A 57671-nucleotide genomic window follows, 5' to 3' on the forward strand; every position below is an offset into this window, starting at 1 on the left:
CAGAGGGCTGTTCTTTTACCCGGAATACTATATCAACCTGATCATCTTGGCCGGCTACTCGAACTGTATCGTATTCAACGGTTTCAAAATAACCTAAGCGATCTAGATTGGTTTTACCGCTTTCTACCAACATTTCATTCAACCAAGCACCTTCAATTTGGCGCATTTCCCGGCGCAGAACTTCCTCTTTGGTTGCATCATTACCTTCAAATATAATCCGCCGCACATAAACACGTTGGCCAGGATTAATTGCAAACGTAAGGCTTACCACCTTATTATTATCATTGATTTCTGGAACCGTATTCACTTCAGTGTAGGCATAGCCCAAACGGCCGTAATAAGTTTTCAGCGCTTCTTCAATACCGGTAATTTCAGCTTGGCTATAACGGCGGCCATCTAAGGTGTTTACAAAATTGGCGAGAAACTCTTCATCATCACGAATTTCGGAAATAACCCGGGTGCCATCAATGTTATACTGTTCACCTTCATCGAAGTTGAGGGTGATATAAATCCCCTCTTTTTCCGGTGTAATTGCTACCTGAACAGAATCAATATCAAAGCGGATATAACCTTGGTTACGGTAGAACGATTCGATATTCTCCAAATCACCCATCAATTGTTGCTGTTGGTAATTGCGTTTACCAATAATGTTCCACCACGGCAATCTATCCCGCAGTTCCATTAAACCGAGTAATTGATCACGCTCAAAATCGTTATTGCCAATCATATTAATTTGCGCGATTTCGGCAGCTGGGCCTTCAGTAAAATCAAACCGCAACTCAACCCGGTTACGCGGTAAGTTTACAATTTGCACACGAACGCTGGCGTTATATTTCCCCACGCTGTGGTAAAAGTCTTCAAGGTTCTTTTCAAGTGCAGAAATAATGGTTCTATCTAACGATTCACCAACTGCAACCCCACTGGTTTGCAAGCTATCGAGAAGTTGATCGTCTTTAAGATCTTTATTTCCTTCAAAGCGAATTTCACTAATGGTAGGCCGCTCAGTAACGCGAATAAAGATCGAATCACCCTCACGAGATACGCGAATGTCATCAAAGTGCGAAGATGAATAAAGTTCGTGAATAATTTGCCGAATTCGCTGCGGGTTTATTTCGTCACCCACACGCACAGGTACGTAAGTTAACGCTGCGCCCATGCCTACTCGTTGTAACCCTCGAATTTGAATATCGTCAACTACGAATGAGTCAGAAGCTTGTGCGTTCAGCCCTGTCCCTACTAATACAGCTCCAATAAACAGCTTTTTCAATGTCATGCAACACGTCTTATTGTTAGATAATTTCATTACGAGATAAGCCTGCCAATATCATTAAACAATGTAACCATTAATAAGGTTACAAGAATTAACAACCCTACTCGAAAACTAAGTTCTTGAACTCGTTCTGGTACCGGTTTACCCCGCACCCACTCAATGATGTAAAACAGTAAATGCCCACCGTCTAGCATTGGAATTGGCAACAAGTTTAATACACCTAAGCTCACACTAATCAGTGCTAAGAAACTTAAAAAGTATACCAAGCCATAACTGGCGTGCTCGCCGGCTCCTTGAGCAATACCTACTGGCCCGCTTAAGTTGTTAACACCGATATCACCGGTAACTAACTTCTTTAGCATTCCTAAGGTTAAACCAACTAGGTTCCATGTGCGCTCAACGCCCCCCGCCAATGCTTGCACAGGCCCATACTGTAGAGTAAATAAGTAGTGTTCTGGGTAGGGTTCCTGTTGTGCTACCACGCCAAGATATCCACGCCCCTCTTGTTCACCAAAACGAACGTTTAATGCCAACCTTTCGCCGTTACGCTCCACTACTAATTGCTGCTCTGAATTAGGTAAGGTTCCTATCAGCTCCCTTATTTGTTCCCAATTTGCGGTTTGAGTTCCATTAACTGCAATAATTTTATCGCCAACCTGCAAATTAGCTGCAGCAGCAGGACTATTCTCGGCAATTGCAGCAATAATGCTGGTGGTTTGCGCACGATAAATATCCATTCCCAAACTGTGAATGGTGGAATCCGTTTCTGGGTTAAAATCCCAACGTGTTAATGGTACCTGAATATCGCGTTCAACCCCACCCTCTTCAACTCGAACAATGGTTTGTGCATCGCCAATACGCCTTACTAAAGCGAGATTCACATCCTGCCAATCAAGCACACGCCGATTATCTATTGCGGTAATCACAGAGCCGCTAGTTAACCCTGCATCCGCAGCAATGCTGCCTTCGGTAATCTCACCGATTACCGGCTTCACCGCTGGCATGCCGATCATTAACATTAACCAAAATGCGGCAATTGAAAAAATAAAGTTAGCCATTGGTCCGGCTACTACCACCGCAAAGCGTTGTTGTACCGATTTGGCGCGAAAACTTTGCGGTACTTCTTGATCGGTTACTGGGTCTATTTCATGATCCAGCATGCGTACATAGCCACCTAGCGGAATCGCCGCTACTTGGTATTGAGTGCCATCTTTGCCTCGCCACTTCAGCAATGGAGTACCAAAGCCAATAGAAAAGGTAAGTACCTTCACACCACAACGCCGGGCAACCCAGAAGTGGCCAAATTCATGAAAGGTAACAACGAGGCCAAGAGCAACAATAAATGCTCCTACCGACCAAAATACCTGCTCCACTAACGTCCCCTCTGAATGTGCTTACGCGCAATTCTGCGCGCTTCTGCATCGCAGTTTAACACGGCTTCAATATCATTAAGTGGCGAAATATTCGCTTTTTGCAAAGTTTCGGTACAAATTTCGGCAATTTCACCAAAGCCGATTTGTTCACTTAAGAAAGCGGCTACTGCCTCTTCGTTCGCGGCATTTAGGGTTGTTGTAGCAGCCTGCCCTTGCCAACAGGCATCAATAGCCAATTGTAACAGTGGATAGCGCTCTGCCTCAGGCTTAGCGAAGGTAAAGGCGCCAACTTCAGTAAAATCTAAATCTGCAACACCGCTAGCTAAACGCTCCGGATAACCCAAACAATAGGCAATAGGTGTGCGCATATCTGGCTGCCCAAGCTGCGCAATTACCGAGCCATCAATATACTGCACCATTGAATGGATAACGCTTTGCGGGTGCAAAATCACATCCAGTTGATCGGCATTACAATTAAACAACCAACGCGCTTCAATATACTCAAGCCCTTTATTCAGCATGGTTGCAGAATCTACTGATATCTTCGCGCCCATCAGCCAATTCGGGTGCGCACATGCAGCTGCCGGTGTTTGTGAAGCTATTTCTGCAAGTGGGGTTTCTAGAAATGGGCCACCAGAGCCAGTTAATAGTATCTTGCGAATACCATGTTCCTGAAAAGAGGTGCTAATTGAATCCTGTTGCACAGCTTGCGGTAGGGCTTGGAAAATTGCGTTGTGCTCGCTGTCTACTGGCAACAGTTGCGCGTTTGCAGAGCGCACCGCATCAATAAATAATTGCCCGCTCATTACTAGCGCTTCTTTATTCGCTAATAACACGCGCTTACCGGCACGAACTGCCGCAAGTGTTGGTAGCAGGCCTGCTGCGCCAACAATGGCAGCCATCACTACATCTACATCACTTGCTTCACTAACGGCAACCAGTTCTTTCTCACCCACCAGCACTTCTGTGCCTAAGCTGAACGCTTGTAATTCGCTGCGTAACTTACTCGCTGCTGCCTCCGAGCCCATTACCGCATAGCGCGGTTTATGTTGCTTACAGATTGCTAGCATTTCCGTTACTTTGCTTTGCGCAGTAACAGCAAACAGTGAAAATTGTTCAGGATGGCGCGCAATTACATCCAGCGTATTCGAGCCTATCGAGCCCGTAGCACCCAAAATGGTAATTACTGTACTTTTATTCGTGCGCATGTTGCTTGATGCTGCTATGGCCATACTGCTATCACCACTCACTTAACTCCGCTCAACTATCATCATTAATGTATCAACCACAAATAGCCAAGCAGGAAGATCGGTAACGCCGAAGTTAATGAATCAATGCGGTCTAGAATACCACCATGCCCGGGCAAGATTGAGCCGCTGTCTTTTACCCCAGCGCATCGCTTGAACATACTTTCATTTAAATCACCGAACACTGATACCAAAACAGTAACAATACCTACGGCGTAGAAGGCGAGTGCCAATTCGCTTGGTAAAGAAATTATCTGCGCCACAACAATCATCGCCAGAATCGCCAACAATAAACCACCCAGCAGGCCTTCCATTGTTTTTCCGGGGCTAACTGCTGGCATTAGTTTGTGCTTACCAAAGCGCTTACCAGCGAAGTACGCGCCAATATCGGCGGCCCATATCAACACGAAAACAAACAGAACAGTGAAGCCACCAAACAATGGATTGCTATCATAATGTAAAGAACGCAGCGCCATTAACGCCGCCCAAGCAGGTACCAATACCAGTACGCCGAAAACGCCAACAAACACTCTACTTTTACACCACAGTGCTTTACTACGTGGAAAATTAAACACTAAAGCTATCGCTAAGAGCCACCAAATACCGCCAATTAATACGATATAAAACAGGCCATCAACAATACCACCTTGGTGCCAAATGTTTTCGAATGGGGTAAGCCAATACAAACCAGCTAAGATAACGGTATTAAATAGCGTATAGGCAATTCTACCGGCTTTGTTAGTAACGCCCATAAGTGGCGACCATTCCCAAGCTGCTAACGCTAAAACTGCCGTAACCACAACCCCAAACCAAGCGAGCGGTAGCAAGAAAATAGCAGCCAGGGCAAATGGAATTAGCACCACTGCGGTGATAAGTCTTTGTTTAAGCAAAATTAATCCTCATGCTCGTTATCTGACCCAGCTAATTGTTGTATTTGTGCGCTGGTCAGGCCAAATCGTCGTTCGCGACGAACAAAACAATCTATGGCTGCGGCGAATGTCATATCATCAAAATCCGGCCATAGTGTTTCGGTAAAATATAATTCAGCATAAGCAAGCTGCCAAAGCAAAAAGTTGCTTATTCGTATATCACCGCCGGTACGAATCAATAAATCAGGCTCCGGGCCGTCGGCAAGGCATACATGTTTCGCTAACAACGTTTCATCGATATCGGCGCTGGAAATCTCTCCCTCCACAGCACGTTGGGCTAGCGTTTGCGCTGCTTGCGCGATATCCCATCGGCCACCGTAATTCGCCGCGATGTTCAACACCAAAGCATTACAGTGCGCTGTTTTTTCTTCGGCGATACGGATTTGCTTTTGTAAGCGGTTACTAAAACCCGTTACATCACCAATCAGCCGTAAACGAATGTTATTCTCCGCCAATTCACCCACTTCACGCTTTAGCACCGTCATAAAGAGCTCCATCAACACATTTACTTCACGTGCTGGCCGGCCCCAATTTTCGCTGCTAAACGCAAACAGTGTAAGTGCTTCAATGCCATTGCGGCGAGCAAAAGTAATCGCTTTACGCACTGCTTCAGCACCGGCACGATGCCCAGAGGTGCGCCGCTTTCCTTGCGCAGTTGCCCAACGCCCGTTGCCGTCCATGATAATAGCTACATGGCGCGGTAACAAAATATCAGCTTTTAAGTGGGTTTTCCCTGTCATGCTACATCCAAAAAAATAAACGCCGCGTCAGTATATCCGACACGGCGTTATCCGCCAACGAAGTTGACGATGAGTGCTTAAACTTCCATCAATTCCGCTTCTTTTGCGGCAAGAACTTCGTCAATCTTCTTCACAAACTCATCCGTAAGCTTCTGAATATTGTCTTGCGCTTTGCGATCGTCATCTTCGGTTATTTCTTTTTCTTTCAGCAACTCTTTAATATCGCTGTTCGCATCGCGGCGTACATTGCGCACGGCAACACGGCCTTGCTCTGCTTCATGGCGAACAATTTTCACCAAATCACGGCGGCGTTCTTCGGTAAGTGCAGGCAACGGAACACGAATCACATTACCCGCTCCAGCTGGGTTTAATCCCAAATCTGAAGTTAGAATCGCTTTTTCTACTGCACCAGAAGAGCTTTTATCAAACACGGTAACCGCTAATGTGCGAGAATCTTCAATTGTGATATTCGCTAACTGTTTGAGCGGAGTATCCGTTCCATAATAAGGTACCATAACGCTATCAAGAAGGCTCGGGTGAGCACGCCCTGTGCGGATTTTAGACATCTGCGAGCTCAATGCTTCTACGCTTTTATTCATGCGATCTTTCGCATCGGCAATAATTTCGTTAATCACTGTAAGATCCTCTTACTGTTTATTTATCTGAATCTGCTACATGGGTGATTAGTGTACCTTCATCGCCACCCATTATCACTGCTTTCAATGCACCCGGCTTATTCATATTAAACACCCGGATTGGTAAGCTGTGATCTCTAGCCAACGTAAATGCTGCTAAGTCCATAACTTTTAACTCTTTCTTTAACACATCACTATAATCAAGCAAGGCATACTTGGTAGCTTCGGGATTCTTCACCGGATCATCAGAATATACGCCATCTACCTTCGTTGCTTTTAATACAACATCAGCTTCGATCTCAATACCGCGCAAACAGGCCGCTGAATCGGTAGTAAAAAACGGATTCCCAGTACCGGCAGAAAAGATAACTACTCGGCCCGATTTGAGCAAGCTAATTGCCTCTGCCCAGTTATAACTATCACATACGCCAGCTAGCTCTATTGCCGACATTAAGCGCGCGTTTATATAGGTACGGTGCAACGCATCTCGCATTGCCAAGCCATTCATTACCGTTGCTAGCATCCCCATATGGTCGCCAACTACTCGGTTCATGCCTGCCTTCGCTAAGCCTTCACCACGAAACAAGTTACCACCACCAATCACTATTCCTACCTGAACACCGAGCTCCAGAATTTCCTTAATTTCTTGGGCCATCCGATCGAGAACCTTGGGATCAATACCAAACTGTTCATCGCCCATCAGTGCTTCACCACTGAGTTTAAGTAAAATGCGTCGGTAACTAGGTTTCGGATTTGTACTCATAGCTCTGGCTTCCGTTTTCAGGTTAAAAAAAACCGCGCCTGCTGCATCAGCAAAGCGCGGTTAGGATTAGGTACTGCAATACATAGGCTTGTTAGCCACGGCTATTAACCTTTTTTCGCCGCAGCAACCTGTGCTTGTACTTCAGCTGCGAAATCATCAGATTTCTTCTCGATGCCTTCACCCACTTCGAAACGTACGAAGGTGATTACGTCTGCACCAGCTTCTTGCAGAAGCTCGCCAACAGTTTTTGAAGGATCTTTAACGAAAGGCTGACCAGTTAAGCTGATTTCGCCAGTGAATTTCTTCATCCGGCCTTCAACCATCTTCTCAGCGATTTCTTTTGGCTTACCAGATTGCATCGCGATGTCGATTTGAATTTCACGCTCTTTCGCGATTACGTCTGCAGCTACATCTTCAGGCTTCACAAACTGTGGAGTGCTTGCAGCAACGTGCATGGCGATATCTTTGCCAAGCTCTTCGCTACCGCCAGTTAGCAATACTAACACGCCGATACGGCCGCCGTGTACGTATGCAGCTGCAGTATCACCGCCTTCAGCAGTAAATACGCGACGCACATTCATGTTCTCGCCAATTTTCGCCACTAAAGTGCTACGCACTTCTTCAACCGTGCCGCCTTCGATCTGAGTATTTTTCAGATTTTCAACGTCTGATTCTTTGTTGGCAAAAGCAGCATTTACGATTTGCTCACCCATTGCTAGGAAGCTTACATCGCGTGCTACGAAATCGGTTTCACAGTTCAATTCAACCAAAGTACCTACATTGCCTTCGGTTTTAGCCAAGATCACGCCTTCAGCAGCAATACGGCCTGCTTTTTTAGCAGCTTTAGCTTGGCCGCTCTTACGCATGTTCTCAATTGCTAGCTCGATATCGCCATTCGCTTCTTCGAGTGCTTTTTTACAATCCATCATACCTGCGCCAGTACGCTCACGCAGTTCTTTTACCATTGCGGCTGTAATTGCCATGATACTATCCTCTGTGTTCAGGATTCATGCCGGGCCCAGTAACGAAGCATGTACATGCTTTAGGTACTGAGCTTTGCGAAATTATTCAAAAACGGCCTTAATTCAGGCCGTTTTTAACTTTCTTACTCAGCGCTATTGTCAGCTTCTACAGCTTCAACGAAATCGTCAGCTGGAGTTACTTCTGCACCGTTCTTTTGACGACCTTCATTAATAGAGGTTGCCGCAGCACCCAAGTAGCACTGAATTGCGCGCATCGCATCGTCGTTACCAGGGATCACATAATCAACACCATCTGGTGAAGAGTTTGTATCTACCACTGCAACAACTGGGATACCTAAGTTATTCGCTTCTTTGATTGCGATATGTTCATGGTCAGCATCGATCACGAAGATTGCATCAGGCAAGCCGCCCATGTTTTTGATACCGCCAAGGCTCTTTTCAAGCTTCGCCATTTCGCGTGTGTTCATCAACGCTTCTTTCTTGGTTAGCTTTTCGAAAGTACCGTCTTGGCTCTGCACTTCTAAATCTTTCAAACGTTTGATTGATTGACGCACAGTTTTCCAATTCGTAAGCATGCCACCTAACCAACGGTGATTTACATAGAATTGGTTTGAAGCAATAGCAGCGTTTTTCACTTGCTCAGAAGCAGCACGCTTGGTACCAACAAACAACACTTTACCGCCGTTAGACGCAGTGTGCTGAAGGAAATCAAGTGCTTTATTGAACATTGGAACCGTAGTTTCAAGGTTAATGATGTGAATCTTGTTACGTGCGCCGAAAATGAAAGGCTTCATTTTAGGGTTCCAGTAACGGGTTTGGTGACCAAAATGTACACCAGCTTTGAGCATGTCACGCATTGACACGTTTGCCATGATAATTTTCCTTTGTAAGGGGTTATGCCTCCACATATCCCATGCCGCGACCCGGATTCCTTATCCCCTAGGAAAAGATCCAATAGGAGGATAAAAACAGTATTCCAAGCACCCCGCACCATGTGTCGATATGTGTGTGTTATTTAGGGTTTTACTCACTCAATAGGTGAGCGGCGCATTTTATACCACAAAAGGCCTATTGGAACAACCAAAATCACTCGTATTGAATGCATTCTTTAATCGATTATTTTCTGCTAGAATTGCAACCAATTATGATTAATAAAGCGAATATACTGCGGCGTTTACGCTTGCAGGTATTCGTTTGCAGTAGCTGCGCAAGTAGCAAAACGCATAAGGTTCAGTATTACTATGGCAATTAAAATTAAAACTGCAGAAGAAATTGAAAAAATGCGCGTAGCTGGGAAGCTGGCTGCAAGCGTGTTAGAAATGATTACCCCACATGTAAAGGCAGGCATCACCACAGATGAGCTTAACACCATCTGCCATGATTATATTATTGCCCATGATGCTATTCCTGCACCGCTTAATTACCATGGTTTTCCGAAATCTATCTGCACCTCGGTAAATCATTGCGTATGCCACGGCATCCCAAATGATAAACCATTAAAAGACGGCGATATTATTAATATCGATGTCACTGTTATAAAAAACGGCTATCACGGTGATACCAGCAAGATGTTTGTGGTAGGTGAAGGTTCTATTCTAGCGAATCGCTTAATCAAAGTTACCCAAGAATCGCTGTATCGCGCTATCAAGTTAGTGAAGCCCGGGGTGCGTTTAGGCGATATCGGCGCAGAAATTCAAAAGTACGGAGAAAGCTTCGGCTATTCAATTGTGCGCGAGTTTTGCGGCCATGGCATCGGTAATGAATTCCACGAAGAACCACAGGTATTGCATTACGGCCGCGCGGGTACGGGTGAAACCCTACAAGCTGGCATGTGCCTTACGATCGAGCCAATGATTAATGCTGGTAAACGCAACACCAAAATTCTTAGTGATGGCTGGACCGTACTTACCAAAGATCGTAGCTTAAGCGCGCAATGGGAACACACCTTGTTAGTTACGGATAACGGTGTAGAAATCCTCACCTTGCGTAGCGATGAAGATATCCCGCGCGTTATTTCTCACTAATGGATAAGCGCTCTTCTTTTGTTGCCACATGGCCCAACGATGTAGCGCTTGTAAGTGAATGGCGCGAACAAGTTCGCGCTTACAACGAATGGTCTGGCGAGCAATTTCTTAGCGCTGATATTGAAACATTGGTTGCTGATCGCGCCCTGTTCTTTGATGAACTCCTCGCTACATTATGGCAACGGCTGCAATTTCCAGATGAAAGCTGCGCCTTGCTCGCGGTAGGTGGCTATGGCCGCGGGGCATTGCACCCTGAATCTGATATCGATCTGCTGTTTTTAGTACCAGGCCCCCTTCCTAATCGCCAACAAGAACGAATTAGCCAGTTCATTACCTTACTCTGGGATTTGCGCTTGCAAGTTGGCCATGCCGTGCGCACTGTAGCCGAGTGCATGCAACAAGCGGCTGCAGATATCAGTGTCGCCACAAGTTTAATTGAGCATCGCTTATTAACCGGTAGCGAAACCTTGCGGCAACAGTTAGAACAGCAACTGCATTATGATTTTCCTTGGAGTAGCCGCGATTTTTACCAAGCAAAAAAACAAGAGCAAGTAGCGCGCCATCAGCAATACCATGGTACAGCCTATAATCTAGAGCCCAATATCAAATCATCTCCCGGTGGCTTGCGCGATATTCAAACCATTAGCTGGATAGCCAAACAGCATTTCAATACGCACAGTGATGAAAGCCTAGTTGAATTTAACTACATTACCGCAGAAGAATTTATTGAATTAAAAGAATGCAGCCATTTTTTATGGCGTATTCGCTTTGCCTTACATCTCACCGCAGGCAAAGCTGAAGATCGTTTACTATTCGATTACCAACCCGATGTAGCCCGGTTACTGGGTTATTTAGCGGCAGCTGATACACATCAGCAAAAAGCTAGCAAAGCTGCGGTTGAGCGCATGATGAAAGATTACTTTAAAGTGGTTTTGCGCGTGCACGAACTCAATCGCATGCTATTGCAGTTTTTTGAACAAGCCATTCTTGGGCCAATGGAATTAACCGAACCCACGCCTCTGAATGAAGAATTTGCCCTACTCAACCAGCAAATCATGGCGCGCACTGATCAGGCGTTTACAAAGCCTGCCGCGATAATGAAATTTTTCCTCGTAATTGCCAATCACCCGCAAATCACTGGCGTACGCTCACATACCATACGGCTGCTGCGCAATGCGCGCAGAAACCTTACGAAACCTCTTTGCGAATACTCAGAATGCAGAGCTATTTTTTTACAAATCATCGAGCATCCACGTGGGTTTGGGCTAGCCTTCGAGCTTATGCATCGTTTCGGCATTATGGCGCGCTATTTGCCCGCTTGGGATCACATTGTTGGGCAAATGCAGTTTGATTTATTTCATACTTATACGGTAGATGAGCACACCTATCGGCTCATTAACAACTTGTACAAACTCACTGATCCAGAAGATAGTGAAAGCTTTCCGCTGGCCAGCGAAATCATGCAAGAGTTGCCAGCGCCGCAATGGCTATTCCTAGCCGGAATTTTCCATGATATCGCCAAAGGCCGTGGTGGCGATCACTCCGAACTAGGAGCACAAGATGCCCACGCCTTTGCCACCTTACACGAATTACCCGAAGCGGCCGGTGAGCTAATCGCTTGGCTGGTTGAGAAGCATTTATTAATGTCGGTTACCGCGCAAAAGCGGGATATTTATGATCCTGAAGTAATTGCCAAATTTGCTAACGAATGCCGCACCATTGAACGCTTAAATCATTTGTATTGCCTTACCGTTGCGGATATCCGTGCCACAAATTCCAACCTGTGGAACAACTGGAAAGCTACTTTGCTCGAAGAATTATATCGGGCAACCTACGAATCGCTACTGCAGAAAGATAAGAAAACCTTTGATGTACGCGAGCGTGTGCAGAACAATCGCCAGCTGGCTATGGGCTATCTATTAAGTGCAGGCTTTGAAGTAGATCATATTAATCAGTTGTGGGGCCGTTTTACCGCAGATTACTTTTTCCGCCACACACCTGAGCAAATCGCTTGGCACTCACAACACATTATGCATGTGCAAGAACACCAATTACCCTTAGTGCTAATTGGTGACGAAAACAATAATGGCACCACTGAACTATTTATTTATCACCACGAAGAGAGCCATTTATTTGCCAAGGTTGCAGCGCTACTTGATAGCGAGCAACTCAGCATTCATGATGCGCAAATTTTGAATACCCGCGATGGCTATGTAATGGATACCTTTATTGTTTTGCAACGTGATGGCCATCCCCTTGCCGATGCCCAGCGCATTGAAGAAGTGCATCAGCATCTCCATGATGTGTTACGTAAACGGCGCCCAGTGCCAACTAGCCAGCGTGCCATATCGCGGCGTTTACGAAACTTTAAAGTTCGTACGCGGGTGAAGTTTGTAAACTTAAAGAACGCACGCCGCACTACGTTTGAACTCATCACCCTCGATCGGCCTGGGCTAATTGCTAGGCTCGCCGCGGTGTTTCAGGAGCTCGACATCAACCTAATGGCGGCAAAAATCACCACTGTTGGTGAGCAGGCGGAAGATTTGTTTATTGTTGCGTCGAACAACCAAGAAGCGCTGACAGAAAGCGAGCGCGAAGCCCTAAAAAACGCTATCATTAGCGCCCTATCCGATGAATAAATTGAATGTAAAGGTATCCGCATGAGTAATTTGCAAACCATCATTGAACAAGCTTTTGAAAATCGCGCTAATTTCAGCCCATCATCTGCCCCTGCCGATGTGCGCGATGCAGTAAACCAAGTGTTAGCCGGCCTCGATAACGGTAGCTTGCGTGTTGCAGAGAAAACAAGTGGTGAGTGGGTTGTAAATGAATGGGTGAAGAAGGCAGTGCTGTTGTCATTTCGTTTAAATGACAACGTATTAATGCAAGGCGGCGAAACTCAATTCTTCGATAAAGTACCAAGCAAGTACGCAGATTACAGCGCTGCCCAATTTGCTGCTGATGGCGTGCGTATCGTGCCACCGGCAATGGTGCGGCGCGGTGCCTACATCGGTAAGAATGTAGTGGTAATGCCTTCGTATGTGAATATTGGTGCGTACGTAGATAGCGGCACCATGGTAGATACATGGGCTACGGTGGGGTCTTGCGCGCAAATTGGTAAAAACGTACATCTTTCTGGTGGTGTTGGCATTGGCGGCGTACTAGAGCCATTGCAAGCGAACCCTACGATTATCGAAGATAACTGTTTTATCGGCGCTCGCTCTGAAGTTGTTGAAGGGGTTATCGTTGAAGAAGGTTCGGTAATTTCCATGGGGGTGTATATCAGCCAAAGCACCCGCATCTATGATCGGGAAACCGGCGAAGTGAGCTACGGCCGAATTCCTGCAGGCTCTGTGGTGGTATCAGGTTCACTGCCTGCGCAAGATGGTACGCATTCGTTGTATGCCGCAATCATTGTGAAAAAGGTAGATGCGAAAACTCGCGCTAAAGTGGGCATTAACGAACTACTTCGCTCTGCTGAGTAATATAGTTGCTTTACAATCAGCGGTTCACTTTCGGTGAGCCGCTTTTTTTATGGCCATAAACTAACTGCGTTAGGCTGAAACTAATCGGCTCGCAGAGTTTGATAACCGCCCACAATTCGCATCGCTGTTGTAATAAAACAAAGCGCAGCAAAGCAGTACGCCAATATAGCAAAGTAATGAGGTAGCAAACAGAATAATGCGAACACGATAATGGTTTCGGTGCCTTCCGTTAGGCCACCGAGATAATACATAGATTTACTAGGATAACGCGGATTACTGATACCACGCTTAGCTGCTAGGGTTGCGAACGCCAAAAAACTTATCCCGGTACCCACAAAGCTGAGCATGAGCACCGCACCGGCAATAGCATTCGCCTCAGGTTGCAATAAAATAAACGCTACCACAAAGCCATTATAAAACAGGAAATCGAGCACGATATCCAAGTACGCGCCACTATCTGTGGGCTCCTGCAAGCGCGCTAACTCGCCATCAATGCCGTCGGCAAGGCGATTTAGCAACAACAGCGCCAAGGCCAACCAAAATTGGCTGAACACCACCGCTACGCACGCCAGTACACCCACAACAAAGCCTGCCAAGGTAACATGATCCGCACGCACCTGCATTTTCACTAGCTGTTGCGCCAGCGGCAAGGTAATGCGCTTTAGTAGTGGTAATACTCGATGATCAAACATGAATAATACGCGCTCCTGCTGGGCAATCACCGCTATCATGCGTTACCAATAAGCAAGGTAGTTGCGCCTGCATTAAGTGATTAAAGGTAAATGCCTTAATTTGTTCTCGTGTAACGCTATCTAAAGCAGAGAAAGGCTCATCTAATAACATCGCTCGAGGATTATTAATCAGCGCACGTGCCAATGATACACGAGCCGCTTGGCCACCACTGAGCGTATCGGGTAATTGTTTTTTTACCGCCAACAAATTAAACGCTGCTAACAGTTGTTCTGCATGTTGTACTCGCTGATGCCGGCTGCCAAAATTGCGCGGCAAGGCAAACAGTAAGTTCTCGAGCACGGTTAAATGGGGAAATAACCACGGCTGTTGTAAGCGAATGCCAATGCGGCGCTGCTCCATAGGCAGTTGCTGAATAGGTACGCCGTGTAAAAGTATCTCACCAGTACACTGAAAATCTGCTAATGGCGCGCCAATTAGCCAGTTTAACAAAGTGCTTTTGCCACTGCCACTTGCCCCCATCAACACCACAATTTCTCCGTCCGCAATGCTTAACTGCGGCACCTCAAGCATTGGCTGCTCCGCACCTTTTAAGGTTATCACAACATTGTTTAACTGCAGCACTTATGCACCTCGTATCGTGTGAACGCGATATTTATTCGCTAATATTGCCGCCACCGCAAACATTATTAACGGCCAAGCTATCTGTGCTAGGCCATAGATCGCTGCTAGCGAACGTTCAAAACCGCTGCCGTAGGCTGTAGCTTCAGTAGTTACGGTAAGAATGCGCCCTGCGCCAAAAATTAACGTGGGCAGATACTGTAAAATACTCACCGAAAAACCTACCGACCAGGCCAACACAATCGGAGCAGCTAACATGCGCAAACGCACCTTAAACCAACGTTGTGGCGCTGAATAGCCAAACGTAGCCGCTTGCGTAAGCCACATATGAGGAAAGTTACGATAACTTGCAGCCAAGGTAAGCCAAATATATGCAGCCGCAAACACAGTATGCGCCCACACCAGCCAGAAAGCAGGCGCTGCTAGCGTAAAAGGTGCTACATGCATATGCCAAGCCATTAACAAAGGTAATTGCGGCACCAACAGAGGTAACAACATATAAGCATCTGCAATTCGCTTGCCGCGTTGATACTCCCACTCCAGCATTAACAGCACCAACGCCGTAGCTAAAGATGCTACCACCACGCCAATCCACAATGAATTCCATAACACTTCTTGTAAAGGCTGCCATTCCCATTGCCAGTTCGCAACACTGTAACTAGTAGGAAGCAATGCCGTATTTGGCCAAGCTGCGGTGAACGACCATACCAGTAACGCAATTGCGGTAGCAATCTGCACCACTAAAAACGCTGTAAACGGCAATTGCGCCACGAACTTACGCAAACGCGCTATGCCCGGCCCCTGCATAAAGCTTGGTAAGGCTGCTTGGCCACTAATTTTCCTGCCGCGAGTAACTGCGAGTAATGCGCATTGGCCATGCAGCCATTCGTGCCCGCGCAATAGCAGCAACACCAGCGCACTAGCAGCAACCAATACTACACTGCCGAGAGCGGCAAATAACTCATTTCCGGGCTGTTGATACCATTGCAATACCTGCACGGCCAATGGGCTTGGTAAATTTGGCCCCGCCACTAAGGCTACATCCACCACCGCTAGGCCGTAAATTGCCACCACCATAATCGGCAAGCGTAGCCTACGCACAAGCTGGGGAACGATAATCCGCCAAAATGTTTGTGGTGCTCGATAACCAAAACTGGCACCTATCTGTTGCCACTCTCGCACCGGCAACTGTTGCATTACGATCAGCGCCATTAACAATAAAAACGGCAGCTCTTTTAGCCACAAGGTAACGAATAAAAATGGTAGGCTCTTATCAGTGAAAATAGCGCTCAAAAATGGGGTTAATAAAGGTATTTGTAGCTGCAAATCTAAACCTAACCATACTCGGCTAATCCAACCGCCAGGCAGCAATAACAGGCTTAATCCTATTGCAAAAGCAACATGGGGAATGGCTAACAACGCGGCAATCCATGCAGGTGGTTTGGCCATTCTGGCAAGCAACCAAACCGCGCTATATAGCGCCAGCAAGGTAGGAACGATCGCCAAAGCAATACTGTAAACTAAACCGGTAAGTACCGAACCTGTGCTCAGAAATAAGAGCCAATCTTGGCTGCCATGCTGAGAGAGTATCGTAATAATTAACCACAACGCAGCCACTAACGGCAGCCCGATCAGCAACACTGCCGGCAACGCCAGCAGTGTTATAGATATTTTCGGCCACTCAAGGGTTTTACTCATGGCAGTTTACTCATCGCGATTTATTCATAGCGCTCACGCCACGCCTGTTCCAATGCAGCATTCCAACTCACATGTGGTTCTTGCGCAGCAGGAAACAACAACCCTGCCGGTGAATTCCCTACCTCTGAACTCTCTACCTGTGTACTCTCTACCTGTGTACTCTCTACCTGTGAATAAGGCAACACAATAGCAGCAGGATCGCCCCATATATCTGGGTTTGCTTTGTGCCGTTGCGCAGTTTCTGAAAGTAGAAAATTCAGTGTTACTAATGCGCCCGCACGCTGTTCACTGTGCTTAGGGATAGCAAGGTAGTGGCTATTAGTAATCGCCTCTGCTCCCAAATTTGCTGGCATGGTAACTGCTGGTATAGTACCCCGTTGAACGCCACTAGCTAACGCTCCAGGATTAAAGCTAACCGCGATATCCAATTGGCCATCAGCAAACATCCGCATTTGCTCTGCTGCACTGTTGGGGAATGCGCGCCCTTCACGCCACAGATGGGGGTGGAGTTGATCAAGGTAATTAAACAGTGCGGCTAATATGGGTGCATGGCGCTCAGCATTATATTCCTCGTACAATGCCTCTACCCTAACGTTGTTTTGCTCAGGGCTGTTTTCTCTGAGCTCAGGGCTGTTTTCTTTGAGCTCAGGGCTGTTAAGCGCAAGTAACAACTGCTTAAGAAACGTGGTGCCATGAAACTCTGGTGGCTTTGGATAACTCACCCGGCCGGTGTTGGTTTTTGCAAACGCCAGCAGCTGTTCAGCCGATACCCGAGCCTGCATCTCATGAACCTGCGTGCCGCCTTGAGTATCAGCCTCGGTAGCACCAAGCAATGCTGTTTGGGCACGCTCTGATAGCATCAGGTAAAACTGTGCAACTCCCCAGGGTAATTCTAAATCTTCAGTAGCAACCCCAAAATCGAACTCATATACATGTTCCGGGTTGAGTAATGCACTATTCGGAATTTGCGTTGATAAATCTGCTGTTAATAAACCGGCTTCTTTTAACGCATGGAAATTCTTGCCATTAATCCAAATCAAATCAACGGCACTTCGGTAATCATCACCTTGGCTTGCTTGCTCGTTCAACAACAAACTCACCGATTCACTAATATCAGCAACACGCACATGGCGTAAACGCACCCCATACTCTTCCAATAGCTCTGCAGCCGCCCAGCGCATGTATCGGTTTGCTTCTGCCGAACCACCCCAGCCATGGAAGTATACAGTTTGTCCGCGCGCCTCAGCGGTAATTTCCTGCCAGTTTTTCGCTACCGCATCCTGCTCTGCCACAGCATTAACTGCGGCAGTAGTAAAGGAAGTGCACAACATTACCAACACTAAACCATACTGAAACACTCGCATCCTAGCCTCTTCGCCACGCATGAAACTTCTCTAACCATGCTAAAACACGTTCTGGTTTGTGCGCTCTTTTCCATTCACCGGCCACGTACTTATTGGCCTCACTCATGGTTGGGTAGATATGAATAGTGCCCAAAACCTTATTCAAACCCAATTTATACTTCATCGCGAGCACGAATTCGCTGATTTGCTCAGAAGCACGCGCGCCAACGATGGTTACACCGAGAATCTCGTCTTTACCGGGCTTAGTAAGAACTTTCACAAAGCCGTACGCCACATCATCCGCGATAGCGCGATCTAAATCACTCATATCATAACGAGTTACCTCATAATCGATATGCTGCGCTTTTGCTTCAAGTTCATTCAAACCTACCGCCGCAACTTCAGGATCCGTAAACGTAGCACGCGGTATTACCCGATAATCAGCGGCAAAGCTCTTCAACGGTGCGAACAATGCATTCACACTTGCGTACCACGCTTGATGCGATGCCACGTGGGTAAACTGGTAGGGCCCAGCTACATCACCCGCAGCATAGATTGAAGGGATCTCCGTTTGCATTACCGCATTCACCGGCAAGGTGCGTTCGGTTGCCACTCCCAACTCTGCCAAGCCAAAACCACTTAAATTCGCAGCTCTACCAACAGCTACCAACACAGAATCTGTGCGTAACGGTTGCTCTTCACCCTCAACATACACCAAACTTTCACTGCCTTCCTGAGCAAAACGAACCGCTTTTTTGCCCGTTACAACATGCACGCCTTGCTGTTCCATAGAAGCCGTAACCAGTGCTGCAGCATCTTCATCCTCTTTACTTAACAAACGTTGTTCTGCCTCCAACACGGTAACCTTACTACCCAGATTAGCAAACGCCAACGCTAGCTCGCAACCGATAGGGCCGCCACCCAACACTAATAATCGTGGTGGTAATTGTTCCAGTTCCCACACACTATCACTAGTGCGATAAGGAATATCACTAAGGCCAGGAATAGGCGGCACAAACGGCCGCGCACCCGTAGCTACAATAATGGCACGCGTAGTAAGTGTTTGTGTTCCAGCACTGGTAGTAATCTCTACCTGCCATGGCGAGGTAATGGTAGCGCGCCCTTGCAATACCTCAACGCCCAGGTTCGTATAGCGTTCCACTGAATCATGCGGCTCGATATCTTTAATCACCTGCTCTACTTTCGCCATCGCACTACTCAGTTGAATCGGTTCAGAAGTGCCATTGGCTTTGTTTAAAGCCGCATGCTTGCGGGCGATATTGATCAAAGTTTTCGATGGTACACAGCCGGTGTTCAAACAATCACCGCCCATTTTATGTTGTTCAACTAGGGTTACTTTCGCTTTCACAGTTGCCGCAATATAAGCCGAAACTAGGCCAGCAGAACCACCACCAATCACGATTAAGTTACGATCAAAAACTTTTGGTTTCTGCCAGTTCTTCAGCCGCTTTCTACGCTGCAATAAGCTTACCATCAGTTTCGCAATGAGGGGGAAGATACCCAATAAGGTAAACGACAATACTAATTGGAGTGAAAATACATCACCAAGGCTTTCAATTGAGGCCAGCTGAGTACCTGCATTCACGTACACCGCGGTACCAGCCAACATCCCCAGCTGGCTCACCCAAAAGTAAGTGAAGGTACGAATCCGCGTTAGCCCCATCAATAAGTTGATCATAAAAAACGGAAATAACGGTACTAAGCGCAATGAAAGAAGATAAAAAGCACCATCTTTGGTAAAGCGTTCATCGATTTGCGCAAAGCGCTTGCTAAACTTCCCTTGCACCCAATCCCGCAGCAAAAATCTAGCAGCCAAAAACGCTAAAGTAGCGCCAATGGTAGATGCAAATGAAGCAATAATAATGCCATGCCAAAAACCGAAAATCGCCCCAACAGCCAAGGTCATAACCGCTGCGCCTGGAATAGATAGGGCTGTAACCAAAATGTAAACTACCATCGCGGCTGTTATCGCAACGATCAAATTGGCATCCTTCCATGCCACTAAATCAGCATAATTTGCTCGCAGTGTTTCCAGATTTAAGTAACTTTGCACATCAAATACGTAAGCCAGTACTAATAAACTGGCCACAACAAGAATTAATATAATTTTCGAAAATTGCATGCGATCCCCTTAATCTGTTTTTTACACTAACCTAATCGCCAGTGGCATAGCACAGAGCCATTATCGTTCGAAACTTCGGCGTACTGCTGCCTATTTTTAAAACCGCAAACTGAGCGTTACTTTCATGTGCCGCGGTAGGTTTGGCATCACTAAATCCGCACCAAAATAACCCCCTTCAAATACCGGGCTCCAGTTCTTTTCATCGGTTAGGTTCATAATATCTAACCGCAGCTGAGTATTTTCATTCAGCTGATAACTGGCCATAGCATTTAATTCATACTGGTCACGAATATAAACTGTTGCCAAATAATCCAATGGATAGGCTTGGGTATACCAACCATCAACACCAACTCGTAATTGTTTATTAAACTCATACCGCAACGAGCTAGATAGCGAAAGCCGCGGCAAGCCCTGAATGCGGGCAGTAGAATTTGGGAATGCAGTAAAGTTTGGGGAACCTACACCGGTACCCTCAATCAAATCTGGGCGAGAGTTATCGAATACATCAGCCACTTGCCGAGTACCTTGGCTCGCGGTTGAATTATCAAATCGCGCATCAAGATAAGCTGCCCCGATATTCCAAAGCCAGCTATCAGCCATAAAATACAACTGCCCTTCCATGCCACGGGTTTTTATTCCTGAATTTGAGCCATCACGATTACGTAAACTGCGCGTTTGCTGAAAAGCAGCAACATCCGCATACCACTGGCTATCAATGCTGTTCCATTTCAGGCCCACTTCATACAGCTCGTTTTCGGTAGCGAAATTTAGCGCATCAATTTCATTATTTGCGCCCAATACTGTTCCGCCGCCCATACTATTTGCAGTAGATTCGGCATAGGCTGCGGTTGCATAGGCATTCATAGTATTGGTTACCTGATACAACGCCGTAATTTCACCCGCAGAAAGAAAGGTATTGTAGCTATCTTGTGCTGCAATCACCCCTTCAGGCGGCAATGGATCGCGCGCAGAAACATCATACCAATCGCCACGCACACCTGTGGTTAACCGCAATCGATCCGTAGCTTGCAACTGATATTGCGCAAATAAACCATACTGCCATGTTTGCGAATCAGTAGTATCAGACGTGTTGAAATCAAGATTACCATCATTATTGATATCGTAATTAGCGCCAGGAGATACGTATAATCCTGGGCGTAATTGCACAAACCGCGCTTGCTGCTCTGGGGTAAGCGGAATACGCCGGTTTTCAATTGAGCCCGTTAAATCAATCGGATTATCGGCTTCGGTGGTAAATTGGCTGTATCCCAACACTGAGTTGTAACGCACGCTCGCGCCAGATATCAGTGTTGCCCGTTCACTTTGCCGAAAGTGCAGCTCTATGCGGTTTTCTGCTGTTTTGGCCGCATCGATAATTTCCACAAAGCTATTTTGGGCAATGTTCTCGCGCTGCAAGTATTCAGCATAACTACGATTTACTAAAGTAAGCGCATCGCTAACCTCATAATTAAGCGTAGAATGCAGAATATGTGTTGAGCCAGTACTAATATTGTCGGGGTCTGTAAGTACTTGCGAGCGCGGTATTTTCACAATACCCGTTGGTGAAACAACAGCTCCAGCACCTGGCACAAACGAGCCATTCGGCTGCTGCCCTTGGCCGGTAATATACAACCCATCATCAATAAGTGCTTGAGTAGGCCGATTTAAGCCAGCATTATCGGTAAAATCCGCATCGAAGTACTCCCAGCTTACATTCCACTCGGCTTGATCCGATAGCCGCAGGCGCGCCGCCAAAAAAACATTCTCACTGTTAAAGTTTGTATAATCATAAAAACTGTTTTCATCGCGTAATTCAACACTCAGGCGCACCGCTAGCTCATCTTCGCGTACCACGCGAGCAACATCGGCTTGCATTCCGTAGCGATCCCAACGGCTGGCCGAAAGATCAATACGGCTAAAATTCTCAGTTAAACTCGGCCGTTTACTCTGTATATTTACAAAACCACCCACACGCTGTGTGGTTCCTAGCATTACTGGCGGCATACCTTTTACAACATCTAACTGCTCTACACTGTTAAACGACATTGGGATACCAAAGCCATTGTTGCCACCTTGCCGCCGCAGGCCATTACTAAACACCTCACCAAGCTGACCGCGAATGGTTGGTAAAGAGGCCGAAGCGAAGCCAACTGCACCGTGAGTATTCGGTACCAATCGGCTCAGGCTATTCAAATCCGTAATCTGGCTATCCAGTAATAAGGTTTCACTCAGTGGCGTAATCGAACGACCAATATCGAGAATGCCTTCATCCAAACCAAAAACACCGCGTAATTTCGCGCCTTGAGGGGAAAGCGCTTCATTCCGTGTTTCACCTATGATTTGTATGCGCTCAATTGGCGCTGCCGCTGTTTCAGAATCACTAGGCTTATCGGTATTTGCTTGCACCGCAAAAGCGCATAGCAAGCTTGCAATAGGCGTTAACACGAACCCTTTGTGCATTGCCGCTGTTGCTGATTTGCGGCGCGCTGTTCGATACTTTGGCATACCCATTGAGTGGGTATTCTCTAGTGTTTTTCTGTCTTTAAGCATAGTGTTTCCTATCTAGATGTAAACTCATAGTCACCTGAGGCGGCATCGCAATGCCAAGCCTATAGCAGCGTGTAGAAGTTCAATGTAAGTTTGATGTGTTTATAGTGTAGCGCGATAACTTATTGAGGTATCTACCGAAACACCTTTTTTATCAACCATTCAAGTATTTTTGGAGCGGAACTATTGCTAACCAAGCCTGCTCTTATCAAAATCATGGCCACCGAGCAAGTACAATCAAGGATTACGTTTATGTTTACCTTTACTGCTTTACAAGTTGCAACCCTGAGCGCAGGTATTGTTTTTAGCCCGCAAAACATTCTTCGCTGGCCGGAACATGTGTTTACCAAACCCAGCAGTTATACAGTAATCGCAACAGGTGAAACGCAATTACTAGATGCGCAATGCAAACCAGGTGAAGCCTCTGGGTTGTTTTTCAGAGAAGGTGTTAACTTACAAGAAACGCCCTGGATACGTTGGCAGTGGCGGGTTTTACAAACTCCCTCGGGTGCTGATGAACAAACCCGTTCAGGCGATGATTTCGCATTACGCATTTATGCAATAGATGAACATAGAGTATTGCGTTGGCGAACCCGAGCGCTGAACTATGTGTGGGCAAAAGATGCCGACATTAACGATCATTGGCCAAATCCATTTGCCCAACAGGCGCATATGATCGCGCTACAATCCGGCGTTGTTGAACCACATACGTGGCGGGTAGAAGTGCGCAATTTACAAGAAGATTTCATCGAATTTCATGGCCGCAATCTAGATGAACTCTCGGCGCTCGCGATTATGACCGATTGCGATAACACTCAAAGCACGGCACATGGGCAACTACTAGAAATAAGTTTCCATGCCGAAAAACCGCAAGGTTAAGTATTCTTTTGCTGAAAAGCTGCAGAAAATTCCTCTGGCAACGGAATACCACAATGTACTAACTGCTGCGTAACAGGATGTGGAAAACTTAATTCCGTTGCGGCTAACAACAACCGGTGAATATTGAAGTGTTGGCGGAAAAAGTTATTGTGGCGACCATCGCCATGATTGGTATCGCCCACAATTGGGTGGCGTAAGTGGGCCATATGCCTACGTAATTGATGTTTGCGGCCAGTTTTTGGCGCCAACCGCACCAACGAATAACGGCTTGTTGCGTGGCGTTTGCTTACTGCATACGGCAACTCTACTTGCTGTATACAGCTGTAATCGGTAATGGCACTTTGGGCTGCTTTATTGGCATCGGCCATTTTATCGGCGATTGCATCAAGCTCCTCTTTTAATGGGTAATCAATGCGCCCCTGCCCTAACAAATAACCCCTTACCACTGCATGATACACTTTGTTCACCTGCTGTTCGGCGAACAATTGGCCCATTGTGGTGGCAACTTCTGCACTTAACGCAAACACCATTAAGCCAGACGTGGGCCGGTCTAAGCGATGTACCGGAAAAACATGTTGGCCAAGTTGATCACGTAAAAGTTGCATCGCAAACCATTTCTCGCCGCGTGCAAGCATGGTTCTATGTACGAGCAAACCCGCCGGTTTATCAATTACAGCGATATGTTCATCTTGATACACAATGGGTAAAAATGGCCGTTCACTCTGCATTGCTAAAGGTAATGCTACAGGCAATGCCGCAGATCTGGTTACAGGCAACGGCTTAGTGTCGCTCATGGTGGCCATCCAATAATTCATCGATGGCTTTCAAGGTAAGAATAATTTCCCGATGCGCTTTCAGTTGGCCCTTCCATACTTCAAGTGCCATTGGGCTCACCGCAATCTTGGTTGGTAATGGCTTTCGTTGCTGCACGCACTGTCGTAAACTTGGGATCATGATAAACTGCACCCATTGATGGAAATCTAACGTATCTGTAGCAAAAGGCTGAGAACTCATAAGTTGGGCAGGTTTGGGCATTTGCTTTTGCCATAACTCAGCAGCTTGCAAATCAGCTTCTAGCTGCGCGAGTAAAGTTAAGGTTTGCTGAGCAATAGATTTTGCAGCCACGGGCTTGTTTGCAGATGAGTTCGCCATAATAAACGCCTAATATTAACGCTGTGCTAGAGCTATCTTAATCGATGCTAAAGAGCACACATTTATTCGTAAGTTGAATCTCTAATTATACCGGAAAAGCATGCAATCAATCGATACCCTAACTGATTTTCTTGCCGTTGCCGGCGCAAATCACGAAGCTAAAACTGAATACCGCATCTATGATCTAAGCCGTATCGTAAAACCCTTCACCGCAGAAGAATTTAACGCCATTGAAAATGGCGAACGGCCATTCCCAAACCCACGCCAACAGCATGCATGGCTAGGTATTGTATTGCGCCAAAAAGAGCGAGCAGAATCAGAGCAAATTCATGATCCCTATATTTGGTTTGTAAAACTACCGCTCGATGAACGCGGATTATTTCAGCATGCAGCTCGGCAACATTTCCTCAGTATTATTGTTGAGGCCTTAGGTGAGAACCCAACTGCAGCACCAACTGCCGAACAAGAGAAACGACAACAGCAAAACCCATATATTTTCACCCCGGATGAGCCACGAAGAGCAGCATTTCATGCTCAGGTAAGCCATGATTTGCAATTTCCAGCCTCGGTTCATTACTCTGGTGCGCTGGCATTTTTACGTGGCGAAACCGCCACCAGTACCTGGCAAGATTTAGGCGTGCAAGGCATTCATGATGTTGTGGTGCGTAATTTGCAGGAAACGAGCATTCAACAGCACATTCACACACAGCTTTTGCAGTGGCCTAAACCCTTGCAGCAAACACTAATGGAAGCTCTGGAACACGCGAAACTGCCGGCTACGCTTGCACAGAACTTAATTGGCACGTTGCGAACAGTACCTCGAGAACAGCAAATCATGCTGTTACGTTGTTTAGCGGATGCAAGCCGGTATTCCAACCTGCAAAACGATGTGCAGCAGCTGCTTAACGCCTGTGCACGGGATCTTAATACTACCGGCGGCGATACTCCCGAAGCTGCGGTAGTGAATGATATCCAAGATCTGCTGCTTACCATCGGTGCGCGAAACTGGGTTGCACTTACCGCCAACGATAATTTAGAACACTACCTTGGCTTACTTGCTACAATCAACGAACATGTATTTATACAAATTTTCCGTGATCTGGTAATGCTGCCCGAACTTCGCGGGCTTATGTTGCAGTTGTTCCGCAAGGAACAGCTCTCGCCGGCACTGCAACGCGGTATCGCGGCTTTGGTAGCCCAAACGAGGAGTAGTTAATGACCGACGGTTTAATGGATGCGTTATACCTATTACTACTGATTCTCGGCGTGTACCTGTTTTGGCAATGGCGGTTACAAGAAGAGAGCGCGCGTAAACACGCTGAAACAGTATGCAAGCAATATAAAGTACAGTTTTTGGATGTTGCCCGTTCAGGTGGCCGCTTGCGGCTTACCCCCCGCACTGGTTGGGAAGCGCAATTTCAATTTGGGTTTAGTAGCGATACGAAATCGCGCTACGAGGGTGAATTAACTCTATTAAATTTAAATCTACGCGATGTGCAAATGCCGCCGCACCGTTCAGCACCCGATACCACTTCAGCAAGCAACACCGTTGATGGCACTGTGGTAGCGGCTGATGAGAACAGCCCTGAGCGAGGTACAAACAGCCCTGAGCCCAATACAAACAGCCCTGAGCCAAACGCGGGAAGTAGCGAAACAACTAACAACAACCAGCAAGAGAAATCAGCACCAAGCCTTGCTAGCCGCAGCAACTTGCATAATATTCCGGCACCGGCGATCGCTTGGAACGTAACCTATGGCCAACGCAACCAAAATGATGCCAGCGAGAGCCATGCAGATGACGATATCATTGCTGCCGTATTCCCTAGCGATCACAACGATATACCCGCTGAACACAGCGATGCGCTAAGTACCCCCTTTCCTATAGAAGGCCCTAGCTCTATTGATGGTTAAAGTTTAGGCGCGCGCCCTAATCCAAAAAGTTACTGTGCAATGCCTGTAATATTTCCGCGGCATCGGTTTCTTGTACCAACACGCACAAATTATTGGGGCTTGCTCCTTGGCTAATCATGCGGATATTTTTCGGCGCTATCACCTGAAATACCCGGCCGGCAACTTCTGGAGTTTCAGAAAGCTGATGGCCTATCAATGCGATAAGCGCCAAACCATCTTCCACTTTTACATCACAAAGTGGCGCCAACTCGGCCAATAACGCCTCGCTTACCAGCGCTTTCCCAGCAGATTGGGAACCTGTGGTATCAAGTGTTAACGCAACCGAAACTTCCGATGTGGTAATTAAATCTACCGAAATACGGTGGCGCGCTAAAATCGCAAATAGCTCGGCCAAAAAACCGCGGGCATGCAACATGTTTAAACTACGGGCGGTAAGCAATACTTGCCCTTTCCGCACACTTAATGCTCTACACATCGGCCGTTGTTGCGTGGTGTTGCGCACCCAGGTACCCGCTTTCTCGGGCTCACGCGTACAACCGATAAACACTGGAACTTTCGCGCGTTGCGCTGGTAATAACGTAGCTGGGTGTAAGATTTTCGCGCCGAAAGTAGCCATTTCTGCTGCTTCCGCAAAGGTAATTTCTGGAATTGGCCGAGCCGTGGGTACCTGACGTGGATCGCAAGTATAAATGCCATCTACATCGGTCCAAATTTGTAAGGTATGCGCCCGCAACGCTTCGGCGAATAATGCCGCACTTAAATCTGAGCCACCTCTTCCCAGAGTAGTAACGCGATCCGCGGCATCTGCACCAATAAACCCCTGGGTTACCACGCAATAGTTTGCTAGTAGTGGCGTTAAGTGCTCACGAACCAACATACTAATCCGCACCGGCCGAGCTTCTGCCGCGCCAAAATGGCTATCGGTACGAATGGCTAAGCAAGCATTGAAATCACGCGCAGTATGGCCGCGCTGGCGCAGTATTTCCGCCAGAAACATAGAAGAGCAGCGCTCACCAAAGGCGAGCAACTCATCTTGTTTCGCAGCTTCAGCGCCCTGCTCTGCTAGTTGATTACTGAGTAACGCCATGCGCACCAAATAATCCCGTAGTTGAGCGTTTAATTCCGGCGTTGGTGATAGGTGCTGGCTAATTTGATGCTGAATATCCATTACTTCACTCAGCAGCTGTAGCCGTTCTTTCTCGTTTTCAACACCTTTCGATAGCGCCACCAAACGATTGGTTACGCCAGCAGCAGCACTCACTACTACTAATCGAATAGCAGGATTATTTTGAATAATATCAGCACAACGCTGAAGCGCCGAGTAATCGGCAACTGAGGTGCCACCAAACTTGGCAACAATAACTGAAGATTCTAAATTCTTTTGCATAGCTCCGAACCATATCGTGTTCGAAGAGTTCAGGAACGCTAAAAACTTTTCTCGCGAGCAAACTAACGCTCAGCCTTAAAAAGCTACGCTCCAGAAGCTCTCCACCTGTGAAAAACGGTGACAGTGACAGAGATTCAACCCGTGGCACCGATAGCTACATTGCCAATCTGCAGCTACCTCGGCGTTATGCTCCCTGAACTTAAGTTATTGGGGTTTGGCACCCAACCCAAGCCTACCTAGCAAACGCACCTCTTCTGGTGTTTCTGTAAAGCGAATACTGCTGCACAAAAACAAGGGCGTGGATTTCACCTGAAATGGCGATAAATGTCAATTATTCTGCAGAATTCTCCACCACTTCTTCATCTTCCCGCGCCAAAAACATCAGCTGGCCCTTAATTTCACCAACCTGCAGTGAGCGCAATTCATGAAAGCCGCGGCTAGCAAAAAACTTGCCGTATTCGCTGCGCGTTGCCAGCAGTGAAATGCCAGCCGATTCCGCATGATTCTCCAACTCATTGCGAGCGGCATGCACTAGTAAATCACCAAGCCCTTGTTGCTGATAATTTGGGTGTACCGCGATAAAGGTGAGCATATGATAATTTTGTACTGGCATGGCTTCTGCAATAATCCGCTCTTTCTCAAGCATTTGCTTAGTGCTCACATAGCCAGCCGTAAGCAGCATGCGTAGGCGCCAATGCCAAAAACGTTCAGGGCCAAAATTACTGCCCGGTCGGGTCATGCACACCACACCTTCCAAGGTATCATCATGAAATAGCCCGAACATCGGCTGCTGATGTTCATGAAATACGGTCAGCTCTTCACGAATGGCAGCACGCAAGCGCTGCGCATAGCCTTCTTTTTCTACTTGAAAGATAGATTGGAATAACGGGTCGTTTTGGTAGGCTTGAAACAACAACGAAGCGGCAGTGGCCAAATGCTCTTGGCCCAAATACATCAACTCACCTTTTAAACTAATATCTGTACTCATTGGTTTCTCACTTTCATTCAGGTTTATGCCAATGTTATGCGGTAAATTCGGCACCATCAATACGCGGCGATAATTGTTCTAAAAAATCGCTTACATTCGCGGCCAATACTTCATGCTGCGGTTTCCCAACATACTCCAAACCTACTTCACCCGTATCGTTATCTACCGAGATCAACAAATCATCTTCATCCGTTAGGCCAATAAAAAGAGTGATGGGTTGCTCTAAACGTTGCTTCATCATCACATGGCCAATCAGGTTCTTTTGCAAACGTTCACCATCTTCAGCACACATTACCTGTAATAAAACGAGTTCATTGCTAGCAAACTCTAAAATTAAATCGCCGGCATACATCGCCGAGAATAAGATCTTGGTTTCAGTATCTAGCGGCATTTCCAAGGCATGCTCTACCCCGCTAAAATCCAATGCCGGATTTTGTGCAACCGGGCGCCAAGCAATTTCACCACCAATAGGCTTACCTACATAACAAGGAGCTTCCCAACCCGACATATATTCGGTACTCGGTTGCTGCTGAGCCGCCTGATAGGCACGTTGATAACGCTCATGTAACTCTGCAATAGCTGCAGCTGCTTTCGCTGCCCGCTGCGCTGCTGTATTTTCTAGATTGTTTCCAGTATTCATCTGGCTTCCACCACTAATTCTTCATACAATAGTTGCATTCTACGCACAGCATAAAGGGAATACCAGTGAGCAGCGAAAACCCTATGGCTAAATTGAAACTTGGCCAAATTACTGAATACCCCAATCAATACGATGCCACACTGCTTCAACCAGTGCCACGCCAGCTTAACCGCAGTAGTATTGGTATTAATAATGATGCACTGCCATTTGTGGGGTGCGATTTATGGACCTGCTATGAGCTCTCTTGGTTGCAACCTAATGGCGTACCCGCAGTAGCGATCGCTGAAGTTGAGGTGCCGATAACAAGCCCTAACTTGATCGAATCGAAATCATTTAAACTATACCTCAACGGCTTTAATCAGAGTGTATTTGCAGATAGTGATAGCGTAATAAACGCCCTACACCAAGATTTAAGTTCCTGCGCCGGAGCCCCGGTGCAAGTGCGCCTATATTCCCTAGATGAGTACACAACCCATAATTTAATCACCTTACCTGGCGAATGTATTGATCAAGAATCGGTAACCATTACTGATTACGATTACAACCCAGCACTGATCGCTAAACTGAATAGCAACGCTACCGTTGTTACCGAGGTACTGCATAGCCACTTACTGAAATCGAATTGTTTAATCACCAACCAACCCGATTGGGGTTCCGTTTATATTGCCTACACTGGGCCTAAAATCGATCGGCAAGCACTGTTGCAATATATTGTTTCGTTTCGCAACCATAATGAATTTCACGAACAATGTGTGGAACGAATCTACAGCGATTTGCACACTGCATTGCAATGCCAAGAGCTTACGGTATTTGCGCGTTACACACGCAGAGGTGGGCTGGATATCAATCCCATTCGCAGCAATCGCAAAAGTAATATTGATACAGCCCTATTACGGGGCCGCTTGGCGCGCCAATAACTGATTTTGGTTGATTAATGGTAGTGAAGATGCGTACTCTTACTGTTTATAAACGTGAAAATTAAAATTAATAATAAGCACAAGAAATACCACCTAGCATGGGCTAGTGGAGAGGAGCAGAGAATAAGTATGAGAATTTCATTATCGCCACAAGGCAGCATGGCATTATTATCGCAATTAGAAATCGATAGATTGCAGCAATCTACTGATAGCCCTTTATACAAGCTATTCCGCAATTGCGTGTTGGCAGTATTAAATGTGGGCAGCCATACCGATAACAGCGCGGATATTTTTGACCAGTTTGAAGATTTTGAAGTAAATGTTCTGCGCCGCGAACGAGGTGTAAAACTTGAATTAATCAATCCACCGCCTTCTGCATTCGTTGATGGTGAGCTTATCGTAGGGATCCGTGAGCACGTAGAGGCCGTGCTGCGCGATATCCTGTTCGTTGGTGAACGTTACCCAACGGAAGTGCTGCAAAGTATGAGCACACGCCATCTCACTCACGTTACCTTTGATATTCTCCGCAATGCCGGCGTAGTAAAACCAGCGCAAGAGCCTGATATGGTGGTGTGCTGGGGTGGCCACTCGATTTCCGAGAACGAATACAAATATACCAAAGTAGTGGGTTACGAATTAGGCTTACGCGCATTTAACGTGTGCACCGGATGTGGCCCTGGCGCCATGAAAGGTCCAATGAAAGGCGCCACCATCGGCCATGCCAAACAACGAATCAAAAACGCACGCTACTTTGGCCTTACCGAACCCGGCATTATTGCGGCAGAACCTCCAAACCCAATTGTCAATGAGTTGGTGATTATGCCTGATATCGAAAAGCGCTTAGAGGCATTCGTACGCTGTGCTCACGCCATTATTATTTTTCCAGGTGGAGCGGGCACAGCAGAAGAATTACTGTATTTGCTCGGCATCTTGATGCACCCGCAAAACAAAGAGCAAGCGCTACCCGTTATTCTTACAGGGCCAGAGGGGGCACGCCCTTACTTTGAGCAGTTAGATCGCTTTATTGCCAACACGCTTGGAGAAGAAGCAACCCAGTACTATAAAATTATTATTAACGATGCTATTTCAGTTGCCCAACACGTGCAAACAGGTATGGCAGCGGTAAAACGTTATCGCCGAGAAAGTGGCGATGCTTACCACTTTAACTGGACTCTACACATCGAAGAGCCGTTTCAACAGCCATTCGAGCCAACTCATGCCAACGTTGCGGCATTAAACTTAAACCGGAAACAACCAAAAGAACAGCTTGCCGCAGATTTGCGACGCGCATTCTCAGCAATTGTAGCCGGCAATGTGAAAGCACCCGGTTTACGGGAAATCCGTGAACATGGGCCCTATCAAATCACCGGTGAAGCAGAATTCATGCGCGAACTCGACGAACTGCTGCAATCTTTCGTTGAGCAGGATCGCATGAAACTGCCAGGTGGTACAAAATATCAACCATGCTATCGCGTTGTGAAAAGGTAAATTTGTGAAGAAAGGCTTTCTGATCGCAGTAATAGGCTTTGCGCTCTATGCAATTATTGCCGGGGGTATCATGCACTTTTACACTGCGAACCCTGAAACCATGACATGGCGTGAACGTGAGATCTTTAACCGGAAGTATATTGGCCGGTTAGAGATCGGTACGCCACGCGACGAAGTGCTTCGCTTACTTGGTCCGCCAGATCTCAGTGAAGCCCGCACCACTGCCGATGGCAGAAACATCCTTATTTTGTTCTATCGAACCCAACATGTGCGCTCGGATGGCATTACCACCCGCGATGAAACCACCCCCTTACTATTTACTAACGATAAGCTCATCTCTTGGGGTGAACCCGCTTACGAATCTGAGTTCGGCAGCTAAACTGGGCTTGCGAGGCAGATAACACACTCGCAACGCTCGGCTAAGCGCCAATCATTTGCTGAATACCGACTATAGTTGTAGTTCGTTATATGGCGGAAAAAGCCGGAAAATGGTATAAAGCAGCAGCAAAATCATATTTATAGCTGCAATGTGAATACCGTTTCCTTGCAGTTAAAAATTCCAGCACTGAATACTTGCATAAACCAGTTGTAAAAGGGTTATTTTATGAGCAAAACAATTACCGTAATTCCAGGCGATGGTATCGGCCCTGATATCATTAAATCTGCAGTACAAATCCTTGATAAAGCTGGCTGTGATTTCAATTATGAATACGCGGAAGCTGGCCTAGTAGCGCTTGAAAAGCACGGTGAACTGTTGCCAGAACAAACGCTAGATGCCATCGCTCGCAATGGTATAACCCTCAAGGGCCCACTTACCACGCCAGTAGGTGGTGGCTTTACATCAATCAACGTAACCTTACGCAAGCATTTTGGGTTGTATGCAAATGTACGCCCAGTAGTTAGCTTCAAAGGCACCAAAGCGCGATATGAAGACATTGATATTATTACCATTCGTGAAAACACCGAAGGAATGTATTCGGGCTTAGGGCAAACTACCAAAGCAGATGGCAGTGAAGCCGAAGCTATGAGCCGAGTTACTCGTTTAGGCTGTGAGCGTATCGTGCACTTTGCGTTTGCAACCGCACAGCGGGAAAATCGCAAAAAAGTAACTGCGGTGCACAAAGCCAACATCCTGAAAACCACTTCCGGTATGTTCCTCGCAGTTGCCCGTGAAATTGCTGCCCAATACCCAGATATTCAATTTGAAGAAATGATCGTAGATGCTGCGTGCATGAAGTTGGTAATGACCCCAGAGCATTTCGATGTAATCGTAACCACCAACCTTTTCGGCGATATTCTCTCTGATTTATGCGCTGGCTTAGTAGGTGGTTTAGGTATGGCACCAGGTGCAAATATTGGCCAAGAATGTGCAATTTTTGAAGCTGTGCATGGCTCAGCTCCCGATATTGCTGGTAAGAACTTAGCCAACCCAACCTCGGTTATCTTGGCCTCTATCCAAATGCTTGAGCATTTAGATATGCAAGAGCAGGCGAAGAAAATTCTTGCTGCATTGCGTGATGTAATTGAAAGTGGCGATCGTACTACCGCCGATTTAGGTGGTAGCCATGGCACTACCGATTTTACTCAAGCTATTCTCGATCGGCTGTAAGCTTTAGTGCAGTAAAACTTGCTATCTAACAACAAAAGGAGTGGCACTTAGCTACTCCTTTTTCGTTATTATCAATACCCCAGAAAGATACCCTTTGCGGCTCGGCAAACGGCGGTAACGCCCTACCAAGCAGTTCGCATTACCTACAACGAGTAAATGGTTGCGAACGCTACTCTTGTTCCTTATCTTGCTTCTCTGTAATTTTGCGCATGTGCTTCTTATAACGATAATCGCTTACATACCACAGCACTACACCAAATAAGCCACCGGCTGCAAACCAAATTGCACAATGAATTAGTACCGCGGCAACCGTAGCTCCCTCGCCTAGTACATTATTAAAATAGCCAATAATAATCAGCATCGGCAAGCCCCACGAGAGCACACCATTCATTACTACAAACTTTGCCAAGCCCTGTTCTTGAGCTTGTTGCCATGCGGCTAACTCACGTTCTTTCACTTTTCATCTCTCTTTAAAGCTTAGTAAAATCAATAATAGCGGCGCGTAGGGTTAAGCGGCTCATCGTTGCTATTGCGTCGGTATGGGTTTTTCTGCAGTGGGATGGTGCCTTCGTATTGCTGAAGGCTTACTTCAACCCGTTTTGCATCGCTGATCGCGTGAATTTCTCGCATCTCTACAATGCAGTCATTTATCACATCAAATGCGCTGCAACCGCGTTGCATTAGCGGCTCATCTTTGCCATACGGAAAACGCCTCCCTAACAGAGCCCAGCAAGAATTACTATCCAGATTCCTACTCAAGGTTCTACCAAACAGTGATCTATGAATTGCGTTCATCTTCTCGTATGCGTCGGGGTCTATTTCTGGGTTCTCTAACTCCTCGAGGCGCGTAAAAAGCGGGCTGATATCACCTTGGAAATAAATTGATGCTAGCGGCAAATGATATTCATCCTGAATCTGATCATTCGCATGCTGCAAGCGCATACCCGCTAAGTTCTCTTGGCATACATCAGCTACAGGCGGCAGTGCTCTTAATATTTGTCGAGCGTTTTGCGCGTACTGAGCTGCATCGGCATTTTCATAAACACTAACATCCCGATGTAATTGTGCTAGTAACGTTCGATGTGAAGCAATTATGGCTGTTATTAAATACTGTGTTTTACTGCGTTCAAAAGCCACTACCTGCGGTGTGCTGAGGGGAGATAACAACGATTCATCGGCAACACTCGTTGGAGATTGCCCAATGAAGATAATCGCCAACAGAGCAGTAATACCCCGCGTATAACTCTGCTTGAAGTAGTTTTTCGTTTGCATAATGTTCACTCTACAAAATCGCATTGTAGCTGCGCTACTGCCTTTCGTTTAAACACTTATACAATGCAAGTTACGCTCTCACACCGCAATGGTTGTGAGAGCTTTTCAGCGGTGTGCTGCTAACTCTTATACTTCTTGCGCAAATACACCGTTATCTCTTCCCGATCATGATACAAATGCTTCGCAGAAAGCTCATAACCATAAACTTCCGCTTCCGCCAAACGTTCACGAATCGCTTCTAAATCTTGTTGTACGGCAGTATAGCGAGATTTCATCGGCAGCTTAAGATTAAACATCGCATCATGGCACCACTCGCCAATAAACCAATCGGCCATTAATTGCGCCACTCGTTTCGGCTTTTCTACCATATCGCATACTAACCAGGTTACGTTTTTACGTTTTGGTAGAAACTGAAAGCCATCTTCTTGATAATGCCGAACCTGCCCTGTATTCATCAACCCTTCATCCATCGGGCCATTATCTACTGCCGCTACCATCATATCGTAATGCACTAATACTGAGGTCCAGCCACCGGGGCATGCGCCGAGATCTACCGCTTTCATGCCCGGTTGCACTCTGCGTTCAAACTCACTTTCCGGGATCATCACTTTAAATGCCTCTGCCAGCTTTGCTGCAGAGCGGCTCGGTGCCCCTTTCGGCGTGCGCACCCGCGGAATCCCCATCAAGTAGGGTGAGTGATTATAACTATAGGAATAGCCGATGATTGCCGAATGCGTACTGCGAAAAAGCACGTGCAAAACTGGGCGATTGCTAACCTCTTCCGGAGTTAACAGGCCTTTCTCGCGCAGCGCCATCGTAAGCGGCTTAGTGATTTTTCGACATAGCGCAGACAACGAACGGCCATCATTGGTATCTGTGGTTTCTATCCACATCCGGCCGCACAATTGCATATCTGTTAACGATTCCACAATCGGAGTTACGCGGTCCATCGTATCTAATTGGTTTAATTCCGCCGCCCGCACAAATAATTGCCGCGAAAATATTAACGAATGAACCGATATCTTGCGAGCAAGATGATCGCCTTCTTCTGGCTTACATTCAAAAATAACTAACGCACTATCGGGTTGCGTTTTGCAATAGCCGTATACGCCAAGCGATGCTGCTCGCTCTTGAATTTCCGCAGCGCATTCGCCTTCAAATCCAGCTCGGCAATATAACAAAACAGCCATAAAATTCTTCTTCCTTTTACTAACCACAAGCGTTTGCAGCTAGTTCATATATTCATTATTAAACTTCTAAACAGTGATTACTTAACCACTAACTTTTCCCACAAACCGATCAATGCTTCGTGCCGATAATTGCCATGCTTCTGCCTGTGAAAGGCCGCTGCGCTTTGGCAAGCGTAAATCGTGATCACCATCCGTAAACCATTCCAATTGCAGATTAGCAGGTAATTGTTGTGCCGCCAGCCAATCCGATTTACCAAAGGGGTCGCGCGTACCTTGCAAAATAAAGTTCTTTGGCCGCTCATTGGTTAGTTCATCTAACCGATGTTTTTCTGGCTTACCGGGCGGATAGAACGGAAACCCTAATCCAATCGCCGCTTTGGCATCCACAGCATCAGCACATCGAAATGCTACTCGAGCACCCATTGATTTTCCCATTACGAACAGCGGAATATCATCCGCCCCTTGTTGCGCTATGCGAACTTGCTCTATAAAAGCTGCATCCAACACATTTCGTTTATCTGGGGGGCGCTTTTTACCACTCTGTTCAATTATTTGCCAGTACGGAAAAGCAAAACGATGAACTTTATGGCCTTTTTGTTCCAAAAAGGAAGAAATTGAGCACATAAACTCACTTTCAGGCCCTGCCCCTGCTCCGTGCGCAAATACGATAATCGCCATTGCTATCCTTGTACCTGTTGTTCTAGATGCTGAGCTTCTTGCTCATCACGCAATACTTCAGCGAGAATCCAATCACGGAACTTCGCCACCTTCCCCACATCCGCTTGGGATTCTCGACACACCATATAAAATGCTTCATTGGTGGGTAAGATTTGCGGAAACACTTGTACTAAATGCCCTGAATCAAGCTCAGGCTTCGCCAAAACGCTGTTCGCCAAAGTTACACCTTGGCCGTGCACCGCCGCTTTTAACGCTAATGCTAAATGTGAAAACACCGGCCCACGTTTGTTTTTCGGTGGCTGCTCACCCACCATAGCAAACCATTCACGCCAAGCATTGCGGGTTTCTTCATGCAATAACGTATGTTCATGCAAATCCGCAGGGGTTTGCAAAGGTTTAGCTCCTTGCAGCAACAGCGGTGAACATACTGGAATTAAGTACTCTTTGTGCAGCCGATAGGAAGTAACCCCTGGCCAAGTGCCGCTACCATAATAAATAGCAACATCCACATAATCCGTAAGCGAACCAGAAATTTCATCTACCGCTTTTAGGCGCACATCAATTTCTGGGTAGGCCTCATGTAAACGGCTCAGCCGCGGTACTAACCATAAAATGGCAAACCCTGGTGGTACACATACAGTAAGCGAGCCTTGCTCACTCGCCAACATCACTTTCGAAGTTGCCAAAGTAAGTTGCTCGAACATCTGGCGAATATCTAAATAATAGTTCTGCCCAGCTTCCGTAAGCAGCAGCGCGCGGTTGCGCCGCAGAAATAACGCCAACCCTAAGAAATCCTCAAGCGCCTTTACCTGGTGGCTTACAGCAGCTTGCGTAACAAACAACTCTTCTGCGGCCTTAGTAAAGCTCAAATGCCGTGCTGCAGCCTCAAACGAGCGCAGCGCATTCAACGGCGGTAATTTACGCACGAATAGTATTCCTTAGTTTCATCAGCCTTAGTTTCATCAGCCTTATTCCCTTCCCGCTTGCCAGCCTTGTGCAGCTTTTTCAACACACACCGGATTACCTTGATCAGCTAACGCTTCCGCGAAAAACCATTCCTTGAATACCATTATCAGTATGATTACGAACTTGAATACGCTCGCCACGGCGCCAAGCAAAACCATCATAAGTGGTTACTTCAGCCGCATCCGTTAGCGCGTTTAACCCACGTTCGTTGCGCGCTATTTCTTGCTGAATAATCCGTTCCACTTGCTCCGCTTCAGAAAGCGGCTGCACTTCGCTGCACCCAGTGAGCAACACCACTGCCGATACACCTGCCATCAACCATTTATGCACTATACCTATTCCATACCAATTAGGTTTTAATCTTCTTTAAAATATCCGCAAAAAATGGCGCGCCTTTACGCCTAGCGAATTCAATATTTCGTTCCGGAATTGATTCCGGATCAGAATAATTGGCTAATGCCTGTTCCAAACTCGCCTCACGTAAAATATGCAACACAGGGTATGGCGAGCGGTTGGTAAAGTTAGCCGCATCATCAAGCTCACTGTCCGCAAACTGATAGTTAGGATGGAAGCTTGCGATCTGATACACACCCTCGTACCCCTCAACCACTAACAGCTCATTCGCAAAATCAAGCAAATCCAAATACTCTGCAAATTCCGCAAAACCCTTATCCAGAATAACTAAAGTAGTTTCCGTTTCCGGATGCGCATCTAACCATTGCCATTCATTTAGCAACGCCGTTAACACATGCTCCATTGCCTGCTCACTACACACCGAGTAGCGTATACTTTGCCGCTCCACCTCAGCGCGCGCGAATGGGCAAATATTATATTTTACAATAACTTGCTGAACCCATTCCGCCGTTTGCGCAAGCGCTTGCTGCTGTGCAGAATGCTTTGCCACACCATTATTCACTCGTGTCGTCCTTATGCTGCACCGAAGATAGCGCGGCCTTCGCCCCACAAAGGGGTGTTCGAGCGGTTCCACGTTACAGCTCGAACACCCCTTTGTGGAAGCGTGGAAGCCCGATTCGTTATCCAAACCAAGCGTTTATAAGCGCACGCCGCCATCAATTTCAATAACGCGCCCACTAAAGAAATCGTTTTCAATAATATAGCGCGCAGAGTGCGCAATCTCAGCAGGTTGGCCCCAACGGCGTAATGGCACCATCGCTAACGCACGATCTACTGCTTCCGGCTTCATTTGCGCTGTCATTGGCGTTTCAATAAAGCCCGGTGCAATCGCTGCACAACGAATACCAAAGCGGCCCAACTCACGCGCCCAAGTAACCGTTATTGCCACTACACCCGCTTTCGTTGCCGCATAATTGGTTTGGCCAATATTACCCGCTCGAGCAACACTCGAGATGTTAATAATCACTCCTTTGCGCGCCCGCTTCGCCATTACTGCCGAAGCTTCTCGGCCACACAAGAACGTGCCCGTAAGGTTCACATCAATTACCGATTGCCATTGCTGGAGCGGCATTTTATGAGTAATTTCGCCATCTTTGCACTTAATCAACATGCCATCACGCAAAATGCCCGCGTTATTAATCAGCACATCTAAACCACCAAAGTGGCTATCAATCGCCGCGAATGCTTCTTCAACCGCCGCTTCATTGGTAACATTCACATTATAGGTTTGTACCTCTGCGGCGCCGGCAGCAGAACATGCAGCTGCCGCTTCTTGCAGCATTTCATCGTTCATATCAATTAATGCGAGCTTAGCCCCACCCTTGGCGAAATCTTCCGCCATTGAGCGGCCTAAGCCTTGCGCGCCGCCGGTTACTACGATCACTGATTCATTGATTTGCATTAGTGCTTATATCCTTACTTTTCAAACTTACGGAAAATGCTTGAGAAATCTTTACTACCGAAACCTGCCTCGCTGTGTTCAGCAAAAAGTTTCGCCGCCATATCACCCATTGGCGTTGCTGAAGCCGAAGTAGCCGCAGTGCTTTGCGCCAAACCTAAATCTTTCAGCATCAGATCTACCAAGAAGCCGCCGTTATAATCATTGCTTGAAGGCACACCTTCTAGCACGCCCGGGCATGGGTTATATACTTCAAGTGTCCAATTACGGCCAGAACTTTGCAACATAATATCGCTTAGTACTTTAGCATCAAGGCCATGCGCTCTGCCTAACTGCAATGCCTCTGAGGTACCCGCCATGAGTACCGCAAGCAGCATATTGTTACAGATTTTTGCAACCTGGCCCGCGCCATGAGCGCCGGCTTTGAATACGTTTTTACCCATGTTCTCAAGAACTGTACGAGCTTCTTCAATATCTGCCGCTTCGCCACCACAAATAAAGGTTAACGTACCGGCTTTTGCACCGCCCACACCACCCGATACCGGTGCATCAATAAAACGACGGCCTTGCGCAGTGATACCCGCGGCTAATTCCCGCGCTGCTTCGGCAGAAATAGTACTCGAATCGATTACCAAAGCAGATTTAGGGATGGCATCAACAATCCCCTGCTCACCCAAGTACAAGCCAATCACATGTTTGTCTGCAGGTAGCATCGAAACTACAAAATCAACGTTAGCCACGGCATCAGCCGCGCTTGCTGCAACCGTTGCGCCTGCTTGCGCTAGTGTTTCTAATGCGGTTGGCGATAAATCGAAAACTTGCACATCGTGGCCTGCTTTCACCAAGTTGAGGGCCATTGGGCCACCCATGTTACCTAAACCAATAAATCCTACGCGAGCCATCGTTTTGCTCCTCATTGTTATTAAACCGTATGGGCGGTTAACACCCGCCCACGGTATTTATTGTTATTCACCAAGATCTGCCAGCGGATGAGGTTGTTCGCCCCATGGCGCAATAAATAGTGCATCTACATCTTCTGCACTTACTTTGGCAATACCAGCATGGCTCCATTGTGGATTGCGATCTTTATCAATTAATAAAGCCCGGATGCCTTCCACAAAATCGCCCGTAATTGAACAATTCACAGAAAGCGTAAGCTCTAAGCGAAACGCTTCGGCCAGCGTTAAGCTGCCGCCAAATTGGAGTTGTTGCCACACAATGTGCGCCGTTAATGGGCAGCCATTAGCCAAGGTTTTCTGCGCCCGTTGCAGCACGGCATCATCCGTTTCATGAGCTAAGAATTGGGCACACACATCCACTACACTATCGCCAGCCATCAGCTTACTAATTAACTCACGGTTCTCGTAAAGATATCCAGCATCTAAAGCATCATCAGCAAAAATACGTTGTTGCAGTGTATCGCTTAGCGTGGCGTGGTTAAGTTCCGTATCTGCGGTCCAACTGGCATTCTTTAATGCTTGCAGGGTGTTATCACGTTTCTCGCTTGAAATCGCAAAATCTGCCATGCCAAGATATAACGCATCTGCAGCATTCACCTGCACAGCCGTTAAACCAACGAATAAGCCCATATTATCGGGCATCTGACCAAGGAAATAGGTGGCGCCTACATCTGGATACAAGCCAATGCTAATTTCCGGCATAGCTAAACGCGAACGCTCCGTAACCACCCGATGGCTAGCACCATTCATAAGGCCCATACCGCCACCCATCACAAAGCCATCACCCCATACCAGTAGTGGTTTTGCATAGGTTTGAATCAAATAATCTAAGCGATACTCTGCTGTGAAAAAATCCACAACTTCATTTGCAGGCGTGTTCGGTAGCTCTTTCATTGCGTGATACATCGCTACAATATCGCCACCCGCGCAAAATGCTTTTTCGCCCGCACCTTCTAACCACACACAGGCAATTTCAGGATCATCTTGCCAAGCCAACAGCTGAGGCTGTAGCAAATGAATCATATCTAGGCTTAAGGCATTTAATGAACGCTCAGAGTTGAGGCAGGCTATACCAATCTTATGGCCTGAAACTGTTGCTACCTCAGAGAATAACACCGCATCGTTTTGGGTTTCTTGCGTATCCAAGATCAACCTCCTGTTGGGTGAAAAATGAAGAAAAAAAAGGTGCCAGAGGTTTAGCTCACTGACACCGATTTAATTACAGCAGCTCAGCAGAGCCATCTGCAAGAATACGGCGGGCGATAATTAGCCGCATGATTTCGTTGGTTCCTTCCAAAATTTGGTGAACCCGAACATCACGCACATAACGCTCCAACGGATATTCTTTGATATAGCCGTAACCACCGTGAATTTGCAGTGCTTCATTACACACTTGAAAGCCGATATCGGTAGCAAAACGTTTCGCCATCGCACAGTAAGTGGTTTTATCCGCATCGTTTTCATCTACTTTAAACGCTGCTAAACGCACCATCTGCCGCGCGGCTACTAATTCAGTGGCCATATCGGCAAGTTTAAATTGCATCGCTTGGAAGGCCGCTAAGGGCTTCCCAAACTGGCTACGCTCATGCATATAATCACGCGCCGTGTTTAATGCTGCCTGCGCAGTACCCACCGAGCACACCGCAATATTAATCCGGCCGCCATCAAGGCCCATCATGGCAAATTTAAAGCCTTCGCCTTCTTCGCCTAATAGGTAATCTGCTGGAATACGCACATCTTCAAAGGTAACTAAGCGAGTAGGTTGTGCATTCCAACCCATTTTCTCTTCTGCTTTACCATAATGAATGCCCGCTGCATCCGCGGGTACCACAAATGCCGAAATACCTTTCGCGCCTTCGCCGCCAGTGCGCGCCATTACTACCAATACATCGGTAGCTCCAGCGCCCGAGATGAACATTTTCGAGCCATTCAGCACATATTCATCACCGTCTTTCTTCGCAGTAGTACGCAAATTTGCCGCATCAGAGCCAGAGCCTGGTTCGGTTAAGCAATACGAGCCTAGCTTTTCACCCGTAACCAGCTCACTACACCATTGCTCAGCCACTTCTGGTTTTGCGAATGAGCCAATCATCCAGCTCACCATGTTATGAATGGTCATCATGGCGGTTGTGGCGGTACAGCCCATAGCTAACTGCTCAAAAATTAGCGCGGAATCTAGCCGAGACATACCAAAACCGCCGGCGCTTTCTGGCGTATACATGCCCATAAAGCCCATTTCACCAGCTTTACGGAACACTTCGATGGGGAAGTAATGCTCAGCATCCCAACGTGCGGCATGCGGTGCCATTTCTTTTTCAGCAAACGCCCGCGCCGTATCTACGAAGGCTTGTTGATCATCAGTTAAATTAAAATTCACAATGAATCTCCGGGCTATTACTGCAATTTAATGGTCATGTTCGGGCCATTATCAATTTCGCTTTCCGGCCAACGCGCGGTAATGGTTTTCGTTTCACTGTAGAAACGAATAGCTTGCTTACCGTAGGCGTGCAAATCACCGAAGAACGAATTTTTCCAACCGGTGAATGAGAAAAATGGGAGTGGCACTGGAATTGGAATGTTAATTCCTACTTGCCCTACTTCCACTTCATGCTGATATTTCCGAGCAGCTGCGCCATTGGCGGTAAAGATCGAGGTGCCGTTACCGAATGGGTTGGCGTTTACTAATGCAATTGCTTCTTCCAAGGTTTCTACTTCAACAGCACAAAGTACCGGGCCAAAGATTTCTTGCTGGTAAATGCTCATATCCGCAGTTACTTTGCTGAAGAACGTTGGGCCTACCCAGTTACCATCAGGGAAACCAGCAACTTCACAGTTAGTACCATCCACTAAGCACTCGGCACCTTCTTTTTTGCCTTGCTCAATCATGGTTACTACCCGTTGCTTCGCTTGCGGGCTAATTAGTGGGCCATAAGCCGCATCTTTATCATCCCACGCGCCTGGCTTAACTTTGGCGAGTTGTTCAGCGAGCTCTGGAATCCACTCTTTCGATTTACCCACAAATACAGCCACTGATATCGCCATACAACGTTGGCCTGCAGCACCTACAGAGGCACCTACCAAGTTGTTGATTACTGTTTGCTTGTTCGAATCTGGCATAATTACGCTGTGGTTCTTCGCACCCGCAAACGCTTGTACACGTTTCAGATTTTCGGTACCAGTGCGGTAAATATATTCCGCTACAGGTACTGAACCTACAAACGAAAGCGCCTTCACATCGGGATCACGCAGCAAAATATCTACTTGCTCTTTACCACCGTGAATCATTTGCAATACACCCTTCGGTGCACCCGCTTCTTCAAACAGCTCCACTAAGCGCGTTGGCGTAAGCGGATCTTGCTCAGATGGTTTTAGAATAAAGGTGTTACCGCAGGCGATAGCCATTGGGAACATCCACAATGGAATCATGGCTGGGAAATTGAATGGTGTAATACCTGCACACACCCCTAGTGGTTGTACGTAACTATAGGTATCAATACCACGCGCCACATTCTCAGCCGTTTCGCCCATCATTAACGATGGAATGTTAGCGGCTTGCTCAACTACTTCAATACCACGCCAAACATCGCCCTTAGCATCTTCAAAGGTTTTACCTGTTTCTAGTGCCAAGATTTTCGCGATTTCATCATGATGTTCTTTTAGCAACGCTTGGTAGCGCATCATTACTCGAGCACGCTCAGATACTGGCACTTCACGCCAAGTTTTAAAGGCTTCTTTGGCGCTCGCAATGGCGCGGGCCACTTCTTCAGGAGTAGCACAAGGCGCTTCCGCAATTACTTCTTGCGTAGCCGGGTTCGTTACCGGAATATATTGGGTAGTTGTAGATTCTACAAACTCACCGCCGATATAAAGTTTTACTTTTTTCGTTGCGCTCATAACTTCCTCGATTAGATAAATCTTATGGTCGATTGCTTTGGTATTGGCGCTCATCAATTTAGGGCAATACAACATGCGCCAATTTGGTAAATTTTTTGTTGCTGGCATTAGAGCAAAAAAGGCTGCACTTTAGAATCGATAAAATTGCCGCTATAATGGATAATATTGTTTTTTACGATGAGTGTACACTTTCATGTGCCAACCTTCCGATTGGCCGCTACCCGCAGGTAGCTCGCGATTACTGTTGCCCCATGCAATTAGCCAGCAACTGGCCAGCAATCCGCTGAGTTCTGGGCTATATCCAGTATCGTATGGGCACTATTTAGAGGCGCGTGATCACCGCGTACGCAGAAGTGTACACACTGATCATCTGCTTATTTTTTGCCATGCTGGGCGAGGCTTTTATCGCACTGAACAGCATCAGGGCGTAATTCACGCCGGCCAAATGCTTTTTTTACGGCAAGATATCGCGCATAGCTATCATAGCGATCCAGAAAACCCCTGGAGTATATACTGGGCTCACTTCGCTGGTAGCCTCACGCAAGAATTCATGGATTATATTGGCTTACGAGGTGCCCCCGAGCAGCCGCCAGTAATTACCTTAAAACGTTGGCAATCGTTACTTCCCGATGTTACCGATTTGCTGAACCTGCAGCACCAGCGGCTTACCTTTGAACGGGCAATGTACGCTACTGCTATTCTGCGGAAACTATTAAGCCAAATTCCGTTATTAGTAAAAGAACCTGCAGCAGCCGACAGCCTGTTTAACCTTACCGCGCTCGATCGTTTCATGCGCGATAATAGCCATCGTACTCTGCAGCTGAATGATTTTGCAGAATTTTCCGGATTATCGCGCTATTATTTCAGCAAGAAATTCAGAGAACTAACGGGTGTACCGCCGTTGCGTTACTTCAATGAAATGAAAATCGCTGCTGCACAGCGTATGCTGAATGAAACCAACGCCAGCGTGCGGCAAGTAGCACTGGCCTTTGGCTTTGATGATCCGTATTATTTTTCGCGGTTATTTAAGAAGATAACCGGTACCTCACCACAACATTTTCGAGAGCGCGTTGAGTTCGAGCAGCAAAGGCAGCAAAGCTAAATGGCAGTGAATCAACTGGAAATGTTCGATTTACCCAACCCCTGCATTGGTATCTGCGAATCAGGGCCGAGGGGCTATTGCCGCGGGTGTTTGCGCTCGCGGGATGAACGCTATCAATGGCACTTAAAGCCAGAAAGCGAGCGAGCAGAAATTTTACGGTTGCTTGCTGGTCGGCAAAAACGCCGCGAAGCATTTTTACGCCAGCAGGCTGAACAAGAGCAGAAAGAACAAGCCCAGCAACAATTAGATTTACTGTAATGAAAACCGCGGCAAATTACTTGCCGCGAGCACGTTCTAAATCTTCCGGAGTATCAATTCCTGCCGGTGGATCAAATAAGGCTTCCGCAACATGAATGCGTTCGCCATACCAAAGCACCCGCAACTGTTCTAACGATTCCAACTGCTCCAGTGGGCTGGCTTCCCATTCCGCATAACGCTCAATAAAGCCTGCACGATAAGCATAAATACCAATGTGGCGGCGATATAAACCGCCCAGCAAATCTACTTCATCGCGATTCGCGCTAAAGCGCTCTCGATCCCATGGAATAGCCGCGCGGCTAAAATAAAGCGCATAATTACGGGCGTCGGTTACAACTTTCACCACATTCGGGTTAAACAGTTCGCTGGAATCTTTTAATGGCACTGCTAACGTAGCCATTGGTGCAATCCGCTGGCTCGCCAAGTTCTCAGCAACCTGACAAATAATTTCTGGTGGAATGAACGGCTCATCGCCCTGCACGTTCACCACTACTTGATCTTCTGATAAAGCTAAGCGTTCTACCACTTCCGCCAGCCGCTCAGTGCCGGATTGATGATCGGGTGAGGTACGCATTACCCGCCCACCGAACTCTTTGATTACCGCCATTACACGATCATCATCGGTAGCCACAATTACTTCCGCAGCGCCACTTTTCAACGCGCGTTCATACACGTGCTGAATCATTGGTTTACCGTGAATATCGGCCAGGGGTTTACCGGGTAAACGGCTAGAATTAAAACGTGCTGGAATCACTACCGTAAAGCTCATGATTTTAACTGCTCCAATTCAGCAACGGATAGCTCGCGTGCTGCACTTGCAAGCAATGCGGGTATGCCATTGCTTACCGGATAGGCAAGCTGTTCACCTCGGCATACCAACTCGGTTTTATCATTATTCCACACTAATTTACCTTTGCAGGAAGGACACGCCAGAATCGACAACATATTGGCCGGTACACTCGCTGCATTCGCGCTTGTATCACTCATTTCGCTACTCCTTCCGAGCTGGGTTGTTCGTGCGAGTTTGCTGTGGCTATTGTGGGCGCTGCAAGCTGCGCCACGCGCGCTAAAAATTGCGCTTCAAAGTGATTCGAAAAGCGCGCCACAACCTTTAAATAATACCAATGTGGGCGGGCAAAAGCAGCGCACTTTACCGCATCTTTTTCCGTCATTAGAATTGGGGTGCTATTGCTTACATTGTAAAAATCATTCGCTACATATTGGTAGTGGTCTGGAAATACACGGGTTTCTTGCAGATCAATGGCTTGCTCCATTACCACCTTAAAAAACCGCTCTGGGTTGCCAATACCCGCAATTGCCAGCGCATTCTCACCGGTAGGCGTATCTATTTCCTTATGATCTGTTACCCGATGCCAGCCTGCTGGTTCTAACTGCATGGCAATCATTTTCTCACTGCGCTGCTGCGGCTTTAATTTTAAGCGTTCGCCATACTGCCCCACAGTAGTAAATGCAGCACCGTTAACAATTACCCAATCTACTTTCCGCAAACGCCGTGCACTCTCGCGCAATGGGCCTGCAGGTAGCCGCCAGCCATTGCCCAAGCCACGCTCACCATCTACCACGGCGATTTCAATATCACGACCCAACGCATAGTGCTGGAGGCCATCATCGGCAATCACAATATCAATCTGGTTTTCTGCTAACCCCTGCTTTTCTGCTAACAACAGCCGCACCGCATCGGCACGTTTTGGTGCCACCGCTACCGGCACACCGCTAAGTTTTGCCAGCATTACCGGCTCATCACCACATATCTCCGGTTTACTATCCGTAGCCACCAGCATCGGAAATGGGCCGCTGCCGCCATAACCACGGCTAACAATACCAGGGCGATACCCTGCTTGCTGTAAAAGCCTTACCAAACCAAGCACTGTGGGCGTTTTACCGGTACCACCTACGGTTACATTACCTACCACTACTACCGGCACTGGGGCACGATAGGTGCGCCGTAAGCGAATGAAAAATAGCCCTCTGCGTAGTGCAGCCAGCATAGTAAATAATGCGCTAAATGGGGCCAGTAACCACAAAGGGGCTGCCAAACGGCGCTGGTACCAATAGCGTACTAATCGCTGTGCCGATTTACTTGGCTCGTTGTGCTGAAACTTCGCACTCATTTTTCCTACGTCCTTGGTTATTCGCCGAATTGCATATTGTACAGTTGTGCATAGGCACCGCCTTTTTCCAGCAGTTCCGCATGGTTACCACGCTCAACAATGGCACCATGATCTAGCACTAAAATTTCGTCGGCCTTTTCTATTGTCGATAACCGGTGCGCAATTACTAATGATGTTCGATCTTGCTGCAAATTATCGAGGGCTTTTTGGATATGCCGCTCAGATTCAGTATCTAACGCAGAAGTAGCCTCATCCAGGATTAACAGCGGTGCATCACGCAACAGCGCTCGCGCAATGGCAATGCGCTGGCGCTGGCCACCTGATAACATTACGCCATTCTCACCCACAATGGTTTCTAAGCCCTGTGGAAGCTCGTTAATAAACTCATCGGCGTAAGCTAATTTTATCGCCCGATCAATATCTTCACGGCTTACTGGGCCTCGGCCACCGTAAGCAATATTGTTAGCAATGGTATCGTTAAATAAAGTTACATTTTGTGATACCACGGCAAACTGCCGGCGTAACGATTTCAGTTCGTAATCACGCAAATCAATGCCATCTAATTCTATAGTGCCAGTTTCATAATCGTAGAAACGCGTAAGCAAATTAGAAATGGTAGATTTTCCGCTACCAGAGCGGCCTACCAAAGCAACCGTACTTCCTGCAGGCACCGAGAAGCTAACATTCTTCAGTGCTGCTGCATCACCTTTGCGGTAGTTAAAGGTTAAATCTTTCACCGTTAACTCGCCGCGCACGCGATCTACTTTAATTGAACCGGTATCTTTCTCTTGTTCTTCATCGAGAACTTTGAAAATACTAGCCGCTGCCGCTAAACCGCGCTGGAAATCTGCATTTACGTTGGTAAGCTGCTTCAATGGGCGCAACAGCATAATCATTGCGGTTAACAGCGTGGTAAAGGCACCTGGGGTAAGCTGTTCAATCATGCTCGGAAAGCTTGCTATCAACAGTACCGCTGCCAAGCTTAACGAAGCAATAAATTGAATTACCGAGGTACTAATGGTGCGAATATTCACCAATTTCATGTTCTGTTGGCGAGTTGCTTTATTTACCTCAGCAAAACGTTTTGCTTCGTGCTCCTGCCCTTCAAACATCACCACTACTTGATGGCCATTAATCATTTGCTCAGAAGTGGTAGTAACGTTTCCCATCGCCGTTTGAATTTTCGTACTTACTTCCCGAAATTTGCGCGAAACCACTGATACAACTTTAGCGATTACTGGGCCAATCAAAAAGAATACTAACGATAACTGCCAGCTGTGGTAGAGCATTAAGCCCAATAAGCCGATTACGAAGGCGCCTTCCCGAATTAAGGTAAGTACCGCTCGGCTAGTAGCTTCCGCAAGTTGCTGCGAATCGTAGGTGATTTTGGAAATCAGATCGCCAGTAGATACGTTATCGTGATAGGAAACTGGCACGCGCATTAGGTGTTCGAACAGCTGCTGGCGCATGGTAGTAACGATTTGAAAGCCTACATAGCTAAGGAAATAGGTAGAAACAAAGTTAAAGAAGCCGCGCAGAATAAACACCAACGGCACAAAAATCGCACCATACACGAGGATTTTTGAGTTACTTTGCCCTAAACCCTGATCAATCAGAGTTTCAATGTGGTAGAAGAAAAACGTATCTACGCCAGCATAACCGAGCATACCTATTACGGCAGCGAAAAAGGCTAATCGATACGGTTTAATATAAGAGAGCAGCCGGCGAAAGTGTTTTTTTCGAATAGTTTGCGAATCCATTGGAATCCATATATTTACAAAGACGAAATCATTGTAACCGGAAAATTACGCGTTTTCCTAGTAGCGCGGCATTACTTCTGTGCTTCTGAGAGCAACTTTGTGTACCAACGCGGCCTAATTTGTTCACGAAACGTTCGAATGTTAAAGCCCTGTGGCGTGAAAAGCACTGAAACTTGGCCCACCAAGCCGGTATCATACAGCGGTACCTGCGCCATTTCGAAGCGCTGTAGTACTTCGTTATGCGGCATCTGAAAACTATTTCGGTACCCGCGGCTTACAATACCAGCCTTTGGCTTTACCTGTACCAAAAAATCTACTTGGCTAGATGTGCGCGAGCCATGGTGCGGGAGCAGCAATATATCACTACGCAATGCCGAACCATATCGCCCTACCATGCGCAGTTCGGTTTGCGCCTGTACATCGCCCGTTAATAAAATACGCTGGCCAGCATACTCAAGTTGCAGCACACAACTATCATTGTTGGGCCCGAAAGAAGGCCCAGGCAGAGGCGCCAATGCCTTTATTCGCACCCCATGCCACAGCCACTGCTGCCCCCAAGCACAAGGCCATGCATCGCCCGCCACAAAGGTGTCTGGAAATTGCTTCGGCAACCATCCCCAGCTTTCCCCCTCAGCCGTAAAGAAACGCGAGCGCATCATTTGTAACTCTGGCCATTCAGCCTGAAGTGCCGCTACACCGCCGGTATGGTCTTGATGATCATGCGAAATAACCAACCATTCTGGTGTTAGCTGGTGATAGCGCAAAAACGGTATTAACGTGGTTTCACCAATCGTACTGCCTAAGCGAAAGCCCGGCCCAGCATCAAATACCAACGCGCTGCTACCCCGCTGCACTACTATTGCAGCACCTTGGCCAACATCCAGCACATGTAGCGCAAACTCGTTGGCCGGCACTGGTTTTAGTAACGTATTCACTAGCGGTATCACAATAACCGCACCAGCGATTCGATAACGCCAGCGCGCAGGCCAGAAGTACAGCGCCAGCAGCAGTACACACAACCACCCTAGCCTGACATCCATACTTGCTAACCAATGCTGGGGTAACTCCCGGCTTTTACTTAACCCCCAAAAAATACTATGCAAACAGTAATCCATCATTACTAGCAATGGTTCCAACAGGGTAGCAACACGCGGCAGTTGAGGTAGGAAGAGAATTAGCGCCGCGCTAAGCAAGGTAAACGGCAACACCAGAATACTAAAAATGGGCAAAAACACGAGGTTAGTAAATGGCGCTATCCAAGGCATTCCGGCAAATAACAAAATCGATAACGGCGCCAACGCTAAGGTAAGCACCATTTCCAAGGCTAATAGCTGCCAAAGGTATAAACCAAGCCCCTGTTTAGGTTGCCAACGCTGCGGCCATACTGAACCTCGCCATTGCCAGGTAAATATTGCGGCAACAGCGCACGCGCTAAGCCAAAAGCCAGCATCTAACCAAGCCAAGGGATCGATAATCAGCACAATGGCAACACAGCGTAACAATATGCGTAGCACTGGAATGCGCCAGGCGAAAAAGCGGGTAGCGCTAAATAACGCCACCAGAATAAACGCCCGCACCGTTGCTACGGCAAAACCGGCTAGCCACGCATAAAACAGCGCTACGAATAGAGCAAACAGCAGTGCTTGGGTATCAATTGTGCGCTGCTTGCTAAGAACGAAAGCACCGCCAATAAGCAAACGGCCTAACCACCATGCGGCAGCAAACACTAGGGTAAGGTGTAAGCCCGAAATAGCCATCACATGCGCAAGGCCAGTTTCCTGAAGTAGCTGCCAACGCTCGGTACTTAACCATTGTCGATCCCCAACCATTAAGGCCAACAATATATCTGCATGCAACAACGTATGTTCAGGTGAAGTGGCTGCTCGCCGAGCATGCAAATAGCTAAAGATCTGCCACCGTGGTGAGTGAACTTCGCTACCTACCCGCTCCGCATGTTCAATGTTGCCAGTGAAGTATATGCCGCGCCGCAATAGATGCGCTTGATAATTAAAACCGCCTTCATTTAAGCGGCCATGAATTGGCCGTGTGCGTGCCGTTATTTGCCACACTTCGCCAATTTTAGGCAGCCCTTCTAGGCTATTACTGGCAGGTATTGCATTAGCATGGCTAGCGGATGTGCTGAATACATCAGCTTCTGCATAGCCATATAAGCGAATCTTCGCGGCAGGGAGCCAAAGGTAAGTAAACCGTTGCCACCAGTTCTGTTCTTGCGTAGGAAGCAATCGTGCATCTACCTGCCAACGCCAACCTTCATGTTGCAGCAAATTAGTTACCCGTACTTGCATCGCAACGGGCTGCTCAAGCGTATTTAAATGCAAGCCATAATGAGCTACTAAATTGCGATTTATATTTTTGCTATACGCATGATATGTATATAAAAATACTAAAACAAAGCCACTAAGCGCACCGGTAATTATAATCTTTGTAATTTTCCAGTTTACAACGGCAAAATTTACGGTAGCATTCGCTCTCGCTGGCGCAGCACTGCGGGCACCTTTGCGCATACGAGGTAGCCCGTTTACTTTTGTTGCGGAAAGTACTGTAAGGAGCGATGGCAAAAACGCGGCAGCGATATAGCACAGCCCTGTGAGCAGGAACGTAAATATAAGGGTGGTAAGGGTAAATTGGTGTTCTAACCAGCTGCTAGGCAACCAAAATATGCCCAACGATGCTAGAATAAAGCCAATGCACCACAAATCGATTTGAGTTTTCATGTGCGAGTTCAGCATCCATGCTTGAATTCAAGTAGTAGCAAACAACACTAGATATCTAAACGAATATGCCTAGAAAGTTTTTAAAACGGTTCATGCCTGATGTTCATAAATTGAACCAGTATGGCGTGTTAAAACCGTTTGGAAAAATAGCTCATGAAGCTAATTTATGGCACTTGAATCGGCGCTCTGCCGCCGGCGCTTTCGCCGTGGGCGTATTTCTGGCTTTTATGCCGATCCCAATGCAAATGCTTGTGGCCGCAGCGTGCGCCATTATATTACGTGTTAATTTGCCGCTCTCGGTGGCCATGGTATGGATCAGTAACCCACTTACTCTGCCGCCGATGCTGTTTGCATCATACCAAGTAGGGTCGTTTCTACTGAATCGGCATCCCGAACCCTTTCTATTCGAGCTTTCCCTATCGTGGTTTAGAGCCGGCTTTAGCACTATTGTGCCGCCGTTGTTTTTGGGGGCTGTTGTATTAGGCGCTTGCGCCTCAGGTATTACCTATTTCTTAGTGCGGAAAATCTGGCGCCAAGCGGTACAAAATGCGTGGAATGAACGAATTCAGCGGCGCAAGGAGCGCTTCTTAAAGCTCAAAGAGGAACTGATTGAGCGCCAACGGCAATTACGCGATCGCGACGATTAACTGCCACGTAATGCCTGTGCTGGCGCGAGTTTTGCAGCTTGGCGAGCTGGATAAATAGTGGCCAGTACGCTGGTTACAATGGCCAACCCTGCCACTAACAGCACCTCTGCCCACACAACTTCGCTTGGAATACTGCTAATAAAATACAGCTCGGCCGGTAACATTGATACATTCAAAGTGCGCTCTAGTGCACCTAATACTTGTGGTAATGCAAGCGCTAAAATAGTACCCACAACACTACCTACAACAGCTCCTACTACGCCATTTAAACTGCCCTGCCACACAAAAGTGCGCATGATCAAACTCTCGGAAGCGCCCATAGTGCGCAAAATAGCAATGCTCGCCTGTTTTTCGCGAACCACCATTACTAAGGTAGAAACAATATTGAATGATGCTACCGCAAGCACTAGCACTAACACTAGATACATAATTGTACGCACCAGCTGAATATCACGAAATAAGTGCCCTTCGCTGCGGGTCCAATCATGAATATACGCATACTCCTGGATTTGCCCAGCCACTTCACGAGCAATCATCGGTGCGGCATACACATCATGCAAAGCCAGCCGAACACTGGATGCTTCGGTATCTAGCCCCGCAGTAGTTTGGCCCAATGCTAAGTGGATATACGCTTGTTGAAAATCAAGCTCACCGCCCATGGCGAACAAACCCACCACAGTTACATTAATGCGCCGAGGGGCTCGAATCGTGTTGCCTTGCTGCAGCTGGGGTATCAATAAATTTAAGTTATCGCCGATACCAAGGCCCAGCTCATTGGCTAAGCCTTTGCCGAGCAGCACCCCATTCTCTGTATTCACAAATTGCTGCCATGCACTACTCGATACATATCGGGTAATACCGGAAACTGCCGGCTCTAATTCCGGATTAATAGCGCGCAATTCCAAGCCCCGAAAGCGCCCTGGCAATTGCACCATAGCACTCAGCTTAATGGCAGGAGCCGCAGCACGTACGCCTGGGTGTTGCTCAGCAACGCGCACAATTTCTTGCCAATCTTCTAAACCACCCTGCACCGCTTGATATTCCACGTGCGGAACTAAGGAAAGAAAATCATTCTCCAGCGCTTTTTGAAAACCATTCATTACCGAAAGTAAAATAATTAGAATCGCGCACGCAAGGCCAATACCTATCGTAGATGAGGCGGAAATAAAGCTTAAGTAGCGCGTTTTCTCGCGGCTTTGGCGAAAGCGATGCGCTAACAAAAACGGTAAATTCATGCCTTACCCTCTGGCTTCGCACCGGATTGCAATTGGCCACCCTGAGCGCTATCCGTGCCCACCGGGCCGTTCTCTAAAAATCCAGAATGCAGCTGCAACTGCCGCGGTAGTTTTTGTGCCAGCACAATATCATGGGTTACCACTACAAAAGCAGTACCAAACTGCTCATTCAGCTCTAGCATTAAATCGTAAATTACTGCGGCGGTTTCTTCATCTAAATTACCAGTAGGCTCATCCGCTAACACAAGTACCGGATCATTCACCAAAGCACGCGCAATCGCTACGCGCTGGCGTTCGCCACCAGAAAGGCGAGCAGGCTCATGCTCTAAGCGATGGCCCAAACCTACGCGCTCAAGCAGCGCTTGCGCTTTTTGCTTCGCTTTCGCCATCGGCCAACCGGCAATTAATAACGGCATTGCCACGTTTTCTAAGGCGGTAAACTCACTCAATAAATGGTGAAACTGATAAATAAACCCAAGCTTCTGATTTCGCCATTGGGCTAGTTGCTGAGGTTTCAGTGCGGCTGGCGTAGCACCTGCCACCATCACAGTACCTGTATCGGCTTCATCCAAGCCACCAAGAATATGTAGCAAGGTACTTTTTCCCGAGCCCGAAGAACCCACAATGGCTAGCAACTCACCGGCTGCTAGCTGCAAGTTTATGTTTTCCAGTACGGTTACCCGCTCTTCACCATCGGCGTAGCTTTTCGCTAGCCCGGCCACATCTATTAACCATTGTTGTTGCATAGTTTTACTCATAACGAAGAATTTCTGCCGGTTGCAAGCGCGCGGCGCGCCACGCAGGATAAAGCGTAGCTAATAAAGTTAACAGCATCGCCGCAGCTACAATTTGCATAATCTGCAATGGGTTAATCAACACCGGCAAATGCATACCTTGGCTAAATACGCTAATGCCCAGCACACTTAAAATCCCATTTAAACTCAAAGTAACCACTAAGCCGAGAGCGAGGCCTAGAATACTTCCCAGCACCCCACCGTACATTCCTTGTAGTAGCAGCGTTTGGTACAAACGCTTGCGATCTAAGCCCAAGGTTTGTAATACGGCGATATCGCCTCGTTTATCCTGAATCAACATCACCAGTGCCGACACTGCATTAAATGCGGCTACTGCAACAATGAGGCCAAGCATAATCATCATCATGCCCTTTTCCATGCGCACGGCAGCGAATAACTGCCCGAAGCGTTGCTGCCAACTATCAATTTGCCAATCACTCACCGAGTTTTGGCTTTTTAATGTAGCCGTAACACCATCTGCTGCAAAGGCATCATCTAACCACAAGCGTAAACCGGTTACATGCCCCTCGGGGTAACGAAACAACCGCGCCGCATCGGCGCCGTGCATCACAATAAGTTGCGAATCAATATCGGCACCTACTTCAAAAATACCTGCTACGGTGAATTGCCGTTGCGCCGGCATTACTCCAAAAGGTGTGTGTTGTTGTCCTTTGGCCGCAGTTATGCGCACACGTTCACCGATGTGTACATCCATTTGCCGCGCCAGCGGCCGGCCAATAATTACTCGGTACTCTCCTGCACGCAGGTGCTCTAAACGCCCTGCGGAAAGGCTTTGCGCCAATACGCTTTGGGCAGGTTCATGTTCGGGAAAAATTCCCTGCAACATTACCGCACGCATAATGGTATTGCCTTGCACTAAGCCCTCAGATTGCACATAAGGGCTTACGTGCTGCACACTCGATGGCCATTGCCAGGCATTTTTCTGTTGCTGCCAATCTGCCATTGCCGGTTGTATACGTGAACTTGCTACGGTAGTGGCGGGAGTAATGGTAACTTGCGGCACTACCCCTAGAATGCGGGTTTTTAATTCGTTTTCGAAACCATTCATTACCGAGGTAACAATAATCAGCGCAGTAACGCCCAGCATAATACCGGCCATTACAAAATGGCTAATAAAACGAGTAAACGAGGAACGCGCCCGGGATCGGCTGTAACGAAGGGCAAGAAATACCGATATCGGTAATTTGATCATGAAGGCTTAAAATCCCGTAGTGAGCACTTAAAATTTAGCAAGCATAACTAGTTATACGCAAGCATAATGCGAACCGCTCTTTCGTACAACCTGCCGAAGCGGCCTCGGTTCAGGTATAATGGCGCAAAAGTGGAGCAACCCCACCCAAAGAAATTGTAGGAAAACGCTATACATGAGCCAAATTTCGTTACTTCAGCCCCCGTTTCCAGAGCAAGCTGGCAAAGAATTTACCTGGCGCCACCTCTCTGGCAGTAGTACGGCCCTTGCCATTAGCCAGTTGTATCGGCAGCAACCGCGGCAATTATTATTGGTAACCAGCGATACCCCTAGCGCCTATCGATTTGCCCATGAGTTAAAATTTTTTGCGCCCGAGTTTGCCCAACATATTCAAGTATTGCCAGATTGGGAAACGCTGCCTTACGATAATTTTTCACCCCATCAGGACATAATTTCCGAACGTATTCGCGTGCTTGCTACCTTGCCCCAACAGCAACACGGTATCTTAATTGTAGCGCTCAATACTTTGATGCATCGGCTACCACCAATCGAATTCTTGGCAGGCCATAGCTTTTTGCTAAAAACCGGCCAGAAGCACTCTTTAGAAGCCTTGCGGATGCAACTGGAAACTGCAGGCTACCGGCATGTGAACCAAGTAATGGAACACGGTGAATACAGTGTGCGCGGCTCTATTGTTGATTTGTTCCCAATGGGTAGCGAAACCCCATATCGCATTGATTACTTTGATGATGATATTGATAGCATTCGCCATTTTGATACCGAATCGCAGCGTTCCGATACTCCTATTACGGAAATTGCCCTGTTGCCCGCGCGAGAGTTTCCTACCACGCCCAATGGTATCGAACTCTTTCGCCGCCAGTTCCGCGAGCAGTTTGCCGCACTAACTGCAAGAGATTCAATTTACCAACAAGTAACCCAAGGTATTATTCCTGCAGGGGTTGAGTACTATGCGCCGCTATTTTTCGAAACTACCGCCACGCTGTTTGATTATCTGCCCAGTAACACCCTGCTGCTTACCCATGGTGATCTGCAAAGCCAACTCAAAAAGCTTTGGCACGATTTAAATTTTCGTTATGAAGATCGCCGTTGGGATAAAGAAAAACCAATTTTGCCACCGCAGCAGTTATTTTTGCCAGAAGATCAAATTTTCCAAGCCTTTAAGCAATACCCGCGTGTACGCCTTGGCGTAATTGAAGGGCAACGCTCTCCCGGCCCGGTAGATTTTAAAACCCGCCCGGTGAGTGATATCAGTATCGATGCTAAGCAAAAGAATCCGCTTGCTAGTATCAGTGCTCATGTGCATAAAGCGCTCGATAAAGGCCAGCAGATCTTGTTTTGTGTGGAATCTGCAGGCCGCCGTGAAAGCTTAATGCAGTTGCTCGGAAAAGCGGCAATTCACCCGCAAGAGGTGCATGAGTTTGCGGAATTTATTCAGCGTGAACTTCCACTTGCCATCATGATTAGCCCTTTAGAGCACTCCTTTTTTGCGGAAATTGATGCTGAGCTCAGTATTTGGGTAATCACCGAAACAGAACTGCTTGGC

General features: G+C 47.2%; 54 protein-coding genes and 1 riboswitch (1 of these 55 running past the window's edge). Of the genes, 14 read left to right on the plus strand and 40 right to left on the minus strand.

The window, feature by feature from the left end; genetic code table 11:
- The 9 genes from bamA to rpsB all read right to left on the minus strand — a co-directional run.
- Positions 1-1273 (minus strand): outer membrane protein assembly factor BamA (gene bamA, locus ACNA7P_RS03340; RefSeq protein WP_416257193.1); only part of this gene is annotated, 1273 nt, incomplete at its 3' end.
- 29 nt (positions 1274-1302) lie between these two features.
- Positions 1303-2643, minus strand: a complete 1341-nt coding sequence (gene rseP / locus ACNA7P_RS03345) for a sigma E protease regulator RseP (RefSeq protein WP_416257194.1) — start codon at positions 2641-2643, stop codon at positions 1303-1305.
- Positions 2643-3851, minus strand: coding sequence for a 1-deoxy-D-xylulose-5-phosphate reductoisomerase (gene ispC / locus ACNA7P_RS03350; RefSeq protein ID WP_416257254.1), 1209 nt, complete (start codon positions 3849-3851; stop codon positions 2643-2645). The genes rseP and ispC overlap by 1 nt, the downstream gene beginning before the upstream one ends.
- Positions 3852-3916: 65 nt before the next feature.
- Complete coding sequence (locus ACNA7P_RS03355) at positions 3917-4780, minus strand: phosphatidate cytidylyltransferase (protein WP_416257195.1); 864 nt, start codon at positions 4778-4780, stop codon at positions 3917-3919.
- 2 nt (positions 4781-4782) lie between these two features.
- On the minus strand, positions 4783-5559 hold the full coding sequence (uppS, locus tag ACNA7P_RS03360; RefSeq protein WP_416257196.1) for a polyprenyl diphosphate synthase: 777 nt from the start codon (positions 5557-5559) through the stop codon (positions 4783-4785).
- Positions 5560-5636: 77 nt separating this feature from the next.
- A complete protein-coding gene (gene frr / locus ACNA7P_RS03365) occupies positions 5637-6194 on the minus strand; it encodes a ribosome recycling factor (RefSeq protein WP_416257197.1) in 558 nt (185 codons plus the stop codon).
- Positions 6195-6213: 19 nt separating this feature from the next.
- Positions 6214-6957 (minus strand): UMP kinase, encoded by a 744-nt coding sequence (gene pyrH, locus ACNA7P_RS03370; RefSeq protein ID WP_416257198.1) that lies wholly within the window; start codon positions 6955-6957, stop codon positions 6214-6216.
- A gap of 104 nt (positions 6958-7061) precedes the next feature.
- On the minus strand, positions 7062-7940 hold the full coding sequence (gene tsf, locus ACNA7P_RS03375; RefSeq protein ID WP_416257199.1) for a translation elongation factor Ts: 879 nt from the start codon (positions 7938-7940) through the stop codon (positions 7062-7064).
- A 122-nt stretch (positions 7941-8062) separates the two neighbouring features.
- Positions 8063-8812 (minus strand): 30S ribosomal protein S2, encoded by a 750-nt coding sequence (gene rpsB / locus ACNA7P_RS03380; RefSeq protein WP_416257200.1) that lies wholly within the window; start codon positions 8810-8812, stop codon positions 8063-8065.
- Between the two features lie 351 nt (positions 8813-9163).
- On the opposite strand from rpsB, the gene map reads away from it, so the two are divergent.
- Genes map through dapD form a run of 3 tightly spaced genes read left to right on the plus strand, consistent with a single transcriptional unit; the run spans position 9164 to position 13449 of the window.
- Positions 9164-9964 (plus strand): type I methionyl aminopeptidase, encoded by an 801-nt coding sequence (gene map / locus ACNA7P_RS03385; RefSeq protein WP_416257255.1) that lies wholly within the window; start codon positions 9164-9166, stop codon positions 9962-9964.
- Positions 9964-12603 (plus strand): [protein-PII] uridylyltransferase, encoded by a 2640-nt coding sequence (gene glnD, locus ACNA7P_RS03390; protein WP_416257201.1) that lies wholly within the window; start codon positions 9964-9966, stop codon positions 12601-12603. Before map ends, glnD begins: the two co-directional genes overlap by 1 nt.
- A gap of 21 nt (positions 12604-12624) precedes the next feature.
- Entirely contained in the window at positions 12625-13449 is an 825-nt protein-coding gene (gene dapD / locus ACNA7P_RS03395; protein WP_416257202.1) for a 2,3,4,5-tetrahydropyridine-2,6-dicarboxylate N-succinyltransferase, read from the plus strand.
- A gap of 80 nt (positions 13450-13529) precedes the next feature.
- Here dapD and ACNA7P_RS03400 read toward each other — a convergent pair whose 3' ends face one another.
- From ACNA7P_RS03400 to ACNA7P_RS03425, 6 genes are all read right to left on the minus strand, one after another.
- The gene (locus ACNA7P_RS03400; protein ID WP_416257203.1) at positions 13530-14141 is read right to left on the minus strand and encodes a CDP-alcohol phosphatidyltransferase family protein; all 612 of its coding nucleotides are present in this window, start codon (positions 14139-14141) and stop codon (positions 13530-13532) included.
- Positions 14134-14763: an ATP-binding cassette domain-containing protein gene (locus tag ACNA7P_RS03405; RefSeq protein ID WP_416257204.1), complete on the minus strand. Its 630-nt coding sequence runs from the start codon at positions 14761-14763 to the stop codon at positions 14134-14136. Before ACNA7P_RS03405 ends, ACNA7P_RS03400 begins: the two co-directional genes overlap by 8 nt.
- Positions 14764-16458 carry a hypothetical protein gene (locus tag ACNA7P_RS03410; RefSeq protein ID WP_416257205.1) on the minus strand — a complete coding sequence of 565 codons (1695 nt, stop codon included), beginning with the start codon at positions 16456-16458 and terminating at the stop codon, positions 14764-14766. It lies immediately after the preceding gene.
- A 20-nt stretch (positions 16459-16478) separates the two neighbouring features.
- Positions 16479-17822 (minus strand): ABC transporter substrate-binding protein, encoded by a 1344-nt coding sequence (locus ACNA7P_RS03415; protein ID WP_416257206.1) that lies wholly within the window; start codon positions 17820-17822, stop codon positions 16479-16481.
- A 1-nt stretch (position 17823) separates the two neighbouring features.
- On the minus strand, positions 17824-19944 hold the full coding sequence (locus ACNA7P_RS03420; protein WP_416257207.1) for an FAD-dependent oxidoreductase: 2121 nt from the start codon (positions 19942-19944) through the stop codon (positions 17824-17826).
- A gap of 96 nt (positions 19945-20040) precedes the next feature.
- Positions 20041-22404 (minus strand): TonB-dependent receptor, encoded by a 2364-nt coding sequence (locus ACNA7P_RS03425; RefSeq protein ID WP_416257256.1) that lies wholly within the window; start codon positions 22402-22404, stop codon positions 20041-20043.
- Between the two features lie 339 nt (positions 22405-22743).
- Here ACNA7P_RS03425 and ACNA7P_RS03430 point away from each other — a divergent pair, with 339 nt between their 5' ends.
- Entirely contained in the window at positions 22744-23370 is a 627-nt protein-coding gene (locus ACNA7P_RS03430) for a DUF3047 domain-containing protein (protein ID WP_416257208.1), read from the plus strand.
- Here the strand turns inward: ACNA7P_RS03430 and truC are convergent.
- Both truC and ACNA7P_RS03440 read right to left on the minus strand, forming a co-directional pair.
- Complete coding sequence (gene truC, locus ACNA7P_RS03435; protein ID WP_416257257.1) at positions 23367-24098, minus strand: tRNA pseudouridine(65) synthase TruC; 732 nt, start codon at positions 24096-24098, stop codon at positions 23367-23369. The genes ACNA7P_RS03430 and truC overlap by 4 nt on opposite strands.
- Positions 24099-24150: 52 nt before the next feature.
- Complete coding sequence (locus tag ACNA7P_RS03440; RefSeq protein WP_416257209.1) at positions 24151-24522, minus strand: YqcC family protein; 372 nt, start codon at positions 24520-24522, stop codon at positions 24151-24153.
- Positions 24523-24622: 100 nt separating this feature from the next.
- Between ACNA7P_RS03440 and ACNA7P_RS03445 the strand changes: the two genes are divergently transcribed.
- Positions 24623-25738: a DUF3549 family protein gene (locus ACNA7P_RS03445; protein WP_416257210.1), complete on the plus strand. Its 1116-nt coding sequence runs from the start codon at positions 24623-24625 to the stop codon at positions 25736-25738.
- Positions 25738-26433, plus strand: coding sequence for a DUF3301 domain-containing protein (locus tag ACNA7P_RS03450; RefSeq protein ID WP_416257211.1), 696 nt, complete (start codon positions 25738-25740; stop codon positions 26431-26433). Before ACNA7P_RS03445 ends, ACNA7P_RS03450 begins: the two co-directional genes overlap by 1 nt.
- Before the next feature lie 16 nt (positions 26434-26449).
- Here ACNA7P_RS03450 and lysC read toward each other — a convergent pair whose 3' ends face one another.
- From lysC to syd, 3 genes are all read right to left on the minus strand, one after another.
- A complete protein-coding gene (lysC, locus tag ACNA7P_RS03455; RefSeq protein WP_416257212.1) occupies positions 26450-27820 on the minus strand; it encodes a lysine-sensitive aspartokinase 3 in 1371 nt (456 codons plus the stop codon).
- Between the two features lie 86 nt (positions 27821-27906).
- A riboswitch (Lysine riboswitch) is annotated at positions 27907-28082 on the minus strand.
- A 69-nt stretch (positions 28083-28151) separates the two neighbouring features.
- Positions 28152-28808, minus strand: coding sequence for a GNAT family N-acetyltransferase (locus tag ACNA7P_RS03460; RefSeq protein WP_416257213.1), 657 nt, complete (start codon positions 28806-28808; stop codon positions 28152-28154).
- A 34-nt stretch (positions 28809-28842) separates the two neighbouring features.
- Positions 28843-29448 carry a SecY-interacting protein gene (gene syd / locus ACNA7P_RS03465; protein WP_416257214.1) on the minus strand — a complete coding sequence of 202 codons (606 nt, stop codon included), beginning with the start codon at positions 29446-29448 and terminating at the stop codon, positions 28843-28845.
- A gap of 65 nt (positions 29449-29513) precedes the next feature.
- On the opposite strand from syd, the gene queF reads away from it, so the two are divergent.
- The 4 genes from queF (at position 29514) to ACNA7P_RS03485 (ending at position 33462) form a co-directional block, all read left to right on the plus strand.
- A complete protein-coding gene (queF, locus tag ACNA7P_RS03470) occupies positions 29514-30365 on the plus strand; it encodes an NADPH-dependent 7-cyano-7-deazaguanine reductase QueF (protein ID WP_416257215.1) in 852 nt (283 codons plus the stop codon).
- 129 nt (positions 30366-30494) lie between these two features.
- Positions 30495-31853, plus strand: a complete 1359-nt coding sequence (gene ppnN, locus ACNA7P_RS03475; protein WP_416257216.1) for a nucleotide 5'-monophosphate nucleosidase PpnN — start codon at positions 30495-30497, stop codon at positions 31851-31853.
- 4 nt (positions 31854-31857) lie between these two features.
- On the plus strand, positions 31858-32232 hold the full coding sequence (locus tag ACNA7P_RS03480) for a DUF3192 domain-containing protein (RefSeq protein ID WP_416257217.1): 375 nt from the start codon (positions 31858-31860) through the stop codon (positions 32230-32232).
- A 225-nt stretch (positions 32233-32457) separates the two neighbouring features.
- Complete coding sequence (locus ACNA7P_RS03485) at positions 32458-33462, plus strand: isocitrate dehydrogenase (RefSeq protein ID WP_416257218.1); 1005 nt, start codon at positions 32458-32460, stop codon at positions 33460-33462.
- A gap of 169 nt (positions 33463-33631) precedes the next feature.
- Here the strand turns inward: ACNA7P_RS03485 and ACNA7P_RS03490 are convergent, their stop codons facing one another.
- The 12 genes from ACNA7P_RS03490 to ACNA7P_RS03545 all read right to left on the minus strand — a co-directional run bounded on the left by ACNA7P_RS03490 (position 33632) and on the right by ACNA7P_RS03545 (position 44234).
- The gene (locus ACNA7P_RS03490) at positions 33632-33919 is read right to left on the minus strand and encodes a hypothetical protein (protein WP_416257219.1); all 288 of its coding nucleotides are present in this window, start codon (positions 33917-33919) and stop codon (positions 33632-33634) included.
- 29 nt (positions 33920-33948) lie between these two features.
- Entirely contained in the window at positions 33949-34734 is a 786-nt protein-coding gene (locus ACNA7P_RS03495) for a hypothetical protein (protein ID WP_416257220.1), read from the minus strand.
- Positions 34735-34853: 119 nt separating this feature from the next.
- A complete protein-coding gene (rlmM, locus tag ACNA7P_RS03500) occupies positions 34854-35924 on the minus strand; it encodes a 23S rRNA (cytidine(2498)-2'-O)-methyltransferase RlmM (protein WP_416257221.1) in 1071 nt (356 codons plus the stop codon).
- Positions 35925-36005: 81 nt separating this feature from the next.
- A complete protein-coding gene (locus ACNA7P_RS03505) occupies positions 36006-36602 on the minus strand; it encodes an alpha/beta family hydrolase (protein WP_416257222.1) in 597 nt (198 codons plus the stop codon).
- A 2-nt stretch (positions 36603-36604) separates the two neighbouring features.
- Positions 36605-37528 (minus strand): transcriptional regulator GcvA, encoded by a 924-nt coding sequence (locus ACNA7P_RS03510; RefSeq protein WP_416257223.1) that lies wholly within the window; start codon positions 37526-37528, stop codon positions 36605-36607.
- Positions 37529-37631: 103 nt separating this feature from the next.
- The gene (locus ACNA7P_RS03515; RefSeq protein WP_416257224.1) at positions 37632-37898 is read right to left on the minus strand and encodes a hypothetical protein; all 267 of its coding nucleotides are present in this window, start codon (positions 37896-37898) and stop codon (positions 37632-37634) included.
- 19 nt (positions 37899-37917) lie between these two features.
- Entirely contained in the window at positions 37918-38484 is a 567-nt protein-coding gene (locus ACNA7P_RS03520; protein WP_416257225.1) for a DUF1415 domain-containing protein, read from the minus strand.
- Positions 38485-38619: 135 nt separating this feature from the next.
- Complete coding sequence (locus ACNA7P_RS03525; RefSeq protein ID WP_416257226.1) at positions 38620-39384, minus strand: SDR family oxidoreductase; 765 nt, start codon at positions 39382-39384, stop codon at positions 38620-38622.
- A gap of 14 nt (positions 39385-39398) precedes the next feature.
- Positions 39399-40283: a 3-hydroxyisobutyrate dehydrogenase gene (gene mmsB, locus ACNA7P_RS03530; RefSeq protein ID WP_416257227.1), complete on the minus strand. Its 885-nt coding sequence runs from the start codon at positions 40281-40283 to the stop codon at positions 39399-39401.
- Positions 40284-40346: 63 nt separating this feature from the next.
- Entirely contained in the window at positions 40347-41486 is a 1140-nt protein-coding gene (locus tag ACNA7P_RS03535) for an enoyl-CoA hydratase/isomerase family protein (protein WP_416257228.1), read from the minus strand.
- 73 nt (positions 41487-41559) lie between these two features.
- Positions 41560-42717, minus strand: a complete 1158-nt coding sequence (locus ACNA7P_RS03540) for an acyl-CoA dehydrogenase family protein (RefSeq protein ID WP_416257229.1) — start codon at positions 42715-42717, stop codon at positions 41560-41562.
- A 17-nt stretch (positions 42718-42734) separates the two neighbouring features.
- Entirely contained in the window at positions 42735-44234 is a 1500-nt protein-coding gene (locus tag ACNA7P_RS03545; protein WP_416257230.1) for a CoA-acylating methylmalonate-semialdehyde dehydrogenase, read from the minus strand.
- A gap of 193 nt (positions 44235-44427) precedes the next feature.
- Here ACNA7P_RS03545 and ACNA7P_RS03550 point away from each other — a divergent pair, with 193 nt between their 5' ends.
- Both ACNA7P_RS03550 and ACNA7P_RS03555 read left to right on the plus strand, forming a co-directional pair.
- On the plus strand, positions 44428-45336 hold the full coding sequence (locus ACNA7P_RS03550; RefSeq protein ID WP_416257231.1) for an AraC family transcriptional regulator: 909 nt from the start codon (positions 44428-44430) through the stop codon (positions 45334-45336).
- On the plus strand, positions 45337-45594 hold the full coding sequence (locus ACNA7P_RS03555) for a DUF1289 domain-containing protein (RefSeq protein ID WP_416257232.1): 258 nt from the start codon (positions 45337-45339) through the stop codon (positions 45592-45594).
- 16 nt (positions 45595-45610) lie between these two features.
- On the opposite strand, the gene kdsB is transcribed toward ACNA7P_RS03555, so the two are convergent.
- The 5 genes from kdsB to ACNA7P_RS03580 all read right to left on the minus strand — a co-directional run bounded on the left by kdsB (position 45611) and on the right by ACNA7P_RS03580 (position 52221).
- Entirely contained in the window at positions 45611-46363 is a 753-nt protein-coding gene (gene kdsB, locus ACNA7P_RS03560) for a 3-deoxy-manno-octulosonate cytidylyltransferase (protein ID WP_416257233.1), read from the minus strand.
- Positions 46360-46581: a Trm112 family protein gene (locus ACNA7P_RS03565; RefSeq protein WP_416257234.1), complete on the minus strand. Its 222-nt coding sequence runs from the start codon at positions 46579-46581 to the stop codon at positions 46360-46362. Before ACNA7P_RS03565 ends, kdsB begins: the two co-directional genes overlap by 4 nt.
- Positions 46578-47726 (minus strand): tetraacyldisaccharide 4'-kinase, encoded by a 1149-nt coding sequence (gene lpxK, locus ACNA7P_RS03570; protein WP_416257235.1) that lies wholly within the window; start codon positions 47724-47726, stop codon positions 46578-46580. Before lpxK ends, ACNA7P_RS03565 begins: the two co-directional genes overlap by 4 nt.
- Before the next feature lie 17 nt (positions 47727-47743).
- Positions 47744-49486: a lipid A export permease/ATP-binding protein MsbA gene (gene msbA / locus ACNA7P_RS03575; protein ID WP_416257236.1), complete on the minus strand. Its 1743-nt coding sequence runs from the start codon at positions 49484-49486 to the stop codon at positions 47744-47746.
- A 71-nt stretch (positions 49487-49557) separates the two neighbouring features.
- Complete coding sequence (locus tag ACNA7P_RS03580; RefSeq protein WP_416257237.1) at positions 49558-52221, minus strand: DNA internalization-related competence protein ComEC/Rec2; 2664 nt, start codon at positions 52219-52221, stop codon at positions 49558-49560.
- A 125-nt stretch (positions 52222-52346) separates the two neighbouring features.
- On the opposite strand from ACNA7P_RS03580, the gene ACNA7P_RS03585 reads away from it, so the two are divergent.
- Positions 52347-52868, plus strand: coding sequence for a DUF2062 domain-containing protein (locus ACNA7P_RS03585; protein WP_416257238.1), 522 nt, complete (start codon positions 52347-52349; stop codon positions 52866-52868).
- Here ACNA7P_RS03585 and ACNA7P_RS03590 read toward each other — a convergent pair.
- Genes ACNA7P_RS03590 through ACNA7P_RS03600 form a run of 3 tightly spaced genes read right to left on the minus strand, consistent with a single transcriptional unit; the run spans position 52865 to position 56110 of the window.
- Positions 52865-54103 (minus strand): lipoprotein-releasing ABC transporter permease subunit, encoded by a 1239-nt coding sequence (locus tag ACNA7P_RS03590; RefSeq protein WP_416257239.1) that lies wholly within the window; start codon positions 54101-54103, stop codon positions 52865-52867. The genes ACNA7P_RS03585 and ACNA7P_RS03590 overlap by 4 nt on opposite strands.
- Positions 54100-54849 (minus strand): lipoprotein-releasing ABC transporter ATP-binding protein LolD, encoded by a 750-nt coding sequence (gene lolD, locus ACNA7P_RS03595; protein ID WP_416257258.1) that lies wholly within the window; start codon positions 54847-54849, stop codon positions 54100-54102. Before lolD ends, ACNA7P_RS03590 begins: the two co-directional genes overlap by 4 nt.
- Before the next feature lie 4 nt (positions 54850-54853).
- Positions 54854-56110 (minus strand): lipoprotein-releasing ABC transporter permease subunit, encoded by a 1257-nt coding sequence (locus tag ACNA7P_RS03600; protein WP_416257240.1) that lies wholly within the window; start codon positions 56108-56110, stop codon positions 54854-54856.
- Between the two features lie 172 nt (positions 56111-56282).
- Between ACNA7P_RS03600 and mfd the strand changes: the two genes are divergently transcribed.
- Positions 56283-57671: the beginning of a transcription-repair coupling factor gene (mfd, locus tag ACNA7P_RS03605; RefSeq protein ID WP_416257241.1), read on the plus strand. The gene runs 2088 nt beyond the window's last position; the window shows 1389 of its 3477 coding nt (coding positions 1-1389); its start codon is at positions 56283-56285; its stop codon lies off the right edge, out of view.

It is taken from the genome of Aliidiomarina sp. (genome assembly GCF_047920995.1).
In the GTDB taxonomy this organism is placed as follows: Bacteria; Pseudomonadota; Gammaproteobacteria; order Enterobacterales; family Alteromonadaceae; genus Aliidiomarina.

Coding starts and splice junctions, on each gene's coding strand:
- ispC (WP_416257254.1), bottom strand. CDS start 3,851: ATGCGCACGAATAAAAGTACAGTAATTACCATTTTGGGTGCTACGGGC.
- uppS (WP_416257196.1), bottom strand. CDS start 5,559: ATGACAGGGAAAACCCACTTAAAAGCTGATATTTTGTTACCGCGCCAT.
- pyrH (WP_416257198.1), bottom strand. CDS start 6,957: ATGAGTACAAATCCGAAACCTAGTTACCGACGCATTTTACTTAAACTC.
- tsf (WP_416257199.1), bottom strand. CDS start 7,940: ATGGCAATTACAGCCGCAATGGTAAAAGAACTGCGTGAGCGTACTGGC.
- rpsB (WP_416257200.1), bottom strand. CDS start 8,812: ATGGCAAACGTGTCAATGCGTGACATGCTCAAAGCTGGTGTACATTTT.
- glnD (WP_416257201.1), top strand. CDS start 9,964: ATGGATAAGCGCTCTTCTTTTGTTGCCACATGGCCCAACGATGTAGCG.
- dapD (WP_416257202.1), top strand. CDS start 12,625: ATGAGTAATTTGCAAACCATCATTGAACAAGCTTTTGAAAATCGCGCT.
- ACNA7P_RS03400 (WP_416257203.1), bottom strand. CDS start 14,141: ATGTTTGATCATCGAGTATTACCACTACTAAAGCGCATTACCTTGCCG.
- ACNA7P_RS03410 (WP_416257205.1), bottom strand. CDS start 16,458: ATGAGTAAAACCCTTGAGTGGCCGAAAATATCTATAACACTGCTGGCG.
- ACNA7P_RS03415 (WP_416257206.1), bottom strand. CDS start 17,822: ATGCGAGTGTTTCAGTATGGTTTAGTGTTGGTAATGTTGTGCACTTCC.
- ACNA7P_RS03420 (WP_416257207.1), bottom strand. CDS start 19,944: ATGCAATTTTCGAAAATTATATTAATTCTTGTTGTGGCCAGTTTATTA.
- ACNA7P_RS03425 (WP_416257256.1), bottom strand. CDS start 22,404: ATGCACAAAGGGTTCGTGTTAACGCCTATTGCAAGCTTGCTATGCGCT.
- ACNA7P_RS03430 (WP_416257208.1), top strand. CDS start 22,744: ATGTTTACCTTTACTGCTTTACAAGTTGCAACCCTGAGCGCAGGTATT.
- truC (WP_416257257.1), bottom strand. CDS start 24,098: ATGCAGAGTGAACGGCCATTTTTACCCATTGTGTATCAAGATGAACAT.
- ACNA7P_RS03440 (WP_416257209.1), bottom strand. CDS start 24,522: ATGGCGAACTCATCTGCAAACAAGCCCGTGGCTGCAAAATCTATTGCT.
- ACNA7P_RS03445 (WP_416257210.1), top strand. CDS start 24,623: ATGCAATCAATCGATACCCTAACTGATTTTCTTGCCGTTGCCGGCGCA.
- ACNA7P_RS03450 (WP_416257211.1), top strand. CDS start 25,738: ATGACCGACGGTTTAATGGATGCGTTATACCTATTACTACTGATTCTC.
- lysC (WP_416257212.1), bottom strand. CDS start 27,820: ATGCAAAAGAATTTAGAATCTTCAGTTATTGTTGCCAAGTTTGGTGGC.
- ACNA7P_RS03460 (WP_416257213.1), bottom strand. CDS start 28,808: ATGAGTACAGATATTAGTTTAAAAGGTGAGTTGATGTATTTGGGCCAA.
- syd (WP_416257214.1), bottom strand. CDS start 29,448: ATGAATACTGGAAACAATCTAGAAAATACAGCAGCGCAGCGGGCAGCG.
- ppnN (WP_416257216.1), top strand. CDS start 30,495: ATGAGAATTTCATTATCGCCACAAGGCAGCATGGCATTATTATCGCAA.
- ACNA7P_RS03485 (WP_416257218.1), top strand. CDS start 32,458: ATGAGCAAAACAATTACCGTAATTCCAGGCGATGGTATCGGCCCTGAT.
- ACNA7P_RS03495 (WP_416257220.1), bottom strand. CDS start 34,734: ATGCAAACGAAAAACTACTTCAAGCAGAGTTATACGCGGGGTATTACT.
- rlmM (WP_416257221.1), bottom strand. CDS start 35,924: ATGGCTGTTTTGTTATATTGCCGAGCTGGATTTGAAGGCGAATGCGCT.
- ACNA7P_RS03505 (WP_416257222.1), bottom strand. CDS start 36,602: ATGGCGATTATCGTATTTGCGCACGGAGCAGGGGCAGGGCCTGAAAGT.
- ACNA7P_RS03525 (WP_416257226.1), bottom strand. CDS start 39,384: ATGCAAATCAATGAATCAGTGATCGTAGTAACCGGCGGCGCGCAAGGC.
- mmsB (WP_416257227.1), bottom strand. CDS start 40,283: ATGGCTCGCGTAGGATTTATTGGTTTAGGTAACATGGGTGGCCCAATG.
- ACNA7P_RS03545 (WP_416257230.1), bottom strand. CDS start 44,234: ATGAGCGCAACGAAAAAAGTAAAACTTTATATCGGCGGTGAGTTTGTA.
- ACNA7P_RS03550 (WP_416257231.1), top strand. CDS start 44,428: ATGTGCCAACCTTCCGATTGGCCGCTACCCGCAGGTAGCTCGCGATTA.
- ACNA7P_RS03555 (WP_416257232.1), top strand. CDS start 45,337: ATGGCAGTGAATCAACTGGAAATGTTCGATTTACCCAACCCCTGCATT.
- kdsB (WP_416257233.1), bottom strand. CDS start 46,363: ATGAGCTTTACGGTAGTGATTCCAGCACGTTTTAATTCTAGCCGTTTA.
- ACNA7P_RS03565 (WP_416257234.1), bottom strand. CDS start 46,581: ATGAGTGATACAAGCGCGAATGCAGCGAGTGTACCGGCCAATATGTTG.
- lpxK (WP_416257235.1), bottom strand. CDS start 47,726: ATGAGTGCGAAGTTTCAGCACAACGAGCCAAGTAAATCGGCACAGCGA.
- msbA (WP_416257236.1), bottom strand. CDS start 49,486: ATGGATTCGCAAACTATTCGAAAAAAACACTTTCGCCGGCTGCTCTCT.
- ACNA7P_RS03580 (WP_416257237.1), bottom strand. CDS start 52,221: ATGAAAACTCAAATCGATTTGTGGTGCATTGGCTTTATTCTAGCATCG.
- ACNA7P_RS03590 (WP_416257239.1), bottom strand. CDS start 54,103: ATGAATTTACCGTTTTTGTTAGCGCATCGCTTTCGCCAAAGCCGCGAG.
- lolD (WP_416257258.1), bottom strand. CDS start 54,849: ATGCAACAACAATGGTTAATAGATGTGGCCGGGCTAGCGAAAAGCTAC.
- ACNA7P_RS03600 (WP_416257240.1), bottom strand. CDS start 56,110: ATGATCAAATTACCGATATCGGTATTTCTTGCCCTTCGTTACAGCCGA.